We start from the raw sequence: 56,223 nt of genomic DNA, 5'->3' as shown, positions 1-56,223 counted from the left end.
TGGGCGTCTGCGAGAGGCAGGAATCACAGCAGACCTCTTCAACGGCAACATTGTCATGGGCCTGCGTCTTCCCTACGCCAACCTCAGAACGCACCGGAAGATCCTGGTCGTCGATGGCACGATTGCGTTCACCGGAGGGATGAACATCCGAAAGGGATTCTCAGCCGAGTTCGCCGGCTCCTCCAGCGCGAGGGACACGCATTTTCAGGTCACCGGGCCGGTCGTGGCCGACCTTTTTTCGGTTGCCGCCGAAGATTGGCGCTTCGTGAGCGGCGAGTTCCTGAAAGGCGACACCTGGCAAGTGGCCACGCTTCTCGCGGCTCCCGGTCAACCGATGCTGGCGCGGGCGGTTGCATCCGGGCCGGATGCCAGCATCGAAACGAACCACAACTTGCTGATCGGGGCATTTTCCGTCGCCCGCAAATCGATCCGCATCATGTCGCCCTATTTCCTGCCGGATCGGGAACTGATCAGCGCGCTGACGACCGCGGCCAGGCGAGGCGTCGAGATCGACATCGTGGTACCGGCGATGAACAATCTTTTCCTTGTCGACCGGGCGATGACGGCGCAATTCGATCAGGTCCTGAAGCACTATTGCCGCGTATGGCGCACGGAGGGCTCGTTCGATCATTCGAAGCTGCTGTCGGTCGATGGAGTTTGGGCTTATATAGGATCCTCCAATCTTGATGCCCGGTCCCTGCGGCTGAATTTTGAGATTGATGTAGAGGTTCTTGATGCAGGCTTTGCCGCGGAGATTGAAGCGCGGATCGGATCGGCAATCGCCTCCGCCGCGTCTGTAACGATCGAAACCTTGAGAGCCCGGCCATTCATCGTCCGCCTGTTCGACCGAGTGTTGTGGCTGGGATCGCCCTACCTTTAGAGGCTTTCTCGTTCTACCGGGGGGAATTCGGGTGACGCAGCCATCGCTCCTTTTGAGCGCCGCATCTCGTCAGGGCAGGGAAGCAGCGATTGCAGATCCTATTTGAGTGAGACAAAGCTAAGTCTTGAAGGTAGTGAGGACGAGCAGCAGACTCATGCAAAGAACTGGACATAGCTTTCCTGCAAGTGTGCTCAAATCCATTCGCGACAGAAAAAAGCAGAAGGCGAAGGCTGCGCCGTCCGAAGGGACACGCCCCGCGGGGACTCTGGTCGCATCTTACAACGTTCACAAATGCGTGGGCGTCGACAGAAAGTTCGATCCCGAACGAATCGGTCGCGTCATCCGGGAAATCGGCCCGGATGTCATTGCGTTGCAGGAAGCGGACAATCGCTTTGGAGATCGTGCCGGCCTTCTGGATCTGCTGCGTCTCGAATTGGAAACAGGCCTGGTGCCGGTGCCGGTGTCCGGAAACGGCAAAGGGCACGGCTGGCACGGCAACGTTCTGCTTTTCAAACGGGGCATCGTTCGCAATGTCCATCAGATAAAGCTCCCGGGGCTGGAGCCGCGCGGAGCCCTGGTTGCCGAAATCGATCTGGACGAGAAACGAACTCTGCGCATTATCGCAGCCCATCTCGGCTTGCTGCGCCGATCGCGCTCCGAACAGGCCCGTGTCGTGCTCGAAATCATGAACAGACCGGACGAAAAACCAACACTGCTGCTCGGCGATTTGAACGAATGGCGACTCGGAAACCGTTCCGCGCTAAATACGCTGCACACGACTTTCGGTCCCGCGCCGCCGGCGGTCCCCACCTTTCCATCGAGTCTGCCGCTGCTGTCGCTCGACCGGATCATGGCAAATCGACACGGAATGATCTCAACCGTCGAAGCCCATGACACGCCGCTTTCGCGGGTCGCCTCCGATCATCTACCGCTTACAGGATTCGTTCGCCTATGATGTAGCTGCCCAGCCCCATGGATGGAGATCGGTTCAAAGGGAAGCTCTAGTCTAGACTAAGACTAGCGGAGCGGGGGCGGCCCAGCGGCTTGCGGTGGGGGATACCGCTGGGCCTGACCAGCGAGCCTTAGGCGTGCTCGCCTGGTTGGCGAATATATGAGCTTAATCTAATGTAATCAAAACATGCGAATGAAGTACGTGGAGTTAATTCCGCTGTGTAGAAGCCGTGAGGTGCCCCGCAATGGGTCAAGTCGTCTGGCACCGCAATTGCACGGTCAGCAATGCCGGGTACCCCAATGCCCGGCACTCATGGGGGCCCGTCGCTTCGCAAATGTAGCGGCGGGTCTTCTACATACAGGTCGCGTCCCAGCCTACGCACTCCCGTCCGTCTCGCTTTCCTCGTCGATCGCCCGGACCGGCAGATAGGCGTTGGTTTCCAGCCACTCGCGCAACACGATTTGGATGAGGTCTGATCTGCCGATTTTCATCTCTTCAGCTATAGAGTTCAGAGCGTCCTCGGTTTCCGGGTCCAGCGGCACGCCAGCAACGTTCCCCTGAGCATCAATGCAGCGCGACGCAGGATGACCTGCAGATTCGCGCGCGACATATCTGCGATGCGGTCGGCGGCGCTTTCAAGCTCTTCCGCAACAGATAAGCGGGTCATTCAGGGGCGCTGTCGCTGGCTAGCGCCTTCTTCAGATCTTCCAAGGTCGTCACGCCCTGACCGAATAGCGCCAGAACGCGGCTTGCTAGGTTCTCGCGCTCCACACTGTGGGGCGGGATGCCTATGGTCTGGCAGTGCTCGTCAAGCGCTCTGGTGATGATAGATAGCTGGTCTGGGTCGACTGTACCAAGGAACGGCATTTGACACCTCACGAAGGCGAAAGCGCTGTCCTCTTCCAATCATCCGTATGCCCCTCAGAGAGCGGATGACCATTTCAAAATAAATCGCGCCAAAAACTTCGCAACAAAAATTATGTGACGAGGGAGTGTGTACCAATTCGTACCGATCTGTCAGCAGCTCGGCGCCGATATCGAGACGGTAGCGCAGGGGTATCGTCTTCAGGCCAGAATAATCTTACTGGAGTTGGTAACGGCCTGTTCAGCGCCAACGGCTAAACAAAGCAATATGACGCCGCGCAGCAAGCGTATTCTGAGCAAATCAATTGTCGTGACGATAATCGCAATCGTCGCGACCTTCGGTCTGTCGTTTACGGCGAGACTCGCGTTGCAGATGCCGATTGACTGGCTGAGTTGGGTGGAATGTACCTTCATTCCCATTCTGATCGGAATGCCAGTCAGTGCCTACATCTTCGCCCAGTCGGAAACGATCCAGGATACATGTGACAAGTTGGAGAAGTCACATGCGGCCTTGAAAGAGGCGCACGACAGGCTGACCTTCGTAAATAGCCATGACCAGATGACGGGACTCCTTAGCCGGGGCGAATTCATCGCAAGGATGGACAGAAGGCGCGATGAAGGAGAATGCGACACGCTTCTCCTCATCGATCCGGATCACTTCTCCTCAATCAATGACAAGTACGGACATTCCAAGGGTGACGAGGCTTTGGTTCGGATCGCGAAGGCGCTCGTCTATGCGACGCGCCCAGGTGACTCAATTGGCCGCCTTGGTGGGGAAGAGTTTGGGGTCTTGCTACGCGACGTGCGCAAAGAGCAGGCGATTACCATTGCGGAGAACATCCGTCGGCATGTCGAAGGGGGTCCCTGGGTCAAAGGACAACAGGATGGCGTGAAGGTGACTGTCAGCATAGGAGGTGCAGAAATCCCTCGCGATGCAGATCCTCAGGATGTCCTCCGCGCTGCGGGACGGTGCGTTTTTGAGGCGAAACAACGTGGGCGGAACCGCGTTTCGTTCGACCATCAGACAGCCAAGTTGCGAGTCGTGACACCGTAGCCGACCTCTGAAGCCCGCTATTCCCTGTCCGGCATGTCGCCACTGGTGAAAAGCACCGTCGGCGGGCCGTAGCCACGCTTCGCTGCGTTAATTCGTGAATTGCGGGGGCACAATATTTATGGGCGAACGTCATCGAGAAGAGGTTCTAAATACAGTCCTTGCGGCTTGCTTAGGACGTCGCGGTGTTGACGCTGATCCTGAGACGATTCTTCAGAAGGGCCGATCTAGGCCAGATGTGATGGCAGTAATGCGTGGGTTGCGTTGCGCTGTCGAAGGTAAAGTAGCTGACACCCCGAACGCCGAGCTTGTTGTTCTGGCCCAGGCTAAAAGCCGAGTGGATCAAGGCGTGGCTCATCTGGCCATCGCGGTGGTTTATCCTACGTACATCCGCTCTGTGCAATTCAGCCGATTGCCCCAAGAGCTTGGCTCAGCATCCCTCAAATTTTCCGTCCTTACAGATCCTGACAACGCAACTTGGCACCACGGAAGCGTCAATGAAATTCTTGCCGAGTTGCGACGTGCGCATGATGTGATCGTACGCGATGACGTTTTGCAGCAGGCAGTCGATACCCTGAACATTGGGCTCGCCGAAGTATCCAGCGCGCTACTCGACAGCGGAGCGACATGTGACCGCTTGATAAAGCTGCTCGGGATAGGGACAAAAGGTCATGCCGAAACTGCTGTTTGAGTATCGCCGGCGTGAGAACCGCAAAGCTCTCGGCATTGATGCTGGCGAATGCGGGTCGAATCCCATCAGTACGCTGAAGCCCTCGGACAATGCTGGTCTCGGATTGGCCCGCGCTTTGTCCGTCGTCAATTACCTGCGGCAACTCCCGGAATTATCGAGTCTGGACGTAACCTTCATTCCCATGTCGGGCGGCCAGTTGATCATGCCGGGCGACACCGTAACGGGACGGGACCAATGCGGGTGCGACAGCTGCCAGAAGACGTATCGAGGTACGGGTGAGGAAGCGCGTTCAATCAACTCAGGCTTCTGAGGGCAAGAAAGTTTGAAGGGCTACCGCCTCCTGGAACCGGTGAAGCTCCGCCGGTGTCAAACACCAGAGAAAGTCTGCTCGTCCCGATAGGGAACTGAAAGTTCGACGGAACTCGACCAAGAATGGACGTCTACAAAATTTGTGGTGAGCCACCCGGTAGAGAGGCATCTCTTACATAGATCCGCCATTCGGTAGCAACCGCCACCAAAGGATCATGCCCCAGGAAGTCGGATTTTGAGGCAGGTTACATTTACTTGCCGCATAACTTCAACATCCCACGCGACCCCGTAGAGGACTTCCCAGACGACCAATACCATGTCAGCGAGGCACTTATGTCGTAACTAACCAGGCATATTTGCGTTGCTTTTTCGCATCTCGTGCCGGCCTCTTCTACTTCTCCCACGTTGAGGTAAATACTGCTTGTCGCTGCCGAGCGTCATCAACGTGAATATGGCCATTCGTTCGGATGGTGCGCCACCATCGCCTCCAGTCTACAAGAGATACGCCGGCAGTGTTCGCTAGGTGTTCGTGCGGCTATCAGAGAGTTTCGATAGCCTCATGCGCCGTCGCTGACCTCGGATGTACAGGCGGCGACGGACCTAGCCGGCCAGCGCCATTCCAACCGCTATGCAGACAACAATAGCGAGGCCGGTAACGAGATTGCCAGCCAGATTGAGGGCGATGACGCCGACTAGAGCCCGCACGACCCTGCGAGGGTGCGCAACGGCTTTGGTAACGGTCATCAAAGATCGCTTCCATGGGGAGATGCTGGTCAGCAATTTCCCGCCTATAAAAGCAAGTTCGCAGACACTTGCCGCGCCAAAATGTTGCGCACGTTCGACACCTGCCATCGGCCATTGCGCGCTGTTCGAACACCGCGGCTGTTCAAGGCGATGGCCAGGCCACGCAGGCTGGTGATGCCGGACTGCTGGATGGAGGCGATGATCGGCAGCACGGTTTGGGCAAATCTGTCAGCCTCCCGAATCGATATCTTCCGACCTCTCGCTGCAGCTTCCGCTGTATTGGTCGGATTGCCGAGCTTCATTCCAGTGGTTTTGCGAGAGGCGAGGGCGGCTTTGGTGCGTTCCGAGATCATACGGCGTTCCTTCTCGGCCAGTGCCGCGTAAAGGTGCAGCATGAAGGAGTCGGCATCGGCACCAAGTTCGGTCACGATGAAAGGAACGCGCTGCACCATCAGGCCAGCAATGAAGGCAACATCGCGCGAGAGTCGGTCTAGCTTCGCCACAACGACCGGGCATTTGAGCTGCCGGGCAAGGGCGAGGGCGGCGGTCAGTTGCGGACGTCGATCAAGAGCATCCGCGCCCTTTCCGGTTTCGATCTCGGTGAACTCCTGGAGGATGGTCATTCCCTCGGCCTCGGCAAAGCGGGCAACCGCGACTCGCTGGGCCTCGATGCCTAAGCCTGAACCTCCTTGCCGTTGTGTGGAGACACGATAGTAGGCGACCGCGCGCAGCATGTTGCTAGTCCCCGGGGTGTTCAAACTGCAAACCACCGTTTGCAGTTTGCTCACAAGGCCAGGACTAGCAAGTTATGTCTGGCCCACAGGGGAAATAGCCTGCGCTCCGTTCAGGTCCGCTGACGCGCAGTCTTGAGCATCGTTAGCCGGTGTCCTATAGGCCACTCTGGCTTACGGGGTTTAACATGCACGAAAAACTGACAGCGCTCTCAAAACGTCTCAAGGACGAGCAGCGCGATTTACTTCTCGCCGCCGCCGAGCAGAACACAATACCGAGCGCCAGCACGATTCAACGAGTGGCCATGCTTGAGCTCAATATCGCTGCCATTGAGAATACCCTCGCCGACGAAAAATGATCCGAGCGGGGAAATGAGCGGACCAGCCGTCCGAGGAGCGTGCGTGCCACCTACAGGAGCTTCATATCTTCGTAGGTGGTCACGAAGGTCACTGATGTGTCCAGTTTTCCCTCTAGCTCATGGATGGAGGTCTCCTTCCAGCGCGCCCTGGTCTTCAGCCAGAAGATCGCTGCAGTGACGGCCTCACGTCCTTCACCGGTCGCCTTGCGGTAGAGGCTTTCGGCGACCCGTGCGTTGGCCTTGATGGCGCCGCTCTCGAGCTCATGGGCGTAGGTCGCCTTGAGGTCCTGCTCGTCTGTGGCGAGCACGCAGGCGATGTCGGCCGTGCTAAGCCCGAAGCCGGCCAGCGCTTCCACCCTGGAGCTCAGTGGCCGGTTTTCCAGAGGAGCTTCGATATCGGGGCTCATTCGGCCCGGTCCGCGTCCCAGAGGGTGACGGGATTGTTCGCTGGCGGCGTGCCGGCAGGCGTCTTGCCCAAGCTTGCAGGATCCGGAGCGCGAAGGATGATGCGGCGGATCTCATGCACCTGCTCGATCGGCTTGCCGTCCAGGCCTGAGTGCTCGTTGACGGAGGTCTCCTTCCAGCGGCCGCGTGCCTTGAGCCAGAAGATGGCGGCGATGACCGATTCACGACCTTCGCCCGTTGCCTTGCGGAAGAGGTTCTCCGCCACCTTGGCATTGGCCTTGGTGTGGCCAAAGGCCAGTTCGTGTTTATAGTGCTTGCGTAGCGTCTTCGCATCGATATCGAGCATCCCGGCAATGTCCGCCTCCGGAACACCATAGCCTGCCAGCGCCTCTACCTGACGGCGATGAAAAGCATCGGGCTGATGGCTGGGGCGGGCCATCAGCCTGCCTCACCGAAAGCGGCCGGGCATGGGCCGAAAGCCGCATCAAGGCAATCACGGGGGGGCGACAAGCTGCGCGTCCGCTTCATGCACCGTGACTTCTTCGAATTCCAACCCACCTTCAAGCTCCTCATCGCTGGCAATCATCGTCCCCGCCTTTCAGGTGTTGGCGAGGCCATGCGTCGGCGTCTTCACCTCGTCCCCTTCGAGGTCACGATCCCGCCTGAGCGCCGGGACCGGCAGCTTCTGCTCAAGCTGAGAGCCGAGCGCGACGGCATCCTGGGGTGGATGCTGGAGGGTTGCGCCGAGTGGCGCCGGCTCGGGTTGGCCCCTCCAGCCACCGTTGTCGACGCTGCACACCAATATTTCGAGGATGAGGACGTAGTCGGGCAGTGGATCGACGAGGAGTGCCAGCGCGATCGTTCCAAGTCGGCCGCCGCATCTGCTCTTTTTGCGAGTTGGGCTGGCTGGGCAGATCGGCACGGATTGGAGCGTGAGCTTGGAGAGGCTCTTAAGGCCCGAGGCTTCGAGCCCCAGCGATCGGCAAGGTCGCGAGGCTGGCAGGGTATAGTGCCGATCCGTGTCCCGGCCTCGTTTCGGGGAGATGCGTCATGAATCCGATCTCGCCCGACCGGCTTACCGCGGCCGAGCGCCTGGCCGAACTAGGCACCATCCTGGTGGCCGGCGTCAGGCGTCTGCAGGCACGACAGTCAAGCAGACTATCTGGCGAGCGGGAGAATAGTTTCGTGGACTTCACCGCCAACCAGAGCGGTCATGCAGCCGAACTCGAACCGGCGGAGAATAACGCGTGACGGACATGCTGATCGGCAGGCTGACTGCCTTAAAGACGATGGACATCATTGCCCTGAAGAAAATGTGGCGGGACCTCTTCGCCGCAGAACCGCCGCCCTACAATCGCAAGTTTCTGGAGAGCAGGCTGGCCTACCGGGTACAGGAACTCGCCTATGGCGGGCTGAAGCCGGAGACACTGAAGCGGCTGGCTGCACTGGCCGAAGATCTAGAGCCCCGCTCGCGCGAGCGCGGTACCCGCTCTGATAACCGACCCATCGCCGGCACCAGGCTGATGCGCGAATGGCAGGGGGTGGAACATTGCGCGACGGTCCTGGCCGACAGCTACGAATATGAGGGCAGGCCCTACAAATCGCTCTCGGCAATCGCCCGGGCGATCACCGGCACGCGCTGGAATGGCCTGGTCTTCTTCGGTTTGAAGAGCCAGAAGGGGAGGGGCCAGTGAACACGGGTGCATTCGAGAAAAAGCCGGTGGTGCGAAAGCTGCGCTGCGCCGTCTATACCCGCAAGTCCTCGGAGGAGGGGCTCGACATGGAGTTCAACTCCCTCGACGCCCAGCGAGAGGCCTGTGAGGCTTACGTCGCCAGCCAGCGGGCTGAGGGATGGGTTCTGGTGCCTGATCGGTATGACGATGGCGGCATCTCCGGCGCCACCCTGGAACGCCCCGGCCTGAAGCGGCTGCTGCGCGATGTCGATGCCGGCCTGGTCGACGTGGTGGTCGTTTACAAGATCGACAGGCTCTCCCGGGCGCTAACCGACTTTTCCCGGCTGGTCGAGCTGTTCGAGGCGAACAACGTCACCTTCGTATCGATCACCCAGAGCTTCAACACCACGACCTCCATGGGCCGGCTGACGCTGAACATCCTGCTTTCCTTCGCCCAGTTCGAGCGCGAGGTCATCGGCGAGCGCATCAGGGACAAGTTCGCTGCATCCAGGCGAAAGGGCATGTGGATGGGTGGCAACGTTTCATTTGGCTACTGGGTCGAGAACCGCAAGCTTCTGATCCAAGAGGATGAGGCAGCCATTGTGCGCTCGATCTTCGACCGATTCCTGCAGATAGGTTCGGCAACCACCCTGGCGCGAACGTTGAATGCGGAGGGTCTCAGGCGCAAGAACGGGAAGGCCTTCGACAAAGGCCTGCTCTACAAGCTCCTCAGCAACCGGGTCTATGTGGGCGACGCGGTGCACAAGGGCGCCAGCTATCCCGGCGAGCATCAGCCTATCATCAGCCTGGACCTTTGGGACAAGGTCCGCTCGATCGTGGCGGAAAGCCCGAGCAAGCGGGCCGGACAGAGCCGCAGGCAGACGCCAGCCTTGCTGAAGGGGCTGATCTTTGCTCCGAGCGGCTACGCCATGACACCTGTCCATACCCGCAAGAAGGGAAAGCTCTACCGCTACTACGTCACCACGAGCGTGCAGAAGCTCGGACCGGAGACATGCCCTGTCCGCCGTGTGCCGGCAGGCGAGATCGAGGCTGCGGTCATCGACCAGCTTCGGGCGCTGCTTCGAACGCCCGAGATGATCGTAAAGACCTGGATGGCCACGCGAAAGGACGATTCCGACATCACTGAAACCGAAGTCCGCGAAGCCCTCGTCCAGTTGGATCCACTCTGGGATGAGCTCTTCCCGGCCGAGCAGGCCCGCATCGTCCAGCTTCTGGTCGAGCGGGTGGATGTCGCCGTCGAGAGCATTTCCATCCGGCTTCGCACGGAAGGCATGGCCAGCTTCGCGACGGAGCTGCGACAGCAGCCGGAGCACAGGAGGACTGCATGATGCAGTCAGTGGCCAAATATGCCGAACTCAGCCCTGACGGCAAATCACTGACCGTCCATCTGCCGCTGACCCTGCGCAGGCGTGGTGGCCGCAAGATCATCATCTCGCCCGCCGGCGCACAGCAATGGACCCCAGCACGGCCACGCAAAGACAACACTCTGATCCGGGGCTGGCGCGGGCGTTCCGGTGGAAACACATGCTGGAAACAGGCGAGTTCGCCACAGTGATCGAACTTGCCGCGGCCGAAAGGCTTGACCGCTCCTTCGTATCCCATGTGCTCCAGTTGACGCTGCTCGCGCCCGATCTGGTCGAAGCCATACTCGACGGACGGCAGTCCATGGGGGTTCAGCTCCAGGCGCTCGTCAGGGGTTTGCCCGTCGAATGGGAACGGCAACGGGAGTTGATGGCTACTTCCTGCTGACAATCTTCTCTGCGGCCGCCCTCAGAGAAGCCAGGCCAGCGACTGGCGAAGTAATGTCGTCCCATCCTCGTGGAACCACCGGCCATGGCTGAAGATCACGCGCTTTGGCTGAAAAGCCACGAGGCGCTCCGCGGCCGCCTTCGCCTGCTCATGCTTCCGTTTGATGATCATCCGCAGGTAAATGGGGGCCTTCCCCACAGGTGCCGTGACGCGTAAGAGGCGCGCCGCCGGCCTGATGATGAACGGCAGCTTTTCCGGCTCGAGATTCACAACTAGATCCGTAAGCACCATAGTTCGGCTGTTCTTGTGATAGAACGCGACTTCGGTGAACCCACCGGCTCCTGGAACGAGAACCTGATCGAGATCTTTCGACCAGGCTTCCGGCGCCGCTGCGGCCAGATCGTGATCGATCCTGACGCCAGCCCGGCGGACCTGTGCCCGATGGCGCAAGCCCGGAACGGCCCAAGTCGGCGCTCCCTGCACATGGTTCTGCCATTCCTTGAGGAAGGTCCAGTGTGCACTGTTTGGCGCAACCAGATGCACTATCGGACCAATCTGCTCGAGCTGCTTTCTCAGCTCAAAAGCGAACCGTGTTGGTGAATGCAGCAGGAGACCGCCATTCCCGAGCTGGATAACCGTCATGCGCACCGGGACTGGAATACCCATCACGCTCAGCGGTCCGCTATCGACGATCCAGATCCCAGGGGCGACAGGCTTGGCGACATCAAGAGGAGGGTAGGTGGCGTCTTCGGGCTTCATGGTTGTGCTCCAATTTAGCTTGGAGCTGGCGCAACACGCTTCGAGAGGATCTGTTCCGGGGAACTGCGTGACGCCCTAGTTCGTCTTTTGGCCAAAGCAAATCATTATGTGCAACATACAACGGCAGCTTTGCGCCGAATGTCCGCCCTTGAGGCGATCTTTGCGATTGCCGGATGGGTCGCTACTTCGGCATTGAGAGGAGACTTCTGAAGTCCGATCCCTCTCCGCCCCCAGATCGGTATTGATGTACCGACACTTGGTAGTCATACTTACGGGGCAAGTGACGAGAAACGAGCCACAATGCGTCTGCTGCCAAATCTGCTTTCCCGTTTTGTAAAAAACGGGTGCCTGACTGTCATATTCGAGGACGGTTTCAGGCAAGCCTTCGGCAGTGGACAGGATGGGCCCGACGTGACGATCCGCCTAACCGACAAAGCGGTCGAACGCGAGATCTTCTTCAATCCGGAACTGAAGGCGGCCGAAGCCTACATGGATGGCCGCTTGGTGATCGAGAACGGTGGCAAAGCATTTGACCTCTTGTCACTTTTTTCCGTCAACCGCACTGGGTTGGCAGCCCACCCTGTTCAGAAGGCGTTGCGGAAAGTCTGGCGTGCGTTGCGCCGGCGCCAGCAGAACAACAAGCTCGGTCTCGCCGCCAAAAACGTTCAGCATCACTACGACATCCCGACGAAATTTTATGAGCTATGGCTCGACGAGACAATGACTTATTCGTGCGCCTATTACACGGCACCGGACAACAGTCTGCAGCAAGCGCAGATGGACAAGCATCGCCACATTGCCGCGAAACTCAAGCTAGAGCCGGGCATGCATGTGATGGAAATCGGCTCAGGCTGGGGCGCTCTCGCCATCTATCTCGCCAAGTATTGCGACGTGAAGGTCACGGCGATCAACGTTTCGACGGAGCAATTGGCGGCGTCTCGGCTTCGAGCGATCGAGGCCGGGGTCGCTCATCAGATCGATTTTCGCGAGGTCGACTATCGCGAGGTCAGCGGACAGTTCGACCGTGTTGTCTCGATCGGAATGATGGAGCACGTGGGCGTCGTTCATTTTGACAGCTATTTCACGATCATTAATAGATTGTTGAAGGAGGGCGGCTTCGCATTGGTTCATGCGATCGGACGCATGTCACCGCCTGGTACGACGGCGCCGTTCATCCGCAAGTATATCTTTCCAGGTGGGTATGTGCCGGCTTTGTCAGAGGTGTTTGCCTCGTTGGAGCGCACGGGGATCTGGTGCGCCGACTGCGAAAATTTGCGGCTGCACTATTACTGGACGATCCACGATTGGCGTCTCGGTTATGAGGCCAGGCGCGAGGAGGCAGTCGCCATGATGGGCGAACGCTTCTGCCGTATGTGGGATTTCTATCTGGCGTCGGCCGAACTCGGCTTCCTAAACGGTTCAAATTTTGTCTTCCAGATACTGATCTCGACTCGACGTGACGATGTCCCAGTCATCCGCGATTATATTGTCGAAGAAGAGCGACGCCTACTGAGCTCGATGCAGACGAGTGCGTAGTTTCGCTATCTACACCAGTGGGCCCGGTCCGCTGGTTAGCTCCCCCTGCAGGACTCGGATGACAACAGACAGCCACGCCCACTCATCCCGCCGGTCAATCTTCGTCCGACGGAAGCGCCAGTGCAACCAATCGACAAGTCCGCAGATCAAAGCGGTCGGCCACGAATGACAGCTTTGCGCCGCATCTGGGTCGTAGAGCCGCGCAATCGTGGTACCTGAAAGCGGACATCGTACAGATTGAGCCGTTCGACATCTCATGCCAGTGGCCATGGGTAGTTTCCCAAGTTGCCACCGGCGCGTCTGATAGGACACAGCCGGCCGATCTGGACAGCGCCGGCCGGCCGCGTGCATCGATAGGTGCGTGTCGCTCACGGGCGAACGCGGATGATCGTTTTCCCCAAGCGTCGCTCGGTCGGGTTGAAGGCGGAAACGGCATCGTCGAGGGTCGAGATGTTGCCGATGTTCGTCCGCAGTCGTCCGTCCCGCACTCGCTGGACGATCTCACCCAGTTGAGCACGATCGGACTCGACAACGAAGTCGACCGCCAGGCCATTTGCGGGCCGCGCGTCGGGCCGCCCGACGACGGTCACCAGTGTTCCTCCGGCTCGAATCAGGCCCGCGGACCGCTTCTGGATGTCGCCGCCGATGACATCGAACACCAGATCGACGCCGCCGACGTCTTCCAGGGCGTCGTTCTCGAGGTCGACGAACTCGTTCGCGCCGAGGTCGAGCGCCTTCTGACGGTCGGCAGAGCGTCCGGTGCCGATGACGTAGGCGCCGGCCTCTCGTGCGAGTTGCGTCACCATCGACCCGACTGCGCCGGCCGCACCGTGCGCAAGGACGCTCCGCCCGGCCTGAAGGCGGCCATGGTCGAACAGACCCTGCCACGCAGTCAGGCCCGAGATCGGCAAACTAGCGCCTACCGCGAAGTCGACGTCGCCCGGCAGCGGCGCGAGGTTACGTGCCTCGACGGCCACATACTCCGCCAGCGTGCCGTCGCGATACCAATCGGCGAGACCGAACACCCGCTGGCCCACCGACAGTCCCGTCGTACCGTAGCCGAGGGCGGTGACCACTCCGGCCAACTCGTGCCCGGGGATCGATGGCGTCCGGTTACGGTCGACGCGATCGGTCCAGGTCGAGGGCCACGCCAGCTCAGTTGGGACGAACCCCGACGCATGAACCTGAACGACGACGTCGTTTATCGCTGCCTGTGGCTCGGGTCGCTCCACTAGCTTCATCCCGGCCGTTCCCGCAGCCTGGTCCGTCACAACGATTGTCTTCATCGGAATTGTCTCCTCGGTCATTTGTCACGTGGCGATGGCCGGTAGATATGTCCGGCTCTGGTCATGAAACAGGACCAAGATTGGCGGGAATGATGGTACCATTGTGCCATGGCCGCTGTGTCCATCCATCTCGACCGCGCCGCAAGGACGCCGCTGGCGACGCAGATCTACCGGGCAGTCCGGGACGCCATCGAGACGGGGCGGCTAGACCCGGGAGCAAAGCTTCCTTCCTGGCGTGACATGGCCGTTCAACTCGGCGTCTCGCGCGGCACCGTACGCGTCGCGTACCAGCGCCTCATCGACGAGCAGTTCGCGGTCGGCGCCGGCGCGGCGGGCACCCGCGTCGCCGAGGGCCCGTCGCCTTCGTCGGCGCCCTTGTGGTCGCCAGACGTGCCGCCCCTGCCGGAGCTGTTCCATACCTATGGAACGCCGCCCCTGCCCTTCCAGATGGGCGTGCCCTCGCAAGACGCCTTTCCGTTCAAGCTGTGGTCGCGCGTCTTCGCGCGAGCGGCGCGGCGGGCGGCGGCCGCGCCGGTCAGCTATCCCGATCCCCGGGGTGATCCGCAGCTGCGAAAGGAGATCGCGGCCTATGTCGGGATCGCGCGGGGTCTTCGGTGCAGTCCCGCCCAGGTGTTCATCGCGGCAGGCTATTCCGGGGCGATCGGTCTGGCGGTGCGCGCTCTGCAGGTCGAGGGATCGCGCGCCTTGATCGAGGATCCGAGCTTCCCGATCACACGCAAAGCGCTCGACCTGGCCGGCATCACCGTGACGGCCGTTCCGGTCGACGCCGAAGGCCTGGATGTCGCTTCCGGCGTCCGGAGCGCTCAGGACGCAGCGCTGGCGATCGTCACGCCAGGGCAACATGCGCCGCTCGGGATGACGATGTCGCTGACCCGCAGGCTTGCGTTGCTCGCTTGGGCTCGGCGGAGTGACGCCTGGATCGTCGAGGACGATTATCTGAGCGAGCTGCAGCTGACCGGCCGGGCGGCTCCAGCGCTCGCTTCGCTCGATCACGGTGGACGGGTCCTGCATATTGGCAGCTTCAGCAAGACGATCAGCCCAGTTCTGCGCCTCGGGTTCGTCGTTGCGCCTATCGAACTGACTGGCCGGTTCGGTGACGTATGCGCCTGCCTGGCGCCGGCTCCAGCTCTAGCGCTCCAAGGCGCGGTGGCCGAGTTCCTGCGCGACGGGCACTATATTCGGCATCTGCGGCGCATGAAGCGCCTCTACGCGTCTCGGCGGCAGGCCCTGCTCGAGGGCCTAGCACAGGTCGGGTCGGAGTCGCTGAAAGTCGAAGCCACCGCTGGCTTGGCCGTCATTGTCTCGACAACAGCCTCTCTGTCGGACGTGGAGATCGCCCGCCGCGCCCGCTCGTTCGGCTTGGCTCCGTCGCCCCTCTCTCAATGGTGCGTCCAATCACCCCCGTGGCAGGGGCTCCTGCTCGGCGTGACCAACTTGGATACGCGTCGGCTTACACAGTATTGCCGACAGCTCGCGGAAGCGGCGCAATAGCGTCACTTGCGCTCAGCGATCCTTGAAGGGCCCGATCCTCAGGCTGTGCAAAAACCTGATCAGGAAATAGCGCCGCCACGGCCGCAGTCTGGTAAGCCGACCTCCCGAAATTCGCTTGGGGTGGAAAGGGGACATCGAAGCCCTCGCCGCTTCCGGACCTCGGATTATGACTTAGCCCGCGTGGACTCTGATGGACGGGCCCGGGCAAGCAGCACCTCTGACAGTGGACAGTAATCCGTTACTGCTCCTTCTTGAACAGGTCCTGGAAGATCAGCTGGCCCCAAGTGCGGCCGCGTGCGTGCACCAGCGCGCCACCCTGGTTGAGCTTTCCCAGCTTGACGGGTGCGAACCCGAGTTGTTTGGCCAAGGCCGCCACGGGAGCGGTCGCGTCCTCGTCGTCGCTCGACAGAAAGACGACCCGGTGGCCGCCCTCGACGATCGGATCGGCAGCCAGGGTGGCCGCAATCAGGTGATTGAACCCTTTGACGAGCTTGGCGCCGGTGAACGCCTTCGCGACGAAGGCGGAGGACGGGAGACCGTCCAGCTCTTCAGGGACTGGAAACACGTTCGTCGCGTCGATGACTGTCTTGCCTTCCCAGCTCGGCAGAGCCTTCGCAACCTCGCGATGCTCCCAGAACGGGATTGCCAAGATGATCGTGTCGGCCTCGACTGCATTCTGCAGAGACTTGGCGACGACCGTGGGTCCGATCGCCCGAGCCTGCGGCGCCAACGCCTCGGGCGGACGGCGGCTCGCGACGGTCACGTCGATGTTTTTACGGGCGAAGGCGTGGGCGAGGGCCTGGCCTATCTTACCGAATCCTACAATCGCGTAGCTCATAATGCTTCTCCGATCCGTGTTGGTATTGATTCCCCGGCCTTCAACGACGCTGGGTTATTCGTTCCGCTGTGTGGCGACCTTTGGGTGGTCGTTCCACCATGGACACGCTAGTTCCCGCCGGTCAGCCGCTTCCCGCGATCCGGCGCGATTTCAGATGGCCGAGGTGCCGCCGTCGACATACAATTCCACCCCATTCACGAAGCTTGATTCGTCTGAAGCAAGAAACAGCGCGACCGTCGCAATTTCCTCAGGACCACCCATCTTTCCCCGCGGGACCAGGGATTCGAAATACCGCTTCGTCTCCTCGTCGAAGAGTTGCTCCTGAATGGGTGTGGCGATCTGCCCCGGGCTCAGCACGTTCACCCGGATTTTCCGGCCCTTCAGTTCGTTGAGCCACCCGCGTGCGAATGCGAGCAACGTCGCCTTGCTCGCCGCATACACGCTGAAACCAGGAAAACCTTTGATCGAAGCAATTGACCCGGTCATGAAGATCGATCCGCCATCGTTGAACAGCGGCAACGCCTTCTGAACCGTAAACAGCGTGCCGCGCGCATTCAGGTTGAAGGCCGCATCGAAGTGCTGTTCGGTAATCTCGCCCAGTGGGACGGCTTCGCCCGTGCCAGCGCTCGCGTACAGGACGTCGATCTTGCCCTTTTCCCGCTTGACTGTATCGAACAGGCGGTCGAGGTCGTCGAGATTGGACGCGTCGCCGCGCACGCCGGTCACGTTCCGGCCGATCAGCTTGACGGCCTCGTCCAGCGCCTCCTGTCTCCGGCCCGTGATGAAAACATAGGCCCCCTCTTCGACGAACAGTTTCGCCGTCTCAAGTGCCATACCGGAGGTACCACCCGTGATGACCGCAACCTTACCCTCAAGCTTTCCCATGACTTCTCCTTTCGTGGTGTCGGGACAGCATCTGCTCCGAGAACCTCGAAATGGGTCCGCCGGCGTCCGTTGTTGAGTGCGGAAGCCCGCACATCGGTGGTGCGAAATCGATCCGGCTGGACGACTGACGCCAGCCGCGACGATCGGTGTCCGCCGTTCGGAATTGGGCCGCGCTCGCCGACATAGGCTATGATGACCGCCCGTACTGCTGTTCGATGTGTTAGATACGGGCTTTGGAAGGCGCACCGCGCGGTGCCGGATTGCACCATGATCGACTGGGATGACGTTCGCTACTTTCTTGCCGTCGCGCGCGGAGGCTCAGTGCGGGCCGCCGCCGAGCGCCTCGGGGTGTATCACTCGACCGTGCTGCGACGCATCGCACAGCTCGAGGAACGCCTCGGGGCGCAGATGTTCGAAAAGCTGCCCTCGGGCTACCGCCTGACGGCTGCGGGCGAGGAGGTCCTCGAGCTCGCGAACCAGATGGAAGCGTCGTCGCACCAGCTGGAGACGCGCGTCTTCGGGCGCGACCAGAGCGTGCGCGGGCTTCTGCGGGTGACGTTGGCTCCGACCCTCGCGACACACCTGCTCATGCCGGACTTCGCCGATTTCGTGCGTCTGCATCCGGACATCGAGATGGAAATCTTGTCGTCCGGCGAGCTGGCAAATCTGACCAACCGAGAAGCCGACGTGGCGATCCGCGTCGTCTACGACCGCAAAACCCTGCCGCTCAATCTTCACGGCCTGAAGGGACCGGAGCTGTTCGGCGGCGTCTACATGTCCTGCGATCGACTAGCCGCATGGCGTGCGGGCGCGCCTGATCCCATCCGGTGGATCGTCATAAGCATTCATGGTATTCCGGATTGGGCCCGCGAGGGTGAGGTTCGCACCACGGGGGTTCCGTTCAGGACCACGGACGGCGAGGCGCAGATCGTTGCTGTACGGCAAGGGCTCGGGATGACAACACTGCCGTGCTTCGTCGGAGATGCCGACCCCCTACTGGTGAGGGTGCCGGGCACTGACCTGCACATGTACGGAACGCTCTGGCTTCTCACACAGGGGGAGACACGCAAGACGAAGCGCGTGCGGCTCTTCACGGAGTTCGTATCCCGCAGGCTCGCCGCGTACGTTCCGCTTCTCGCGGGGCTGTCTGTATCGCGCGACTGATGCGCAGCAGGTCGCCGGCGACGCTACAGTGGACAAGTGCCTAGAAGCGGACATCCCCAGCGTACGACTTGGGTCGATAGCGCGGCCCGCCTTCCGCGATCCGGACCTTCACGAGGTTCGGAGACATCCACCCCGCCGAAGGGGCCTCTACACTGGCGGCTTTATCCCAAGTAGCTCCCGAAAGCCGTCGTTCCGGTACCGGCCCTATTCCAGACATTTGAGTTCGGCACCGGAGCCCCGCTCCTAGGCCGAAGCGGCTGACCAATTGGTCACCGGTTGGTTTGCTTTCTGTGTTCTCCGCATAGCGGCGTCGCAGCAAACCACTCCAAGTTTGGAACCGAAAAGTCCTGCAAATTCAGAGAGCAAAAGCTCGGGAGTAAAAAGGCGTACTCCTCAGCTTTGGAGAGTATGGGGCAACAGAGAACAAATGAGTCGCTCTCACCACCACAGCCACTCCACAGCTTTCGGCCGAAGGGCCTGCTGTTCTGCGGAGTTTCGGGGCGACCAAGTCCAAGCAGAGAACATTGTGGAAAAATTAGGTGGTAGCGGGAGAGGCTATCATATGGCATTGATATTGTTATTTAATTTTTATTTGGTACCAACAAAAATACCAACAAGCTAGATGATCCACAGCTCAATTGCGTTGTCGAATCGACTGCATCCGATCTTCATACGGTAGCACGGGCACACATTGTCTATGGGCAATGCCAACAAATGTCGGCTCTGTGCCTCATCTCAGCCGTTCGTCGACGCTCAGCTCGATCCCGAATCCCGCAGTTCGCTCAGATTGGCGGCTATCCGCCGGCATGATCCCACCGCAGGAGCGAAGTCCGCCTCACGCAAGAAACGCGCCGGCCGACGAAGGCTGGCTCCCCGGGCTGGACGAAACTGCGAACTATGTGTTGCCGATCCCCCTCGAAAGTGCGCCAGAGCCCTCCGTCAGGATACGGAAGCGTGATCGCGACCGCGCCGAGCGGATCCGGCTTCCCGGTGGTCCGAAGCCGACATTGAGGCAACGCGCCGTCTCCCTCGCCATCGAGAAGGGCGAAGTCCGGACAAAAGACCTGACCGGCATCGGTATTCCTCGCTGCTACCTCGCCCGCATGTGCGAGGAAGGTTTTGCTCGTGAAGGCGGGCCATGGGCGGCTACCGTGCGGCAGTTTCCGAAGCGGCTCGATGGCACGATATGAACGGCTAGTGATGGCGCAAGTGTCGACGAGAGCCGGAGCAGGGTCAGGTAGGCTAGCGGGGAAAAGGCGGGGCTGTGGACTCTGGATGCCCGCGCACCTGCCTTCCTGATGGTTAGGAGAGGGGACAGCCCGCCAGGCGGTCATTTATAAGTTGGGCGACAGACGGGCGCTCCCGCGCCGCAAGCGGACGCGTTTGACTGGACAGAAGCAAGCACCGGTTTGCGTAACGCCCGTTCGAGCGCATCAGGTCATCGTGGCTACCGTCCTCGACCATGCGGCCATGCTCGATCGTGATGATCGGTTCGCGTGGCGCACCGTCGAGAGCCGATGAGCGATGACGAAGGCGGTTCGGCCGGCAGAAATTCGTTTCATGTTCTGCTGAATGGCCCGCTCGCTTTCGTAATCCAGGGCGCTGGTCGCCTCGTCGAGGATGAGGATGCGCGGATCGGTAATGAGTACCCGAGCGATTGCGACATGCTGGCACTGCCCGCCGGAAAGGCTGCTGCCGCGTTCGCCCAGGATGGTGTCATAGCCCTCGGGCAGCTACAGGATGAAATCGTGAGCGCCGGCGAGCGATGCCGCTGCAATGACGCGCTCCATGGGCATAGCCGGATCAGCGAGCGCGATGTTCTCGCGAATGGACCGGTTGAAGAGCACGTTCTCTTGCAAAACGACGCCGATCTGGCGTCGAAGCCAGGTTAGGTCGACTATCGCCAGATCGACGCCATCGACCAGCACCACAGGCCAGCTCGCTTCGACACACCATGGGCCTGCGCCGCAAGGGCTTGGGAAAGACGTCCCTCGATGATGGAAAGAGCCAGTTCCTCTCGACGCCACGGCGTCAGACGGGCATTCTTGTGGATGTTCATTCGGACCTCCGGTGAGTGACGGGGTCGTCGCGGAGAGATCCCGCCGGACCTCGTGTCTGGAATGTGTCGTTCACCATTTGGGGCTGGCGCTCGGCGGCAGGCCGGCCGCGAGCATTGCCAAGCGGCTGATGGTGCCGGTCAGCAATGATACTCTGTTGCGACCTGGATCGCGTGCGGCAACGCCTTCGCCGCCGCTTCGCCATAACCGCCGCCGCGGTCACGTGCGATTGTTCCGATCTCCTGATGATCGGTGAGCCATGCATGATTCCGGTGATCGGCGGCTTCACTACGTCTTGTGCGGTAGAGCGGCGTCGCGCCACACCGGCACACTGGCCTGGCGCCTATACGGCCTTCAGCCGCAGATCGCCAATCTCGGTGTACGACTTGAACCAGGCATATGTCAGCTCCAGGCCTGCACGAAGCGTATACTTTGGTCGCCATCCAGTTGCGAACAGCTTGCTGACGTCCATCAGCTTGCAAGGTGTCCCGTCTGGCTTTGCCGAGTCCGTCTGGATCTCACCCGTGAAGCCATTGACGTCGGCGATAAGCATTGCGAGGTCCAGGATGGAGATATCCTGGCCCGAACCGACATTGAGGTGGCCGTCGGCAGAAGTCTTGAGTATGTGGACAATGGCGTCGGCGGCATCGCCCACGTGGAGGAATTCGCGTCTCGGTCTGCCGGACCCCCAGATCGTCAGGCTCGGTTCTCTCCCGATCTTCGCGTCGTGGGTCCTGCGCATGAGTGCGGGGACAAAGTGGCTATTCTCCGGGTCGAAGTCGTCGCCTGGACCGTATAGGTTACAGGGCATTGCCGAAACATAATCGGCACCGTACTGGCGGCGGTAGGCCTGACACAGCTTGAGACCGGCGACCTTGGCGATAGCATACCACTCGTTGGTGGGTTCCAAGGGGCCTGTGAGAAGCGCGTCTTCCGGGATCGGCTGTGGCGCCAGCTTCGGGTAGATGCAGGATGAGCCCAAGAACAACAGTCTGTCGACGTCACACCGGAACGCGGCGTGGATGACATTCGTTTCGATCAGCAAGTTGTCGAGCAGGAAATCGGCCGGATAGCGATCGTTGGCGAGAATCCCGCCGACCTTTGCGGCTGCAAGGACCACGGCATCGGGCCTGGTTTCTGTCTCAAGGACCTCGCCCCGATCCTGCGCGGCTGGATCGCCTACTCCAGCGATGCACGGCGTCCTGATTTCGAAGGTCGAGAACGTCGCGCGGAGCCATTAGGACCTCGCAGTTTTCCTCCTCCAATCGCCGCGCCACAGTCGAGCCGACCATGCCGCAGTGGCCAGCCACGAATATCCGTTTTGCGTCGAGCCGATAAGTGTAGTCCATGACCGGTGGCCCTCTCTAGACGCTACTGTCCATGTGCCAGCTCTCTCGCTCCAGACGTTTCAGATCGGCGGCCACCATTTCCGCCACGAGGTCGCTGAACGTCGTCTTAGGCGACCAGCCGAGCTTTGAGCGGGCTTTCGCCGGATTTCCCATCAGGAGATCGACGTCCGTCGGACGGAAATGGCGTGGGTCAACTCGGACGAGGATCTCTCCTGTCTTGCGATCCCGGCCGATCTCGTCCACCTCCTTACCTTCCCAGACGATGACGCGGCCGACTGCCCGAAAGGCACGTTCCACGAACTCGCGCACCGAATGGGTTTCGCCCGTGGCGAGGACGAAGTCGTCAGGCTTGGCGTGTAGAAGAATCCGCCACATGCCCTCCACATAGTCGCGAGCATGCCCCCAGTCGCGTCTCGCGTCCAGATTTCCAAGATAGAGGGTGGACTGAAAGCCTCGCTCGATACCTGCAACCGCACGTGTGATCTTGCGGGTCACAAACGTCTCGCCGCGCGTGGGGCCTTCATGATTAAACAGTATGCCATTGGAAGCGAACATTCCGTACGCTTCACGGTAATTGATCGTGATCCAATAGGCATAGAGTTTGGCCGCCGCATAGGGAGAGCGCGGGTAGAACGGCGTCTTCTCCGTCTGGGGCACCTCCTGGACTTTGCCGAACAGCTCGGAGGTTGACGCTTGATAAAAGCGCACCCGCTCTTCCATCTTCAGGATGCGTATGGCTTCAAGCAGCCTGAGTGTGCCAAGGGCATCGGCGTTGCCGGTATATTCCGGCATCTCGAAGCTTACCTGGACATGGCTTTGGGCCGCAAGATTGTAGATTTCGGTAGGGCGCGTCTCCTGAATGATGCGAATGAGATTGGTCGCATCGGTCAGGTCGGCGTAGTGGAGAAAGAAGCGTGCGTCCGGTTCGTGCGGATCGACGTAGATGTCGTCGATGCGTTCGGTATTGAAGGAGGAGGATCTGCGTTTCAGTCCGTGGACAGTATAGCCTTTCTCCAGCAGCAGTCTGGCAAGGTAGGCACCGTCCTGACCGGTCACACCAGTTATGAGCGCAATCCGATCTGTCATCGTGTCCCATCCATCGTTGAGGGCTGTGGTGGCGCCGTCGACCGACGGTCCGCCCCCGCACCCCTCAAATGAAAGGCGAAAGCGCTTTGTTCGACCAGAGTGTCATTGTGGGAGGCACGCCAGCAAAGGAGGTAATCCCCACCGCTCAATGCCCGTCACAGCTACTTCCCGTGCGTCCCCTTTCTGCTTGGCTAGCCTCGTCGGACGTAGCCGCCCTGCCGCGAGCCGTCAGCTCACAAGCGCTTGCGCCACCGCTTCTCCGCGAGCTGCTTGCCGCCCATGCTGCCGTCGGCAATGCCGAACATGTGGGTCGTCTGACCAGTGCGGCGCGGGCCATGCCGGCTGAGAAACGTTCGCGTCCAGCCTGCATCTCGGGTCACCTGGCAAGCGTGGCGTCGGGGCGCTTGTTGCCGACGATCCCCGCCACCGACGGCGGCTTGTCGAAAGTTCTCGTAAGGCTTTTTATCGCTTCAGCAAAAATGACAATTCGTGGCCTGCAGGAGAAACATGGAACAGGGTGTACCCCTGGCCCTTTATCGATTCCACTGTTCGGTAGGTTTGCTCCACCGGAGTGCGGTGCCACCAGTGGTGAAACTCGACGAGAATCTGTCTCGGTAAGACATCAGATCCAAGCACCTCTGGAAGGACGTCGTGCTCTGCCCCCTCAACGTCGAGTTTCAGCACATCGATAGTTGCCAGTCCGAGCATATCCAGGATAGTAGAGTAACGCCTCACGTTGCAGACAATGCTCTTGCCTGTAACCATCTTCGTGGAAAAATTGCCGCGTGTATCATCTTCGGACACAGCAAACGTCTGCTCCCCGTCGAAATTAGATATTCCAAAGGGGTAGATCCGCACAGTGGGGGGTAATTCCTGAGCGGCAATCCAGTCAAGACTGGCCGGAGTCGGATCAAACCCAAAGACCTTTGCGCCGAATACTTTGCTGATTTCCTGATCAAATGAGATGTCATCCCCTAAGCCAAAGGAAAGAACAATAGGGGAGGGAGTACCTAGAAGAGGCTCGACCGCAACCACCCAACCTCCATACACGGAACCGAGTTTTTGTGTAGGAACAGAGCATTCGGGCCGGAGAAGATGATCGAAGCCTAAGGCCGCTCTTACAACGCGCTTACAATACCGGAGCCAATCTGGATTGTACATCAATAGTGCCTTTGGCTTATTTGTAATAGCTGTTCCGCTTGACTGCGCCGTCCTCATCATGTCCAAAATGGACAAGAGCGCCAGATGGGTTCAGTCTGGCCTAACGCGGAGGGGCTATCGCCCTGTGAATTTTACATCAATTCCCTCCCGCGACCAGAGTGTCATTGTGGCCGGCACTCCAGCAAAAGGAGGTAATCCCCATCGCTCGGCGTTCGTAACAGATGCTGCGGGAGCGTCGCCTTGGGCTCGCCAACGTCTTCGCCCTACTGCATAGGAAGTGGCCGCCCCGATGCGGGCGTCGGCTCACGAGTCCCTACGCCGATGCCCTCGTCCGTGGGCTGTGTGCCGGCTACTGCGGAGCCGAAGAAGTGGCAATCCTGTTCGTTGCGGAGCTGAACGCAGGGGAGGGCGGGCAGTTCGAATCGGCCTTGGCGGTTGCAACGAAATTGACCCTGGGCTTCGCCGAGCGGAGCGATCGGGCTTGTTGAACAGCGGCCGCGCGACGTAGTGGGTACTCGAAATGGCAGAGGTAATAGGGCCAGTGGAAGCCGTATGGGGACCCAGCTGCCGGATGCATATTTTTTGATCCGTTGCATTGTGGTAATTCGCCGCTGTTGCGAACCCTTCAGCATGATTGTTGTTGCTTGGCCAAGATGACGTTTCCTGGCCGGCTTCACACCAGTTCCTACTGGAGAAGCCCTTTGGCAAGTTCGCGCAAGTCCTGAAACGCAATAACAAGGTATGAGACCAGAAAGCTGCACAGATAGAAGCTTGGTGCGGCGCCGCGCTCCCACCGGAGAAACAAGGCGCCGAGTTCAAGGCTCGGGCGCGTTTGTGCTAGCCATGCCAGGGTCGCGGCCAAGGCGAGGCTACCCAGAGCATTGGTCGGGTAATGCAGCCCCAAGTAGACTCGCGCAAGCTCTATCACCAAGGTGCAGGCCAGGGCGAGGAGTCCGAGTTCGAAGCGAACGAGAAGAATGGCGATCGCTAAACCCGCGAACAGAACCGCTCGCTCACTGGGGAACCCGGGGCTGCCGGCGAACGGCGCTGAGCGCAGAACGGCAGCGTCGCCCAGAACCTCCGGGATATGAAGCCCAAGTGCGGCGTCAAAAATCGGCTTTGGCGTCGTCGGCAGAGTGCCCCGCAGGAAATGCGCGACGAGCGCCGCGAGGACAGCTGCGCAGACGCCGCTCACCAGCCTTGCCCTCGATTCCGGCCTGTCATGGGCGAACCAGCAATACCAAAGCAAGGACACAACTATAGCGCCCTCGGTTGTTGGGTAGACGGCACCGAAAGCGAGCCGGCTGGCGAAGGGCTGATTGCTCGCTACGATGTTAATGGCCTTTACGAGGGGCCTGTCGATCCAATCCGGGTTAAGGGCCAGGAAAGTCGTACCCACAAAGAGGAGGCAAAGCGCGGCGGCATGCTTCAGGTAATGGAAGTCGGATAGCGTTCGCGCCATCGGTTCGGCCATCTCGAACCTCCTCGGGCTCGATCTGCGGAACATCCCGCTAACTATGCGGTTGTAAGAACCTCGCGCTGCGGTGACGCGGCAGAGCTGCCGAAGAAGACAAGATCCTGCGCCCGGCGCAGCGCGTCGCACAGCCGCCCTATCGGATGCTCGATGTCGTCATAGCCGAGCACCTCGTCGCGCTTGATGTCGCGCAGCAGTCGGCAGCCCTCGGCGAGCCCGATCGGCACAAGCCGCTCGGCGTGCACCGTCGGCGCGTTCTCGCAGAGGCCATAGGTCATGTAATGTCCGAGGCCATCGAGGATCTCTCCGGCACTAAGGTCCCGCTTGGCGGCGGCCACCACGTCAACGGTCGGCGCGCCCAGGGGCGCAATCGCAGCATCGCGGAAGATCGCGGCCCTCGCCACCGTGAAGGGCACCTCGAAATGACACAGATGATAAGGCCAATAGAAACAGTAGAGCGGCCCGGGGCCCATCTTGTAGAGTGACAGATAGTGTTTCTCGACGGCATTCTCTGTGGTGCCAAGAACGAAGACGCCGGGGTTGGGCATGGCGCCGACACAATAATCAACTATCCCCGGCCCCTCGAGGAGCTGATTGAGCGGATACCAGCCGACCGCCTCCTGGATCGGGGTCCCGGGCTCGACCACAGGCCCGTACATGCCGCGCTTGGCCACCAGCATGCCTGTGGCGTTAGCGACGATGGCGTTCTCGAATGAGATCTTCGTGCCGTCCGCGAAGGAGGTGACCATCGGGGCCTTCATCCCCCACTTCTTGGCAAATCCCTCCTGGGTCGTCGGATTTCGGTAGGGATCGTGCAGGCCCTTGATGTTCCCGCAAAGCACGGGACGTATGCCCAGGCCCCTGACCCAACGGTAGAGGTTCATGATGACGCCCGGCTGATCCCCCTCCACATTGGTGAGGACCACGCCTGCCTGGTCGGCATACACTTTCAGGATTGGGCCGATCGTGCCGTCGAGTTCGGCATTCATCAGGGCGACATGCTTGCCGTGCCGGATCGCGCGCATTGTGACGTGGGCAGCGAACTCGATCGCGCCTGTCGCCTCGACGACGATGTCGATGCCTTCGGCCTCGCAAATGTGCATCGGGTCCGCCGTGATCGCGCGGCGGCCGCGGGCCACGAGATCCTCAAGCGCTTTGGTGCTGGTCGCCTCCGTCACATCGTCCGCGCCTGCAGCGGCATAGGCCTCTCGCGCCTTTTCCACGTGTCTGTTGGAAATGGCTACGAGTTCCATGCCCGGAACATATCGCAGCATCTGCATCGCGATGCCTCGGGCCATGAAACCGGCCCCCACCATACCCACGCGAATTGGACGCCCCTCAGCCTGGAGCAACTCCAACTCCCTGTCGACGATGAACATTTGCGTCTCCTCTGTAGCGCTCCCGCAAGTTCGTCGCCGAGAAAGGTCATTCAGCGTAGTCCGGCCAAGTTCGGTCCTTATCTGAGATCACCGCCGGCTCATCCACTGGCCACTTCACGGCGAAAGCAGAATCGTTCCAACGAACACCGCGTTCGGCTGCCGGTGCATAGAATTCGGAGACGAGATACGTGGCCTCGGTGTGGTCCTCAATGGTGAGAAAGGCGTTCGCGCAGCCCTTCGGTATCACCAGCATCCGTTGGTTCGCCGCGGAAAGTTCCACAGTGAGGTGCTGCTTATAGGTGGGCGACTCGGGCCGCAGGTCGATCAGCACGTCGTACAGGCTGCCCCGGATGCAGCGAAGCATCTTGTCCTCGCCATGGGGAGCCAGCTGGTAGTGGAAGCCGCGCAGTGTATGCTTGTGCCTGTTGTATGAAATATTCATCTGCACGACATGATCCGGAAGCCCCTGCTCGGCAAATTCCCGCGAACACCAGCCGCGTGCGAAAAAGCCCCGCTCGTCTTCGAATTTCTGCAGTTCCACCAGGGTGGCGCCGGGAATATCGATCTTTGTGAAAAGCATCGTAGATCCATTGATCAAATGAGTGTCACGTCGGGTCGCATCTCCGACGCTCTCCTAAGGGTTGCTCGCGCCGGCGGTCCGCTTGTGCGATCGCGGGACGGCATCAGACTTGCGCCGGATGCAAGAGGCGCGAGCCGTGGACTTCATAGCCGATAGGCACATAGGCTAGGTTTGAGAGTGCGCGTCTTACGCTTTCCCGGCGTTCCGGCTTGACCGCGAACATAAGGAATCCGCCACCGCCGGCGCCGCACAGCTTGCCGCCTTCCGCACCTGCGTCCCTGGCGAGGTCGTAGTGGCCATTGATCGCCGCGTTACTCACGCGGGACGCCAAACTCCGCTTCATCTCCCACCCTGCGTGAAGGACGGCACCGAAGCGTTCTATGTCGATGACGGGCTCCGAAAAGATCTCCTGAAGCATGAAGGCATCGTCCCGCATCCGCCTGAGCGTATCGAGATTGCTTGACGTGTTCGCCTTCTGCTCTGTCAGCACGGAACTGGCCGGTCGCTGATGCGATGTCCAGAACATCATCAGGTTGCTGAAGAGATGTTCGACGGCGCCATTGCGCACCCGCTGCGGCTCGACCGTTACCGCGCCGCCAGGCTGGAAGCGGAACAGGTTCATGCCCCCGAACGCGGCGGCATACTGGTCCTGCTTGCCAATCGGCTCCTTGAGGATGTCCATCTCGATGTGACATGCCTCTTCGGCGAGTTGGCCAGGGGTGACACGTTCTCCCCGGAATGCATGCAGGGCGTTGAGCAGTCCCACCGTGAACGAGCTCGACCCCCCCATGCCCGTCGAAGCCGGCATGTCTCCGACCGTCGAGATGTAAATCGGCGGTTCGATCTCCAGGAAACGCAGGCATTCGCGAGCGATGTTGTTCTTGATCTCCCCTATGGTGTTTACCTGCTCTGTCTGTGAATAGTTCAAGCGGATGGGTTCATTAAAGATCTCGCTGTGACGCTTGACGGTGACATAGATGTACTTGTCCACTGCCGCGCTGAAGACCGCGCCGCAATCGAGATTGTAGAAATCGGGCAGGTCGGTACCGCCGCCAGCAAAACTGACGCGCAAAGGAGTGCGCGTCAGGACGAGAGACGGTAGACGCTGTGCAGCGCGATCGATGATGGTCGGAAGGTCCAGTCCTGAGCGGCGCACCACGGCTTTGGTATCGTCTAGCTGTTCCATGTTTTGTGCCCTCGAAAATCAACGGAATGAAAATTAGGCAACACGCGGCTGTGCGGTTCGCCAGCGCAGCTGATCATCGAGCATCCCCGCCTTGAGCAAATGATCGAGCCAGCGCAGCCGCGTGAAGCGCTTGTCGGTAAAGTCTTCAAATCTAAGTGCGATCGAGCGGAACGCCTCGTAAAGCTCCTGCGCTCCCTTTCGCGCCGTCGACTGAAACTCGAAATCCGGGAAAGTCCGTGAGAACTTGCTGAAGTCCGCCTTGTAGGTCCTTTGGTCCGCGCCCGGCTTCGGTGTCATTGTGAGCTGCGCGCCGGGGACGGCCTCAACGGCGATCTCCGCTATCTCGCGCACCTGAAGATTGAGGCTTTCAACACCCATGTTGAACGCCTCATTGTGGATGTCCTGTAGCGGCGCCTCCAGCATCAATTTGAAATAGCGCGCGACATCCTGGACATGAACCACGGGCCGCCATGGCGTGCCATCGCTATGGACTTCGACACGTCCAATTGTGAAGGCGCTGCCCATGAAATTGTTCAGCACGGTGTCGAAGCGCATTCGCGGCGAGAGACCATAGACGGTGCCGTTGCGGCAATAGACGGGCGAGAACCGGTCGTCCGCCAGCGCGCGCAGCGCTTCTTCGGCAACAGCCTTCGATCTTGCGTACTCTGTTTGCGGCGCCAGCGGGGCGGTTTCGTCGACGACGGCGGCTTTCGACATGCCATACATGATGCAGGAGGAGGAAAATAGGAACCGCCGGATGCCGGCCGCCTTGGCCATCGTGGCCAGACGAACTGTCCCTTCCGCATTGATCTGTCTCGTCCAATCCGCGTTGAGATTTCCGATCGGGTCGTTCGAGAGTGCCGCCAGATGGATCACCGCGTCAAAGCCCTGGAGATCCGGGGGTTCGATGGCGCGCAGATCCTTTGTGATCTCGGGCACACTGGTATTGTCGGCTCCCAGGGTGCACGCACGAAAATATCCCATGTCCAGCCCGACAACCTCATAGCCCGCCGCCTGCAACACGGGCACCATGACAGAACCGAGATATCCATTGTGTCCGGTGACGAGAACGCGTGTTGGTTCATTCATGTCTGCCCTGCTCCGCTTTCGAAAGGAGTTGACGGGTGAGGTCCAGAAGCGAGCATTGCTCGCTTACTTGCGCATATAGGCAGTCCGCGGCTTCGGCCGCTTGACGGTCACGATCGTCATCGCCGACAAAGAGTGTGCGTGTGAGGTCGAGATCAAAGTCGCGCTGTGCCTGATACAGCATGCCGGGTTTGGGCTTGCGGCAGTCGCAGCCGTCGTCCCAGCCGTGTGGGCAGTGGTAGATCTCCGCGATCTTGCCGCCGACGGCTTCGGACTCGGCGCACATGCGCTGGTGAAGCGCCTCGAGATCAGCGGCGGTCATCGCTCCGCGCGCTATCCCTGCCTGGTTCGAGATGATGACTATGCGGTAGCCGGCCTCGTTCAGAAGGGCCAACGCCTGCTTTGCACCCGGAACCCACTCCCACTGGTCCCATGAACACACATATTGAGCCCGTGGCGGTCTGCAGTTGAGTACGCCGTCCCTATCTACGAGCATGGTTTTTTCGCGCCTCATAAAGCGCTCCGTCGCGGGTAGACGCTCGATCGAGCCCACGCTGTAATAGCGGTGCTCGCTCACGAAGCCGGCGAGGCGATGCTGCGTCGCGAGCGGCGTGTAGATGGCCTCCTCGAAGAGGGTGTCTTCGTCGGGCAGGAGTTCGAGGGCGAGATCGGTCAGTATGGCATAGCTGATCTCGACTCCCTGCAGCCCGGGCGTGGTGCGGAGCCGGTCGAAGACGGTCACATTGTCGTCCGCATCAAGGATCACGCTGCCGCGTGAATAGCCGTCCTTGTTGCTGTAGACCGTGATCATTCCAGGCTTGCCGGCCGCACAGAAGCGTTGCCACAGCCGCTCCATGCGCATCGGCCAGTAATTGTCACAATACAGCAGCAGGAAGCACGGATCTATGAGGTGACGGGCATTGGATACCCGGCTGCTGGTGAGGTCGTCGGGACGGGTGACGGCATATTCGATACTGAGGCCCAACCTGCTGCCGTCGCCGAAGTGGTCCATCACCACATGGGGCAAATACCCGAGTAGAAGAAGAACCCTTTCGAACCCCTCCTGCCGCAGCTGTTCGATCTGGTATTCCAAAAAAGGGCGGCCGAGCACCGGCACCATTGGTTTCGGGCGGTCGAGTGTGATCGGCCGCATGCGCGTGCCACGCCCGCCGGCCAGGATGACCGCCTGGCGCGGCCGGCTGTAGGTGCGGCCCTCGACATCTGCCTTTTGCAGGCAGGGAGAGCTCGGCAGGACAATATTCATTGACCGCGCTCCGGTCGGTCGGCGACGAGGTATCGCGTGATGGCATGACAGATCGCGGCGTGGGCGTCCTCGACGAGTTCGTAGGTGCCTTTTTCAGACCGCACCCATACTGGCTGATCGACGAGCTCTTTGAGCGTGCCGCCGTCAAAACCGACAATGCCGATGGTGGCTACCTTCCTTTCGCGAGCGAGTTCGACTGCCCGCACGAGATTAAGCGAGTTCCCGCTGGCTGAAATCACTATGAGCACGTCACCCGGCTTGGCGAAGTTCTCCATCTGGCCGGCAAAGATACGCTCGTAGCCTTCGTCATTGCCGAGCGCCGTCATCCAGGAGACGTTGTCTGTCAGGCCCATGACCCGGATTGGCTGCCTTCCCGAGCGCTTCGTGGCCTTACCGAGGTCATTGACCCAGTGGGAGGCGGTCGCTGCGCTGCCGCCGTTGCCGGCGACGAAGACTGTGCCGCCCGCATCGCGTACGGCGCGCAGCATCTGTATCGCCTCCTGCACGGCATCCGTATCGATCTGCGCCAATGCGATGCACAGCGATGCCAGATAATCCTGCGTGAATTCTTTAGGCTGCAACCAGAGGGCATCATCCGCGAAGATTTGCGACATCCCACCACTCCCTGATCGATCGCGAGCTCTGTCATGCCACCGTCGATGGCTGCAATAGGTGAACCATCATCACAGCGTGCGAGCACTTCATCACAGCGTGCGAGCACTTCGAGTTCAATTGCTATTCCGATGCTATTCCGAACGGGAAGCCGGCGGGCGGCGCTCATCGGAGGTACTTAAAAGGATATCCCTTGTTCTCTCCGTTGCGGCCGGCACGTCGGCAGGCGGCCACATCGGCGTCAAGATCGTCACGGTGTCGCCCGACAACAATGCCGTAGGCAAACCCGCGGTGATGGGGCTTTACCTCCTGCTCGACGGCCCGACGGGCTGCGCATTTCATGCGCTCTTTCGGCACCACGGAGAGAACAAGGGATATTCCTTTTAAGTACCTCCGGTGAGCGCGCCGCCCGCCAGCTTCCCGTTCGGAATAGCAATTGAACTCGAAGTGCTCGCACGCTGTGATGATGGCTCACCTGTTGCAGCAATCGAGCAATCGAGGGTGTGGCATGACAGAGCTCGCGATCGATCAGGGACAGTTGCGCGAGCAAGTGCTTGGGGTAGCCGTGCACGCCCTGGGCTTGGCGCAGGCAGTCAACTGCGTCTTCGACTGGGCCCTACGGCGGGAGAGCCGAACGGTTTTCCTGTGCAATGTCCACAGTGTCGTCACCGCCCGCCGCAATCGCGCCCATGCCGAAGCGATGGATAGCGCCGACCTTGTCGCGCCGGATGGAGCGCCGGTGGCCTGGATGCTGAGGCGGCAGGGACACGCGGATCAGCCGCGCATCAGCGGACCGGACCTGATGTGGATTTGTTGCCGGAGGGCATCGGAACTCGGCACGGCAATGTTCCTGTACGGCGGCAGCCCGGGCACCCTCCAGCGTCTCGGACGGTGCATTCGAACCGAGTTTGCCGGCATAAACATCGTGGGCTCTTACTCACCTCCGCGCCGCCCTCTGTCGGCCGAGGAAGATGAGGCAGTGGTCAGAATGATCAATCAGTCCGGTGCGAGGATCGTGTGGGTGGGGCTCGGATGTCCCAAGCAGGAAAGCTGGATGCAGGCGCATCGCGGCCGGATCAATGCGGTCATGTTGGGGGTAGGAGCAGCTTTCGATTTCCACGCCGGAGACGTCAAGCGGGCGCCGCAATGGATGCAGAAGAGCGGGCTGGAATGGCTGCACCGGCTCTTCCAGGATCCCCGCCGCCTGGCGAGCAGGTATCTCGTGACGAACAGCCTGTTCATCCTGGCTTTGCTGCAGGCGTTGCTGCTTCCCGGGCGCAGACTTCGTGACGGTTAGAGGGAGGCGGAACCAGTGAACACGCTCGGACCGCCGTATTGCTGATCTGCGCCAACTCCTTCACGGGCGGCTGTTCTTCGGCGCTGCTGCTGGGAGGCGGCGCTGCCCATATCTGGACGGTGTGGTTTGCATTGCCTCGACAGGCACCTGACTGGAGGCTACCATGACTCTGAGCAAACAGGCCGCCAGTCTGGCTGTCCTGCATGTCACCGACGTCCTGCAGCCGCTGATCATCTTGCCCTATGCCGGGCGTGTCCTCGGACCCATGAGTTTCGGGCAGTACGCGTATGCGCTCGCCATCGGACAACTCTTTGCCTCCGTCGTGGCCTATGGATTTCATTGGACCGCGCAGCGCAGGGTTGCTTCCCTTCGATACGAGCCGGCGGCGATCGCGTCACTCGTTGCTCAGGTCACGGCCACCAAGGCAGTGCTGTTCGTTGCCGTATGCCTGGTTGGCCTTGTGCTGGCCGGCGACGTCCTGGCGCTCAGTAGGCCGACATTCCTGTGCGCGATGCTCTCGGCCGCCGGCGGCATTATTTTTCCGGCCTGGCTCTTCGTCGGCCTGGAACGCGCCTGGCAGGCGGCCGTCGCGGTGGTTGTTGCTCGCGTTCTGGCGCTCGTCTGCTTCGTCGCCATGGTCGCATCACCTGACCAGGTCACGCTCGCCGTTGCCATCCAGAGCGCAGTTCCCGTCGTCAGTGGCGTCATCTGCTTACCTTTCATCCTTCCGATTGGGTTCGGCGGCTTCAGGTCCGTGACACTTTCGACGATTGGAATGCAGCTGCGCGATGGCTGGAGGGGTTGCCTCTTCTTAGCCGTGGAGACTGCCCTCTTCACCCTCCCTGTCGCCCTTGTCGGGCATTTCGAAGGTTATGTCGCAGCCGGACAATATTCTGTCGCCGAAAAATTCCTATTAGCCGCGCGGGTATTTTTCAAGTTGCTCATGGATACCTTCATACCGAGGGTTTCATACTACGCTCATGTCGACCCTGCTGCCGGGATACGACTGATAAGGAGATCACTATTCACCGTAGTAGGCGGAACGGCGATGAGTATTGGAATGTTCTTTGTTGCTCCATATGTAATATTGATCCTCTTCGGAGATGAATTTTCAGGGGCGATACCTATCGTGCGCGCAATGGCAATTATACCATTGCTGATGAACATAAATACATTCACAGCAAATATATTCATGTTTAGTTACGGCTATGAAAATGAATGGGCCGTCCTTAACGTATCCGGTCTGCTAGTATTCCTGGTGGCCACATATTTTTTGTCTTTCGTCATGGCGGAGCAAGCCATTGTTTATGCGCTGGTGGCGAAGGACGTCGTCGTGCTGGTGGTTTCAGCCGGCTTCTTCCTCATTGGCGGAGCGGCCGTCCTTCGCACGGCGGCGGCTTGCGACCCAGGCCGGGTGCGAGGATATCTGCCGGCGTCCCAATCCGCGCCGTTGGAGCACGAGGCCGATCGTTTCCGGTCGTAGGGGAGTCTGTATGTTCGCCACTGATCACTTTGTCGTTCAGCCGTCCGGGTCGCCTCACCAGCCGATCCCCCCCAAGGATCGCGACGAGCTGACCGCGAAAGACATCTTGAGATTTGTTCGAAGCAGTTGGCGCCTTTGCCTCCTCTGGATGGTTGTGAGCCTTGGTGTCGGCGGCGCATATGCGGTCCTTTCGCCTGGATATTACACCGCCTATGCGACGATCCTCCTTTCATCTCCGCCCGCTTCGCAACCGGGCGAAGCTGAGGCAGATGAGCGGGTCTATGTAGAGAGCCAGATACAGGTCATTCAGTCGGACGAGGTCGTCGGACGCGTTGTTGACCACACTGGCTTAGCGGAAGACGAAGAGTTTGTGATGGATGACAGCTTGCGCGCGCGGATCTCCAGCTATGTGCGGAGCCAATTGGCGTCTCTCTTCGGCACCGAGCTGCCGACGGCGGAGCCAAATATTCGGCATGAGGCGATGGTCCTTGTGAGGCGCGCGTTTTCCGTTCATCAGCTGGGTTCCTCCCGCGCCGTCGAGATCGGGGTCACCTCTTCCGATCCTCAGTTCTCGGCCATGCTCGCGAACGCGATCGCCGGCGGTTACATCGGAAGTCAGCGCGAACGCCGGCAGGCGGCTCGCGCGGAAGAAACATCTGATCTGCACAAGCGGCTGGCGGAACTTCGGGAAAAGGCTTTTGTGACCGAACCACTGAAGAAACTCCCATCAGACCCTGAATCTGCGGAGAGGGCAAGAGTCCTTTTCCGCGAGCAGCAGAGCGCGGCCGAGGTTTATCGCTCGCTTTACAATGCCCTTCTGCAGCGGACCCACTCCGATTTCAGCGCCTCGTCGCTGATCCCGAGCGCAAGGGTTATCACGGCGGCCGAACCGCCTCGCCGACGCAGTTGGCCGCCAACGGTCCTGATGGTAGCGCTCTCCGTTATGGCCGGTGGGGTTGCCGGCGTTGGTCATGCATTGATCAGGCAAGCAATGAACCACCGCCTGATGACGGTCGAGGATGTGCACAGGTCGACCGGCCTTGATCGGATTGTAGGGATCCCCAGAATTCCCCGCCGCAGGTGGAATGTCGTGGGGCCATGCGGGCAGTCTTTGCAGCCCGTCTACTCAAAGGACGCTCCCGAGCTTCACAGCTCGCTGAGCAAGATTGCCACCCGGATGCGCGGAGTTCAGGGCCAAGTGAGCAAGATTGCCACCCGGATGCGCGGAGTTCAGGGCCGCCAAGGCGGATTTGTAATCGGCGTTGCTTCACCCCTCGGCAAGTCCGGAAGCTCCACGGTGGCGGTTCATCTCGCAAGGGTCATTGCGGCGACCGGGCAAAAGACACTGCTCGTTGATGCCAATTGGCAAAAGCCATCAATGGACCAGCCAATGCTGAACACGGAGCCAGGTCGCAAGCTCGCCAGGGCGTTTGCCACCATTCCCGCGGATCAGGAAGGGCTGGAAGTTCTGGTTCTCAGGCCCACGGGGTCAATCTCCGACTTGAATGCCTCGCTCTCCATCTCCGCTGCACTCCAGCATCTGCAGCAAGAATACAGTTGTATAGTAGTTGATTTCCACAGCACCGACCGCACCGCTGATCTGGAAGCGGCCATGGGCGTCATCAGCGAGGTCCTCCTGGTGCTGAAGGCACGCCGCACTTTCGCGGACCACCTCGAGGGAATCCTGCGCATCATCCCTGCAGAGAAACTCTCGGCAGTAATTTTGACCAGGATCAACCGTGCGGCTTTCAGTCCTAACCGGGAATACAGGCCATGACCTCGTCAGCGACATTGTCACGCAGGAAGGGTTCAGAGCCGGTCGACCTCGTTTGCAGCCATTCCCCTGACGTGCTCGACTACACCCTCTTTCTCTCCGGCATTTGGCTGGCCTGCGCCCTCGCAATATCCCTGCGCCTGCTTGGCCCTTTCTTCATAGTGATCCCGGTCGGTGTCTGTCTGGCCTATGCCGTGCTGCGGCAGACGGTGCCGCCTCGTCTGCTGGCGGTCTACACTGCCTTCTGCCTCTTCATTGCCCTGCTGTCCAGATACGGGCTGATGCCGGATTCCTGGCAGGTTCACTTCCTTCAAGAAGCAGTCACAAGGCAAATCGTCCCGATTGTAGGATTCTTCGCCGTCGCATGGGCATCCAAGGCCTATTTCCGCCGCAGGCTGATGAGCGGCAATGCCTTTTTTGGTGCACCCGTTTTCCTGTTCCTGTCTCTCGTTGTCGCTCCGGCGGTGATGTTTCAGCAGGACGTGCAATATCAGGGCGCATCTCCGCAAGCCACGATACCGATTCTTTATGGTTCGCTGATCAATAACATGGTCATTGCCGCGTTTTTCATTGCAGGCGGTATTTTTCTGACGAACGACTGGCGCCGATACGGCGGCATTTTGCTCTTATTGGGAATAGCCCTCGCCAGCCCGTTGGCTCAGTTCAAGGTGCTCGCGGTCACGATGATCGTCATTCTAATTGGCGTGCCCGGCCGGTTGATGGCCGCAGCTCTGGCGACCGCACTGACTTCGGCCTATGCCGTCGGGCTGAACTTCATACCTCAAACCTTTGCTCTGGACCCGAACTCCGGGATCCGACTCGCGTTCATTTCGGACGCACTCGCATCCCTTGCTGATACATACGGATTTGGCATCGGATTTGGGAAGGAATCGGTCCGATGGCGATATGAGTTTCCCGGGTTCGAGGATATTACCTTTCTTCCCGACACCAGGAATATTACGCATGCCAAAATGCTTGAGATACTCTCGACAGGAATTCACAATTCGTTCTTTCAAGCCATATTGCGGACGGGGGTCATTGGTTTCATTTTGATCGTGTCTGCCATTTTGGTGGCCTTCCCGCCAAATCGACTGCCACGCGGTGTTCGCAATCATGCGTCCACAGTCTTCATCACGATTTTCCTCGCCATGTTCGTCAATCCAGTCCTGGAGAGCCCTCTACAGATTGTGGGAATTGGTTTCTCATACGGCTATTTGATTGCACTTCGCGCCAGCGTTCCGGCCTTGGCTGTGGAGCCCCCTCCAGTTGAACCGGGTCGAACGCAGCATTGCGCTTGTTCATACATCTGACCGAACATGGATGCGGCCCACCCGACATCGGCGGGCTATCGGTCCGGTAGAAGGGGATCGCGTTGTACCGATTTTGGCGCGGCAGGAGCAGGAGAGCCGTCCGCTGATGTGCCCGTTCGTGCGGCGGCGCCGTGCCGCTTCCATGAGGAGTGCCTCGAAAGAGCCAGCGAGCCAGCCATTTTGCCTCGGCCTCGGCTATGCCTCCTCTGGTAGCATAGGGCCATCCACTGCGCAGGTTCGCCCGCGCCGGAGAAACCCGTGCTAAGTCGCCCGTAGAGATACGGGGGCAACCCGTTGGGGGAACCCATGAAGCTGTTGAGATCCTTGTTGTCGGCGCTGTCGATGACCATGGCTTCGACCCGCCTCGCTTCATTCGCTGGCGCCATCGCTCTGATTCCGACAGCGGCACTTGCCGACTACACGCTACAGCCCGGAGATACGCTGGAAGTATCGGTCCCTGGTATTCCGGATTTCAGGCAGCGATTGCTGATCGGAGTGGACGGCGAGGTGAACTTGACGCTGGTTGGAGCGGTTCAAGTCAGCGGCCTTTCCATTCAACAAGCGCAGGAAATAATCGCTGGCAGTCTCGCCAGCAAGCAGTATCGGCAGGGGACCGCGGACGGGCGTGAAATAACGCACCTGATCCAGATCGACCAGGTCTTCGTTTCGCTTGCCGAATACCGGCCCATCTATGTTTATGGTGATGTGGCCAGGCCGGGAGAGTACATCTTCCGGCCGGGTATGACCGTCCGACAGGCTGTGGCGGTTGCGGGTGGCTACAGCGCTGCCCAGGTTCGCATCGCCAATCCGCTCATGGAAGCGGCCGATTTCCGTTCCGAGTACAAAGCCCTATGGGCGCAATTCGCAACGGAACAGGCTCGCATTTGGCGCCTTCGCACCGAACTCGGCGAAGAAGTCGAACATGTCGAGAACGTGCCGGTGCCTGAGGCGCTCGCCGAACGATTGAAGCAAACGGCAACAGCGCATATCGAAGCTCGTCTGTCAGACAGTGAAAAGGACAAGGAGCTTCTGCGACGTGCTGTCGAGGAGACTAACCTGCAACTGGGGCTCCTGTCTGAAAAGAAGAAGAAGGACGAAGAGGGAAGCCAGGCCGACGCCGACGATTACCAGAGCGTCAGGACGCTGTTTCAGAAGGGCCTGGCGCCGACCACGCGCCTATCTGAAGCCCGTCGAGCGGTGCTTATGTCATCAACCCAACTGCTCGATACGATCGTCCAGGCATCGAACATCGAGCGCCAGCGCGGCGAATATGTCAGACAGATGAACAAGATCGACAGTGAACGACAAATCGCGGCCTTGGGAGAGCTACAGGAGGCCTATATGAATCTGGCCCAGATCTCGGCGCGTCTTGAGGGTACCGCGCAGAAGCTGGCGCTTACAGGTCAAGCGCAATCCACCTTGCTGACAGCCGCGGGTCGGCCCGAGGTAACAGTCCATAGAAAGCGAGAGCAGGGCGCCGAGACGCTCCCCGGCAGCGAAGATCTCGGGCTTGCGCCCGGCGACGTTGTGGAGGTCGTTTTGCCAAAGGTCGACTTTTCCGGAGCCGTCGCGTCGCCACGGGCGTCCGGGATGCCGAATTGAGATTCGGACGGGGCGGACTGCGATGCGCGTCTTAATGGTTCATAATTTCTACCAGATAAGGGCCGGAGAGGACAGCGTGGTTCGGGAGGAGCTCGCGTGCCTCAAGCAGAATGGGGTCGACGTCGAGCTGTTCTCCGCCACGAATGACGATATCGTGCCGGTCGCGCGGAAGATTTCTACCGCCCTGGGGGTTGTCTACAACCCTCATTCACGGCGGGCCCTGTCCCGAAAATTGGCGGAATTTTCACCGGATGTCGTCCATATCCACAATTTCTTTCCTCTCCTGAGCCCCTCCATCCTGGATGCGTGCCGCGAGGCCGGCGTGCCATCAGTAATGACCTTGCACAATTTCAGGATTCTCTGTCCCAGCGCCTTGCTTTATCCCGATGAGAGGCTTCGGGAGCGAAGTCTCCGCCACGCCTGCTGGTGGACTGTTCCGAAGAAGGTCTACAGGAATTCCCTGGCGGGCACGCTCGCCCTTGCCGCAATGGTCGAGTTTCACAAGAGAGCCGGCACTTGGTCCCGCAAGGTCGACCGCTTCATTGCCCTTACCGACTGGGCCAGGCGCAAGCTTGTGGAAGGCGGCCTGCCGGCCGAACGCATCGTCGTCAAGCCGAACGCGGTTGCGAGGCCGCCGATCTTCGGTGACCTTCGTCGCAATGGAGGGCTGTTCGTCGGACGACTGGATGAGCACCACAAGGGAGTGGCCACGCTGCTCGAGGCGTGGAAGGAGATCGATTATCCGCTGCGGATCATCGGCGACGGGCCGTTGGCTCCGCTCGTCGAGCAATCTGCGGGCGAGCGCGTGGAATATCTCGGGCGTCAGTCGCGCGAGACGGTGCTGAAGGAGATGCAGGCTGCAGCATTCCTGCTCTTTCCGTCGAAAGGGTATGAATTGTTTCCCATGACCGTCATCGAGGCCTTCGCAAGCCGGCTGCCGGTCATCTGCTCGGAGCTGCCGTGGATCAAAGGAGTTGTGGAGCCAGACGTCACCGGCCTTGTCGTTCCTGTCGGCAATGCCGGCGCGTTGGCCGATCAGGTGCGCTGGGCGCTTTCAAACCGATCTGCCTTGGAGGAAGTGGCAGGCCGGGCCTATGCCGCCTATCAGGAGCAGTACACGCCCGAAGCAAACTTCAATCGGCTGATGGCCATCTATGAACCCCTGGTCAGGCGCCCGATGCGGGCCTTCGCGGCGGTGTCGTGAGGTGGGCCGGAACATGCGCCGGCAGGAACCGACCAGGGCTGCCCATAGGGCAGACCAAGCTTCACGCGTCAACGAGCGCAGTGCGGGCCGGGGTACTCCCCATTTTTCGTTTATCGATTGCCCCGAGGATCGATCCTGCCGCCTCGCATACTTCGGAGAGGTCCTCTTTTGCTTCCATTGCTGAAACACGGTGCCACGGGAGGCTGCGGCCGCCCGCAGGCACCTATTGTGACGGTTTGATCGAATGCGCATTGTCTTGACCCGGCGCGAACCTTTGGATTCACCTGATGGTGTGAGCATCTTCATTGTGGCACTTGCCCAGGCGTTGCTCGAACTGGGGCACCAGGTGCAGATCGTGGTCGGCACCTTCGAAAGCCCCGCAAAATTTCAGCGACTTCTTTCGCCTCGCCTCGAGTTGCCGATAATCGGATTGAGCCGCACGCCTTTGACCGGACCGGCCTCAGTCGCGGCATGGCTGCGGGCGATCGGTATCATCAATCGGTTCCGGCCGGACCTTGTCATCCACAGCGAGACGGTGCCGCTACCGCTGCGCGGCACGATCGTCCAGATCGTTCACGATCTCGAGAGGCGGAAAGGGGCGCTTGCGGCAGCATGGCGAGCCATTCGACGCGCGAGCATGCGGCGCTGCCACTACGTCGTCGCCTCCACGACCGAGCTTCAGGAGGAACTGGTGCGAGATCTTGGGCTGCCAAGGGACCAAATCCTGAAAATTCCCAAATGCATCGATCGCCAGTCATATGCGTCTCGTGGGCTGGCAGAGCGCGAGCGGGCAATCCTCCATGCCGGCACCTCGCCCTACAAGGTGCCGGAGGCGACGATCCGGGCATTCGGCGCCCTCAACGACCCTTCCGTACGGCTCTACGTGACGGGTGACATCACAAGACCGGTGCGGGAGGCGGTCGATGCTCTTCCTGAACCGATAAGGCGGCACGTAGTCCTTCTCGGCATGGCAGAGGGAGCACGCGTTCGCGAGCTACACAGCCGCGTTCGCGTCGCCGCTTTCCCCACGCGCTATACGGTTCCTGTCGCCTCAGCAACGGTGATGGAGGCGATCGCCAGCGGCACACCCATCGTCGGGACTTCAAGGCTCAGCCGGGATCTGCTCGCGGATGGCGTGAATGGGGCAGTGGTCGAACCACAGCCCGAGGCGATGGCCGCAACGCTAAAGGCGGTGCTGGACGATGATGACCTTTGGTCGCGTTTGTCGGCGGGTGCCCGCGAGAGGGTTAGACAGTTCGATGCTCACAGTGTCGCAAAGCAATATCTGGAGCTCGCGAACCCCTCCGGATTGCGGTCCAACATCGGAATCTCCGTAAAGGGGGAGGAAGACAAAGGGACTGACGAACCGCGGCTCGCAGATCGTCAGCGGCTTGTCGGGCCCCTTGCATCCCATTCCCTGAAGGCTTCTTACGGTTGGGCAAGGCGATGATCATCGGCTACTGTCGTATCAACACCTTCGAACCCGCTGCCAGGCTGGAGGCGCAAAAGCTTTATCTTGCCCGCTTGGGAGCCGAGAACTTCTTCTGCGAGAAGACTAGCATATTCGGTTCGACGCCGGAGCTGGAGAGGGCGATCGCATGTGCCAGGAAAGGAGACGTGATTGCGGTCACGAAGCCGTACCGTGTTGCGCGCACAACCCGCGAAGTGCTGGCGCTCATCGAAAGGCTTGGCACCAAGGATGTCGGTCTTCGCATCGTCGACACACCTATCGATACGAGCACGACGACGGGACGCATGGTTCTTGCATCAGCGCCTCTCTGGACGCTTGGGATGTCCCCGTCGCGGTCAATGCTGTCAGACCTGCTTCTCTTTTGGCGTCGTCGTCGGTAGGGCCTCGTCGGATTCGACGCACCAGCGCACTCTCTGCTCACTGCCAGTTGAAGGCAAGCCGCAATGGCGGTCTGGGATCAAATACCTTGCGCTCGATGGACCAACCGGCATGCACGGCCGCCCTTTGCCAGATGATGTTGCGGGGATTGGCGAGCGCGTAGACGCAGCAGTCCCTAACACTGTGCTTTTCAGCGCCTTCTGATATCCGGGTATGGAACGACAGGCCGTTGGATGTCGGGGCGTCCCTGCCGTCCCGTGGCCCATTGTAGGTGTCCCGGCTCCGGCAGCGATTGAACGAGCAACCGCCACTGCCGACCTTACCCTGCGGAACGGCCGAGAAGGCGCCGTTGCCCTGTTGAACGGCATCGACGTCATCGACCCGGCAATTGAAGCTTCCCTCCAACATGACGCCAGCGCCCGTGGGGCTGTTGTTGTAGAAGACGAGTCCACGTCGAATTGTACAGCGATCCGAGTGAAAGGCGGAAATATTGTCCTCGGTCCAGGAGGTCGGACCGTTCTCGGCCGAGAATTCTTCCAGGCTCGTATCCGGAGAGCGGTTGAACTGCACATTCTGTCCACGGGGGAACGGCCCGCGCGCGTCGTGGAGTTCGAGGAAGCTCATCTGGGTGCCCGGACAGTCGACGACATAGATATTGGAGGAGCCGCGGGACGCCTTGACACGGATGATGATCGCATCGGGGCAGCTTTCCAGCTCTATGTTGTTGCGGTTCTGGCTTGGTCCGGTCCCCGAGGGGGGAACGCCGACATGATCGATCTCGAGATCCTGCAAGCGTATTCCGGCGGCTCCCCAGGCGTATATCCCGCTGCCCATGGCATGACGAATGCGGCAGCTGCGGACGATGACGCCCCGATGGAGTGCCGTGATCCCGTTGTCATGGGGGGCATAAATGTCAAGATTTTCAATGATCTGCCCATCCGCACGTGTGAGCACGGGTCCGCTTGGACGCAGAAAGGAGACGGCACCCCCGAACCATTTACCGCCCGATCCCCCCTGGGCCGGATGCACCGCTGCACCGACGACACCCGAGGCAGGCAGCGCCAGCAGCCCGGCAAGGAGACGGCGCCGGTTAAGGCGCGGGAATTCAAGAGACTGCCGGCCGCGCGACATGGAATCTATCAGCCCGCCCAGTTCGGGTGCTAAACGTCGACTCGGCTTGTGCGGAGACGTCGAGGTGGCCAACGAGATGCAGATAAACCCAACCTCTCGGCAAGGCGGCTTCTTCGGCTAAGTTGTCGTCAGGCATTCCCATTTCCCCTGTGCGCCAGCGGCGCAGGTTCCCCAAGAATGCACATCGGCGGCAGGCTTATGCCTGCACAGCACTCCGCACACCATCTCTCCATTCCGCCCGCCGCGAAAGCCCTTCATAAGGCTTAATTCCGATGGGCAAAGTGCCATCTGCCGGATTCCCTGCCATTCTCTGAAGCTGGCAATAAGGGGAGCGCGAGGCGATGTCGGTTGAAGCGGACGTCTTTGACTATGTGATCGTCGGAGCCGGGGCGGGAGGCTGCGTCTTGGCCAATCGTCTGGCGGCTGACGGGACCAATACGGTCTGCCTGCTCGAGGCGGGGCCGGCCGACAGCAGCATCCTTCTGCACATTCCGGCGGGACTCTACAAGACATCCTCGAATCCGAAATATGCCTGGCAGTTCGAAACGGAGCCTAGTCCGGGGACGGCCAACCGTTCTATTCCGATGTCGCAGGGCAAGACACTAGGCGGTTCGACCGCAATCAACGGCATGAACTACAACCGCGGCGCGGCTGCGGACTACGACGAGTGGGCCCTCCAGGGCAATCGAGGCTGGGGCTACGCCGACGTGCTGCCCTATTTCAAGAGAACCGAGCGGAGGCTTGGGGCATGCGATCCCTTCTACCGCGGGACGGACGGACTGCTTCCAGTTACAGACTGCGATTGGCGACATCCACTATGTGATGCATTCATCGAGGCCGCGCTCAATGCCGGTATCCCGCGTAATCCCGACTACAATGCAGCAAGCCAGGCCGGCGTTGGCTACTATCAGCGCTATATCGACAACGGATGGCGCGTGAGCGCAGCGCGGGCTTTCCTACGGCCGATCGCCAGAAAGAAGAACTTGGACGTCCGCACGAACGCGCAGGCCACTGCCGTCCTGTTCGAGGGAATGCGTGCCATCGGCGTTCGATATGCACGAGGAGGGCCGGGTCATCCCACGAGCTGTGTGAAGGCCCGTCGGGAGGTGATCCTCTCCGCTGGCGCGGCGAACTCACCAAAGCTGCTGCAGCTGTCAGGCGTCGGTGCTGCGAGTATGCTCTCCGGCCTTGGAATTCCGGTCGTGCACGAATTGCCCGGTGTCGGTGCAAATGTTCAGGACCATTACATGGTCCACCTGATCGCCCGGGTGGAGGGCATCGAAACGGTCAGCGGACACGGCGTCGCCCTCCTGCGCGAGGCAGCGAAATGGATGTTGGGCCGCCCGAACTTTCTCGCCGTGAGCCCGTCGCTCGTCTACGGGTTCGCCAACTCGCGGGATCTTCACTCCACCCCCGATATCCAGCTTGACCTTGCCCTGGGCAATTATACCGATCACGGCGCGCGGCGGTTTCCGGTCATCAAGCTTGGCTACTATCAGTTGCGGCCGAAGAGCATCGGACATGTTCGGGCGGTCTCGGCAGATCCGTTTCAAGCTCCGCTCATCCAGCCCAACTATCTCGCCGATGATCAGGACCGACAGGTCGTTATCAACGGCATGAAGACTGTCCAGCAGCTGTTTCGGGCCCCCGAGCTCAGGCGCTACAACTGCACGGAAGAGCTTCCCGGCCCGAAAATAACCGACGACGCCGACCGGCTGCAGTTTGCCCGCGAAATCGGGCTGACCGCCTACCATTTGTGCGGATCGTGCCGGATGGGCCCATCCGACAGTGTTGAATCTGCCGTGGACCACCAGTTGCGGGTCCACGGCCTCAAGGGCCTGCGGGTCGTTGATGCTTCCATCATGCCCTCCGTTCCCTCGGCCAACACTTCGGCCGCTGTCTTTATGATCGCGGAAAAGGCAGCAGACATGATCCTGGGTCGGCAACCCCTCCCGGCACTGGAGCACCATGCGCCGGGCCAACCTGCGGCGGCCGAATAGTTGAAAGTCGAACGACAACTGCCGGGAGAATTCCTTGAAGAGACGTACACTGGTTGCCTCTGAATTCAATGCGAAGGACCGGGCTCACTTTGCGTTGGCGTATGAGTTTTGCCGCATCGTTGCCGAATGCGAGGATGCCGATCTGATCGCCCCCGGCATCGACAACTACCTGACGAGACACTTTCACGCCATCTTGCCAAAGCACGACCCTCACAACGTCCAGCGTGACTTCAACAGACTGACGAGCGCGATTCGCAAAGGGCTAGGCTTGAGGAACGCACCAACCATGGAGCATGTTCGGCTCACCCAAGACTATGACCTTTTCTTCTTCGTCGCTTGGAGCCCGCAAAGTCTTGTTGAATTGTCTCGGATCCACGACTGGCGCGGCCGCTGCAAGGTTGCTGTCGCGTATCTGTTCGAACTCTGGTCGAGCACGCTCGAAGAGGACCGCCAATATCTGAAGCTCCTAGACCAGTTCGACCACGTGTTCCTGTTGCACAGCGCGTGCATACCGCGCCTGCCTCAATACACCCGCACGCCCTGTTCCTTTCTTGCCACGGCTGTCGACGGCCTCATTGCAACGCCGTATCTGTCGCCGGTCAAACGCGTGATCGACGTATACTCGATCGGCAACCGAGCCGCGAAGATACACCGGCAGCTTCTGAAGCTGGCCGAAGAGCGGGACTTCTTCTATCTCTACGACACGCTCGCAAGCACAGATTCCCGGGTCAGGGACTGGCATGAGCATCGGTTGCTGCTCGCCAATATCATCAGGCGCACGCGCTACTTCATGGCTTTCAGTCCAGCGGCACTTGCAAACTCCAAGTCCGTCACGGTTGCCGGCGAGCAGGTGCTGCCTGCCCGTTTCTTCGAAGGGGCCGCGGGCGGCGCCGTCATGCTTGGGACCGCGCCGCAATGCGCCGAATTCGGCGAGCACTTTGACTGGCAAGACGCGGTGATCGAGGTATCACCAGACTCGAGCAGTGTCGCAGACGTAATTGGCGAACTCGACGCAAACCCCCGCCGCACAGAATTGTTGCGCCGAACAAACGCGGTCCGTTGCCTAGAGATGCACGATTGGGTTTACCGTTGGGAGCACATCCTTGTCACGATCGGAATGGAGCCGTTCCCGCGACTCCACATTCGCAAGTCCCTGCTGCGACAGATCGCCGCCGATGCGATGGCGCTCGCCTAGACGATCAGGCCCAAAAGTGGGAACCGGTTTCGGGTTCGGTGCTCAAACGGTGCTCAAACAAAGAGGAACAGCGGCAGTTCCGAGCCGGTTGCTTCCGTCGGAGCGTCCGCCGCTCCAGTGCTGCGCGCGAGAGCATTTCATTTCGAGGTACTCCGAAGAGCTAACAGGCGCCGGAAGCGGGCAAGGAAAAGGTCGTGTGTCCGCCGGCTCTGCCCTTTGGGGTTAGAGCTTATGCCGAATTGGATTCGCACAGTGTCGCTGCCATTCTCTCAACTCCAAGAACCGAGTGCTGCCGCAGCCACGGCAATCGAACTTCGCGTGAAGGGGCAATGACCGCAGGCGGCGGATGTAGTCACGCTGGGCATTTTCGGCGGTTTTCAGCCGAGGAGAGGGCGGTCGTCACGACATTGGTGGATGGATGCGGCTTTGAACGCAGGTGAACGTCATGGCACTTCTTCATGAAGACCCCCGTGCGGGCGCCACGTCAAACGCACCGCGGTGGAACGTGCCCCTCAAGGGCAATGTTCTTCTGCAGTCGTTTCCGCTTCTCGAGGCAATGTCCGTCGTGCTGCTCAGCATCGTCTCGGGAAAGGTATATGATCTTGTGAGTTTCGGACATTTCGGCGAGTACGGCCGGAACTTCGGGCTCGGTGTTGTTGTAGCCGCCCTTTTTTCGACTTCCGCATATGCGCGCGGCCTATATCTGAGTTCCGAGCCGCGGTCGCTGGCCTCACAGATCAAGGAGGTCGTGCTGATCTGGACGGCGGTCTTTCTTTGCCTGTCGGTTGTGGCGCTTACACTCAAGGTGGGAGACATGTTTTCGCGCCAAGCCGTTATGCTGTTCTTCGTGACGGGACTTGGCGGCATCATCTTCGTGCGCTTGGGCGCCGGACGACTGTTTGCCTCCTTGACCAGGTCGGACATGCTTGCCAAACCGCAAGTAGTGATCGTAACGCAATCGGACGTGCGCGTGCCAAGTGGCGTAGTCCAGGCAATCGAGGCTTCCGGATGCGACGTCTGCCAAACGATTACATTGCCGGCGGCATCCAGCGAGGGCTCGCTCCTTGAGTGTATGGATAAGCTCATTGAACATGTGCGTCGGCGTTCTGTCGACGAGATAGTCCTTGCTGTCAGTTGGGCTGACATTTCCCTGATTGAGAAAATCACGGCTCACCTTTGCGTGGTTCCGGTACCCGTAAGGCTCCTTCCGGACCACGTCGTTAGCGCGCTCTTGACGCGGCCTGTCGTCAACCTGGGGGGGACGAGGGCGATAGAACTGCAACGCGCGCCCCTAACGACGCCTCAGCTGCTTACGAAGCGGCTCTTCGACCTTGTGCTGACCACTGCCGCCCTTCCATTTCTTCTGCCCCCTCTGGCCGTTGTAGCGGGGCTGATTGCGCTCGAATCCGGGAGGCCGGTGCTCTTCTGTCAGCGTCGGGCCGGGTTCAATGGCCGCACGTTCAAGATCTATAAGTTCCGAACGATGACGATCCTGGAGGACGGGCCTGTTGTCCCTCAAGCCTGCAGGGGCGATCCCCGCGTCACCCGCGTTGGGCGCATATTGAGAAGGTTCAGTATCGACGAGATTCCGCAGCTGTGGAACGTGCTGAAGGGCGACATGTCGTTGATAGGCCCGCGGCCGCACGCGCTGGCGCATGACAGCGAATACAGCCAGATCATTTCTCTCTATCCGGCTCGGCACAAGGTGAAGCCGGGGATCACCGGCTGGGCACAAATAAATGGCTGCCGCGGCGCGACGCCGCATGTATACATGATGATCAAGCGTGTCGAACACGATATGTGGTACGTCAACAACTGGTCGGTCTGGCTCGACGTAAAGATCCTGCTTCTGACCATCCCCCGCATCTGGACGGGGCGAAACGCCTTCTAGCCCAACTTTGCCGGTCCGAGGCCGCTGGAGGCGATTTTGTGTGGCAAGTGATTGATTTGCAAGGAGTGGCGGCTGGCAGACGACCCCATCAATTAACTGCCAAGCGACACCTCACTCGGAAAGAGCGAACCTCTTCTTCGACGCTATCAGTTGAATACCACTTTGGGTGAGGCTCGACACCATGAGATGTGCGGCTCTACTACCAAAGGCGCTGTTACAGAACAGCTGTTACAGAACATCTGAATGCAAGCGATGATCAGTGCGAAACACAGCGACCGCTCAATGCATAACCTGCGACTTCAAGCAAAAGTGGCCGCACGGCAACGGCGTTTGGCAAGGTACCGCTATGGGAGCGGAGAGGAATGCTATAACTCGAGCGATTGACGAAGATCGTGTCTCTCTGGTCGTGAGTTCCACTCGAATCGAACGATCTCCACGCCCAGACAAACGAGGATGACGGCTTCTGTGAGTCCGCAACAAACCCGAACCACTGACCGAACTGCGGGGCCTCCCCTTGTCGAGTATGCTACGGCGAGGTTAGTTCCCCAAGGGCGGCTTGCATGCATCAAAGGGCAAAATATCCTGCTCAGTTCAACGCAGGGGGTAGTTTTTGCGCTCAATGACACTGCGGCTGATATCTGGCGCTCGCTTGAAGAAGGCGTGCCGGTCGAGGCTATCTTGGGCGAGATGGCAGCCCGTGGCGTTGATAGGCAAGAGGCCAATGGCTATGTCGAGGCTGCCCTTCAAGACTGGGAACGGCTCGGCCTAATCCAGCCTGCTCCACCGCCGTGCCCAACCGCAGCTCATCAATATATCTGCCAGGTCGTTGCTGTTCCAGGCGTGTGTGTGCGCATACTGTATCCGGCGGCCGTCGCCTTTCCGGCCGCGACCGTATTTCACCATCTCGAAGTTCGAAACAGGGCCGTCGACGTTCTATTCCATCTGGTTGAGCGTAGGGAGCGGATCCACCTGTTCCGGGATGGCCACTGGACTGATTCCTGTGGTCGAGACGAGATACCCATTATGGTCAAAGGGCAACTGCTGGCCGAAGTGCTTGGGCACAGTGAATATGAACTCGCCCTCCATGCGGCGGCGCTTTTCAAGAACGGCCGCACGCTCCTCCTTTGTGGTAACCCCGGCTCGGGCAAGACGACGCTGACCTTGGCGCTGGTCCACGCGGGGTTTGGCTTCGCGGCAGACGATGTGACACTTCTCGACTCGGCCGGACAGGGTATCGGCCTTGCTTTTGCGCCTGCAGTCAAATCGGGATCATGGTCCATTCTCGGACAATATTTCCCCGAACTCGGCAGGTCTCCGGTTTACCGGCGCCCCGATCGCAGGCGCGTGCGCTTTCTTGTGCCTAAGGATCATGTCCCTCCCGTTCCCCGGCCCGTGGGCTGGGTGGTCTTGCTCTGTCGGACGCAGGATGCCAAACCTTCCCTGCGGGTGATTGACCCGACCGACATCCTGGGTGGCTTGCTGAACGGCGCCTTTGCGCGGAATAAACAGCTAAGCAGCACCGCGTTCGACGTTCTTTGCCAAGTCATCCGATCGGCACAGGGCTTTTGCCTGACCTATGCCAAATTGGATGACGCGTTGGAACTGCTGAAGGCGGCGTGCCGATGAAGCCCACCAGGGATGCGCTCGAGGCCCTGATCGCGGGACTTAGCGGCCGCCTGGTGGTAACGGCCGACTGGCAGGCGGTAATTGCACTCGCCAACCACACTCTGCTTACGCCCGTCTTGTTCGCCACTCTTGCGCACACGGGCCAGCTTGACCGGCTCCCCGAAGACGTGGGCCAGTATCTTCAGTTCATTTACCGCTGCAACCGGGAACGCAATTTGCGCTTGCGCAGGCAGCTGAATGAAGCCGTTGCTGCCCTCAATCAGGGGGGCGTCGTTCCGGTCCTGCTCAAAGGGGCCGTTCCCTTGTTCCTTTCGTCGAGCGGCAGGGTTCCCGACAGGATCATGAGCGATCTCGACTTGGCTGTGGAAACGGCCAAAGAAGGGGCTGCCCGGGCTTGCCTTGCCAAGCTTGGCTATGCCGAAGTGACGGTCGCAGGTGGCATGGCGCGCCCGCAAGACGTCGGTCTCCTGGAACTCCGGCCGTACCGGGAGATTGACCGCGAGTCCCCGAGGCTTGCCCGCCGTCACGGCCTTAGGGCGAAAATCCCCGCCCCACAGTCGCGGGCCCTCCACTGGATCATGCATGATCTCATCAAGGAGGCGGACTACTGGCGCGGAAGGACCGACTTTCGCCACCTTTATGATCTGGCACGGCTGGCGGAACAGCATAAGCTGGATTGGGCGGTGCTCCGAACATCCTTGCCCGACCAGAGCGCGCGGAACGCGTTCGATACTCAACTCCTGGCATTGAGTCACTTCTTTGGCGTCAGAGCACCGGCGCAATATGTGCGGCGCCCATTGGTTCGCTTTCAACACTGGCGGCGTGTCTTCCCCTTGTACCATCCCGTCCTCGGCGTTCCATTGCGCCTGGTCGGCAATTCGCTGTGGGGTATGTGGCGACTCCTACATGGCGATGGCTTGGGCCAACGGAGTCCGCTCGACTTTGGACGCCGCGCCACTAGCATCCTCCTTGACGGCGATCTCGGGTCAAAAGTGTAGTAATACTTAATTTCCTGAATTGTATCTTGATGGCGCTTTGTCTTCACGAGTCGCATATGATAGATTGTGTGGTTAGAGGTGTTATTCTCAGCCTTTGGTTAGAGTTGTTATTCTCAGCTTGGAGTACGTTTGATGAAGAGCGGGAAATATTCCAAAGGAAAGACAGATAAACTTGTCCCGGAAGAACAGGCACGTCGTGAATTTCTAAAGAATGCCGGGCGTTTTGCTGTTGTAACACCTCCATCCATTGCTCTGTTGCTTGGCACGAGCTTGAACTCGCAAGCTATTGCCGCATCGCATGGCGCACGTCCCGGACATGGATGGGGCAGCAAGAAACGCTTCCACTCTGGTCCTCCTGGCCGCAAGCCTTAGAGGTCGTTCTGGCCGATCATAGATGACGCGTAGTCCGGAACGCCTAAGTCGGTTGGAGGCGGCCGTGGAAACGGAAGCGCGCTTCGCCCGATCTTTGCCCCAGCGGTCATCGATCCCCCATATTGCCACGTCTCTGCGGTCTACCCTGACCCCGTCTAAGGAAGGGGTCGACCGCAGGCATGCCAGCAGCCCGGCAAAGGCTCAGTTTTCGCGCATGCCGAGACGGAACGCGTCCGTCAGAGGTTGCGTCAAGTAGGACAGCACGGTCCGCTCGCCGGTAGCAACGATCACCTCCGCCGGCATGCCGGGCCTAAGTTTCTCGCGGACCTGTTCGGGGAACTGAGAGACCTGCACGGAAACTTTCAACTCGTAGTAGGGCTCACGCGTCACTTCGTCATGGAGCGCGTCCGCGGCAACGGTCTGCACCTCGCCGATCGCGACCGGCGTCGAGCGAGCCTTGAACGAAGGCAGTCGGATCTCGGCAGGAAGGCCCTCGGCAACATTGTTGATGTCGACCGGCGACATCTTCGCCGAGACGATCAGAGTGTCGTCATCAGGGACGATCTCCATCAAGGTTTCGCCGGGGCGAACCACGGCTCCTATCGTGTGTACCTTAAAGCCGACAACGCGCCCGGACCGCGGTGCGCGTATTTCGGTGCGGTTGAGCACGTCATCTGCAACGTGCAGCTTTTCGCCGGCGTCGGCGAGCTTGGCACTGGTCTCGGCAAACTGTGCCGAGACCTCTTCGATGGCCTCGCGCCCGACTTGCTCGATCTGGAGTCGCGCCTCGCCGATAGTGTGGCGCTCGCCCGCTATTCCGGCAAGGAAGGCACCAAGCTGACCTTGGAGATCGGCCCGCTGCCGTTTGAGCGCGGTCAGCCGCGTGCCCAGAATGATGCCTTTATGGGCTAAGGGCGCCAGCATGTCGTGCTCTTCTGTGATACTCTCGATCTGCAAACGGACAGCCTCGCTTTGGGATTGCACGGCCTCGATCTTCCGTTCGGACTGGGCGATGCGCTCCTGCAAAATGGGAACTTCGTTCGTACGGGCCAAGCGGCGCTTGTTGAACAGTCGCAACTGGTCTTCCATCGCGCGCTGGGCCAGGGGGGCGCTCCCTAGCGTGAGTTCGCGCGGGAAAGTGACCATTTCGGCTCCGTCCAGTTCCGCCTGCAGCCGTGCCTGCTCGGCAAGCAGCGAGAAGACGGCGGACCTCGCGATTTCGCCCTGCGCCTGCGCCTCGGTGAGATCAAGGCGCACGAGCACCTGACCCTCGGTCACATGTGCGTTGGGCGAGACGAGAATGTCACGCACGATACCGCCCGCAAGGTGCTGAACCGCCTTGCGGTCGGTTTCGACCACAACTGTACCCGAAGCGACCACCGCGCTGTCGAGGCTGGCCAGAGAGGCCCACCCGCCGAGGATGCCGAAGGTCAGCACGACGATGCCAAAGCCCATCCGCGCGGGCTTGCGCCAGTCGCCGGAGAGGTTTGCGTGCGCCGGCTTGTGGTCTGGGCCGGCAAAATCTAACGGCGCGAAAATCTGCGGGAAGCTAGCTCGAGTCACCCGTCCTGCACGCAAGAGCGCGGAAAGTGTCGGCCCCACAGCGCTTGTACAAGCGGAGGCAGGGGTCGAGCGGGCCGTCCGCGTCGGGAGCCCGCGAACGCGTGCTATGACTGCAGTCCTTTTCGAGGTGTCAGGCATCATCATCATCATTGGTCTCGACTCGTTATGCATCGACCCGTGTCCGGCGGAGGAGAGAGTGCGCTGGATCTGACGCCGGCGGTCCGGCGCGCCCTCCATCCCAGACGGGCCGCCGCGGTGCCGGCGCTACGTTCGGGCCGACGAGCGACGGCAGCAACTGGTCACGACTGCCCATCTGCGCTATTCGTCCTTCCTGCATGATGATCATTCGATCCACCGCCGACAGGAGGTTCGGCCTGTGGGTCACGATCACAACGGTCTTTCCGTCTCTCCGCAACCCTTCGATGGCCCGGATCAGTGCGCGATTGCCATCGCTGTCCAAATTGGCATCAGGCTCATCGAGCACGACGAAGCTCGGCTTGCCAAACAGGGCGCGCGCGAGACCGACCCGCTGCCGCTGCCCACCCGACAGTCCGACTCCATCCTCCCCGATGTCGGTCATATACCCGTTGGGGAGGCGCTGGATCATCTCGTGCGCAGAGGCGTGTGTTGCCGCCTCGGTCACCTGCGCATCGGCCGCGTCCGCTCGGAAGCGCGCAATGTTGTCGCGCACGCAACCGGAGAACAGCTCGATATCCTGGGGCAGGTAGCCGAGCGCGGTGCCGAGTTGGTCCGGATCGTAATGGCGCAAATCGTTGCCATCGAGTCGCACGCATCCTTGCGCCGGCGGCCACGCACCCACAAGCGCACGCGCGAGCGAGGATTTGCCCGAGCCCGATGACCCGACGAGGGCGACGACCTCTCCCGCCTTCAGCGTGAACGTCGCGCCCATGACGACCGGCGTGTTCGTACCGGGGGCGAGGACGAAAAGGTTCTCGACGGAAACCGTACCCCTGACGTCAGGCAGACGCACGCGTCCGGCAATGGGCGGGTTCTCCTCGAATATGCGTTCCAGGCGCGCATGGGCGCTGCGCGCGGACACGATACTTTTCCATTGCGCCACCATGATCTCAATCGGGGCAAGCGCCCGACCCATGATAAGCGACGCCGCAAACAGGACGCCCCCGGAGATTTCCTGGTTAATAGCCAGGTACGCACCGACGCCCATCATGGCTGTTTGAATGGCCATGCGCAGAAACTTGGACAACGCAAGAAGGGTGCCGCCGCGCTCGCCCGCGCTGACGGAGTAACCTAGCGCTTCCTCGCGGATTCCGGTGCACCATGACCGGATAGCGGGCCCCATCCCGAGCCCCCGAATTGCCTCTGCATTGCGCAGCGAGGAGCCCAGCCTGTCGATCGCGCGAGTGTTCGTGAGCGAGGCTCGCAAGAGCAAGCCCTTCGTCGCTCGCTCATTTACGAGTGCGATCGTCACTATCGCCACCGCGCCGACGAGGGCCACAAGGCCGATCAATGGGTGAAGTAGGAAGCAGATCACGATGTAGATCGGAGCCCAGGGCGCGTCCATCAGCGCCATGATGACGCCGCCCGAAAGAATGTCGCGCATGAGGTCGAGATCGCGCAGGGTCTGTGCATGATTCGATCCGCGGGCACGCAGCGCCGAGGAAAGCGCCGCCTCGAAGGCGGGACCGGACAAGAGCCGGTCGAACCGCACGCCAGCCTGCTGGAGGATACGAGCCCGATAATGTTCGAGGGCCCCATAGGTCATCAGCAACACGCCCACGATCACCGAAATAATGACGAGCGTGACGGCATTACGGCTCGTTAGGACGCGATCAAAAATTTGCATCGTGTAGAGCGGAGACACGAACATGAGAAGATTGATGAAGAGCGAGAGCCCGCCGGCCGCGCAGAGGCCCGGACGGATCTCGCGCAAGGCCACCGCCAGCGGCGAGGGCACGTGCAAGGAGGAATTTGTCATCTATTATCCGAATCCAGTGAAGCGGTCGCGGGCGCTCTAACCCTGGCCATCTTCAGGTCTCTGTTCACGAGGGAGGAAGGCGGCAGGGCAGGGCGAGGTCTCATGCAAAAATCCCCCGACGGAACCACCCGCCGAGTTGGTCCGAGCGCGAGCCCTGCCCCATCTCACCGTGCTGAAGTGGGGCGCAACCGACTGCTGCAGCCGGTTGCGCCGCCCGTTTAGACTGCGTAGTCCCAGGCGAACTGGTTATCGACGTGTGCCATTGGGGTGGCGGCGGCATCCTCGTGCACGTCTGCTACGACCGCCTTTGACTTGTCCCAAATGATGTTGTTGGGATTGCCAGGGTTGGTGTAGCTCGAGTTCAGGACGCTGACCCCGCCGGAGCTGACATTCCAGATCAGTCCATTCGACGAGGAAAGCCCGCGGCCTTGATCCTCATTGATACCGTCGAACGACCTCGTGTCATCGAAGGTCACATCGCTCGCGTAGGACGAGAACGCGCCATTGCCCTGATGGATGGCGTCAACGTTCTGCACCCTGCCGCCGGTCGATCCGTTCTCGAACATGACGCCGACGCCGGTCACGGAGTTGTTACCGTCGATCACCCCGTTAGAGATCGTCGTATTCGGGCTGGCATAGACCGAGACGATGTCCTCAGGATGCGAGTTGGCGGCGTCGTTGACGGCATAGAAGTCGGTCAGCGAACTATTGCCCGAGTTGTTGAACTGGACGAACTGACCGCGCGGCATGGGGCCATGGAAGTCGTAGCCATCGACGTGCGAAAGATCCGCGCCGGGCGAGTTCAGGAGATAGATGCCAGTCGAGCCTTCCCGCACCGTGGTGTTATGAACGGTCAGGTTCGAGGCGTTTTCTGCATTGATGTTGTTGACGTTCGGGCTCGTCTCGGGGTCGATTCCCGCCGGCGGGTCGGCGTTGATGACCTCGGTGTTCTCGATCGTGACGCCGTTTGCGCCCGATACCATCACCCCGTCGCCTTCGACGTGATGAATACGACAATTGCGCAGGATGACATTGTCGTGCGTAATCGTGACCGCGTCCCCGTTGGTGACGTAGATGTCAAGATTTTCAATCACCTGGCCATCGTACTCCGATTGGATCGGTGTGGTGGTGTGGGTAAGACCCTGCGCCGGCTGCGTGGACGCCGTCGACGCGGAAGGGGTGGAAGTGGGAGCCTCGGTCGTCACGGTCGAGGCCGGGCTCGACGCGGCTGTCTCCGTCGACGTGGAAGCCGTGGATGCCGTCGACGCGGAAGCGGTGGAAGTGGGAGCCTCGGTCGTCACGGTCGAGGTCGGGCTCGACGCGGCTGT

At 60.3% G+C, this 56,223-nt stretch carries 52 protein-coding genes and 6 pseudogenes (1 of these 58 only partly in view); 33 read left to right on the top strand and 25 right to left on the bottom strand.

Annotated features, from left to right (window positions below):
• Both CIT26_RS01525 and CIT26_RS01520 read left to right on the top strand, forming a co-directional pair.
• Positions 1-880: the 3' portion of a phospholipase D-like domain-containing protein gene (locus CIT26_RS01525; protein WP_095490921.1), read on the top strand. 581 nt of this gene lie to the left of the window's left edge; the window shows 880 of its 1,461 coding nt (coding positions 582-1,461); its start codon lies beyond the left edge, outside the window; its stop codon occupies positions 878-880.
• A gap of 154 nt (positions 881-1,034) precedes the next feature.
• Positions 1,035-1,835 (top strand): endonuclease/exonuclease/phosphatase family protein, encoded by an 801-nt coding sequence (locus tag CIT26_RS01520; RefSeq protein ID WP_095490920.1) that lies wholly within the window; start codon positions 1,035-1,037, stop codon positions 1,833-1,835.
• Between the two features lie 371 nt (positions 1,836-2,206).
• Here the strand turns inward: CIT26_RS01520 and CIT26_RS01515 are convergent.
• Positions 2,207-2,499 (bottom strand): annotated as a pseudogene (locus CIT26_RS01515) (hypothetical protein).
• 327 nt (positions 2,500-2,826) lie between these two features.
• Between CIT26_RS01515 and CIT26_RS01505 the strand changes: the two are divergent.
• The 3 genes from CIT26_RS01505 to CIT26_RS01495 all read left to right on the top strand — a co-directional run bounded on the left by CIT26_RS01505 (position 2,827) and on the right by CIT26_RS01495 (position 4,748).
• Positions 2,827-3,750 (top strand): GGDEF domain-containing protein, encoded by a 924-nt coding sequence (locus CIT26_RS01505; RefSeq protein WP_095490918.1) that lies wholly within the window; start codon positions 2,827-2,829, stop codon positions 3,748-3,750.
• 238 nt (positions 3,751-3,988) lie between these two features.
• Entirely contained in the window at positions 3,989-4,438 is a 450-nt protein-coding gene (locus tag CIT26_RS35520) for a hypothetical protein (RefSeq protein WP_143747750.1), read from the top strand.
• A complete protein-coding gene (locus tag CIT26_RS01495; RefSeq protein WP_095490916.1) occupies positions 4,419-4,748 on the top strand; it encodes a hypothetical protein in 330 nt (109 codons plus the stop codon). The genes CIT26_RS35520 and CIT26_RS01495 overlap by 20 nt, the downstream gene beginning before the upstream one ends.
• Positions 4,749-5,347: 599 nt before the next feature.
• Here the strand turns inward: CIT26_RS01495 and CIT26_RS36350 are convergent.
• Both CIT26_RS36350 and CIT26_RS01490 read right to left on the bottom strand, forming a co-directional pair.
• A complete protein-coding gene (locus CIT26_RS36350; RefSeq protein ID WP_167391239.1) occupies positions 5,348-5,491 on the bottom strand; it encodes a hypothetical protein in 144 nt (47 codons plus the stop codon).
• Between the two features lie 44 nt (positions 5,492-5,535).
• Complete coding sequence (locus CIT26_RS01490; protein WP_095490915.1) at positions 5,536-6,225, bottom strand: recombinase family protein; 690 nt, start codon at positions 6,223-6,225, stop codon at positions 5,536-5,538.
• A 185-nt stretch (positions 6,226-6,410) separates the two neighbouring features.
• Between CIT26_RS01490 and CIT26_RS36345 the strand changes: the two genes are divergently transcribed.
• Entirely contained in the window at positions 6,411-6,581 is a 171-nt protein-coding gene (locus CIT26_RS36345) for a hypothetical protein (RefSeq protein ID WP_167391238.1), read from the top strand.
• Positions 6,582-6,631: 50 nt separating this feature from the next.
• Here the strand turns inward: CIT26_RS36345 and CIT26_RS01480 are convergent, their stop codons facing one another.
• Positions 6,632-6,988 (bottom strand): hypothetical protein, encoded by a 357-nt coding sequence (locus CIT26_RS01480; protein WP_206072705.1) that lies wholly within the window; start codon positions 6,986-6,988, stop codon positions 6,632-6,634.
• Positions 6,985-7,425 (bottom strand): hypothetical protein, encoded by a 441-nt coding sequence (locus CIT26_RS01475; RefSeq protein ID WP_206072704.1) that lies wholly within the window; start codon positions 7,423-7,425, stop codon positions 6,985-6,987. Before CIT26_RS01475 ends, CIT26_RS01480 begins: the two co-directional genes overlap by 4 nt.
• On the opposite strand from CIT26_RS01475, the gene CIT26_RS38625 reads away from it, so the two are divergent.
• Genes CIT26_RS38625 through CIT26_RS37260 form a run of 6 tightly spaced genes read left to right on the top strand, consistent with a single transcriptional unit; the run spans position 7,390 to position 10,429 of the window.
• Entirely contained in the window at positions 7,390-8,040 is a 651-nt protein-coding gene (locus CIT26_RS38625; RefSeq protein ID WP_095490928.1) for a phage/plasmid primase, P4 family, read from the top strand. The two genes, CIT26_RS01475 and CIT26_RS38625, sit on opposite strands and share 36 nt — an antisense overlap.
• A complete protein-coding gene (locus tag CIT26_RS01465; protein WP_095490913.1) occupies positions 8,037-8,237 on the top strand; it encodes a hypothetical protein in 201 nt (66 codons plus the stop codon). The genes CIT26_RS38625 and CIT26_RS01465 overlap by 4 nt, the downstream gene beginning before the upstream one ends.
• A 5-nt stretch (positions 8,238-8,242) precedes the next feature.
• Complete coding sequence (locus CIT26_RS01460; protein WP_095490927.1) at positions 8,243-8,680, top strand: DUF2924 domain-containing protein; 438 nt, start codon at positions 8,243-8,245, stop codon at positions 8,678-8,680.
• A complete protein-coding gene (locus tag CIT26_RS01455; protein ID WP_245318968.1) occupies positions 8,677-10,008 on the top strand; it encodes a recombinase family protein in 1,332 nt (443 codons plus the stop codon). The genes CIT26_RS01460 and CIT26_RS01455 overlap by 4 nt, the downstream gene beginning before the upstream one ends.
• Entirely contained in the window at positions 10,005-10,235 is a 231-nt protein-coding gene (locus CIT26_RS37265) for a hypothetical protein (protein WP_245318965.1), read from the top strand. The genes CIT26_RS01455 and CIT26_RS37265 overlap by 4 nt, the downstream gene beginning before the upstream one ends.
• The gene (locus CIT26_RS37260; protein WP_245318963.1) at positions 10,205-10,429 is read left to right on the top strand and encodes a hypothetical protein; all 225 of its coding nucleotides are present in this window, start codon (positions 10,205-10,207) and stop codon (positions 10,427-10,429) included. The genes CIT26_RS37265 and CIT26_RS37260 overlap by 31 nt, the downstream gene beginning before the upstream one ends.
• Before the next feature lie 21 nt (positions 10,430-10,450).
• Here CIT26_RS37260 and CIT26_RS01445 read toward each other — a convergent pair whose 3' ends face one another.
• Complete coding sequence (locus CIT26_RS01445) at positions 10,451-11,188, bottom strand: DUF4336 domain-containing protein (protein ID WP_095490912.1); 738 nt, start codon at positions 11,186-11,188, stop codon at positions 10,451-10,453.
• 300 nt (positions 11,189-11,488) lie between these two features.
• Here CIT26_RS01445 and CIT26_RS01440 point away from each other — a divergent pair, with 300 nt between their 5' ends.
• Positions 11,489-12,724, top strand: a complete 1,236-nt coding sequence (locus tag CIT26_RS01440) for an SAM-dependent methyltransferase (protein ID WP_095490911.1) — start codon at positions 11,489-11,491, stop codon at positions 12,722-12,724.
• A 368-nt stretch (positions 12,725-13,092) separates the two neighbouring features.
• On the opposite strand, the gene CIT26_RS01435 is transcribed toward CIT26_RS01440, so the two are convergent.
• Complete coding sequence (locus tag CIT26_RS01435) at positions 13,093-14,010, bottom strand: NADP-dependent oxidoreductase (protein WP_095490910.1); 918 nt, start codon at positions 14,008-14,010, stop codon at positions 13,093-13,095.
• Positions 14,011-14,118: 108 nt separating this feature from the next.
• Here CIT26_RS01435 and pdxR point away from each other — a divergent pair, with 108 nt between their 5' ends.
• Positions 14,119-15,522, top strand: a complete 1,404-nt coding sequence (gene pdxR / locus CIT26_RS01430; protein ID WP_095490909.1) for a MocR-like pyridoxine biosynthesis transcription factor PdxR — start codon at positions 14,119-14,121, stop codon at positions 15,520-15,522.
• A gap of 238 nt (positions 15,523-15,760) precedes the next feature.
• On the opposite strand, the gene CIT26_RS01425 is transcribed toward pdxR, so the two are convergent.
• Both CIT26_RS01425 and CIT26_RS01420 read right to left on the bottom strand, forming a co-directional pair.
• Entirely contained in the window at positions 15,761-16,360 is a 600-nt protein-coding gene (locus CIT26_RS01425; protein WP_095490908.1) for an NADPH-dependent F420 reductase, read from the bottom strand.
• 150 nt (positions 16,361-16,510) lie between these two features.
• Positions 16,511-17,245: an SDR family NAD(P)-dependent oxidoreductase gene (locus CIT26_RS01420; protein ID WP_095490907.1), complete on the bottom strand. Its 735-nt coding sequence runs from the start codon at positions 17,243-17,245 to the stop codon at positions 16,511-16,513.
• Positions 17,246-17,512: 267 nt separating this feature from the next.
• On the opposite strand from CIT26_RS01420, the gene CIT26_RS01415 reads away from it, so the two are divergent.
• Positions 17,513-18,409, top strand: coding sequence for a LysR family transcriptional regulator (locus CIT26_RS01415; RefSeq protein WP_095490906.1), 897 nt, complete (start codon positions 17,513-17,515; stop codon positions 18,407-18,409).
• Positions 18,410-19,416: 1,007 nt separating this feature from the next.
• A complete protein-coding gene (locus tag CIT26_RS37255; protein ID WP_245318961.1) occupies positions 19,417-19,599 on the top strand; it encodes a hypothetical protein in 183 nt (60 codons plus the stop codon).
• A gap of 112 nt (positions 19,600-19,711) precedes the next feature.
• Here CIT26_RS37255 and CIT26_RS01405 read toward each other — a convergent pair.
• A pseudogene (locus CIT26_RS01405) lies at positions 19,712-20,337 on the bottom strand (ATP-binding cassette domain-containing protein); the annotation flags it as partial.
• An 11-nt stretch (positions 20,338-20,348) separates the two neighbouring features.
• Positions 20,349-20,468, bottom strand: a pseudogene (locus CIT26_RS01400) (IS481 family transposase); the annotation flags it as partial.
• 38 nt (positions 20,469-20,506) lie between these two features.
• Here CIT26_RS01400 and CIT26_RS38620 point away from each other — a divergent pair.
• A pseudogene (locus CIT26_RS38620) lies at positions 20,507-20,665 on the top strand (ISL3 family transposase); the annotation flags it as partial.
• A 144-nt stretch (positions 20,666-20,809) separates the two neighbouring features.
• Here CIT26_RS38620 and CIT26_RS01390 read toward each other — a convergent pair.
• From CIT26_RS01390 to CIT26_RS01340, 10 genes and pseudogenes are all read right to left on the bottom strand, one after another.
• Positions 20,810-21,815: pseudogene (locus CIT26_RS01390) on the bottom strand (GDP-L-fucose synthase family protein).
• Positions 21,816-21,830: 15 nt separating this feature from the next.
• Positions 21,831-22,901 carry a GDP-mannose 4,6-dehydratase gene (gmd, locus tag CIT26_RS01385; RefSeq protein ID WP_095490904.1) on the bottom strand — a complete coding sequence of 357 codons (1,071 nt, stop codon included), beginning with the start codon at positions 22,899-22,901 and terminating at the stop codon, positions 21,831-21,833.
• Positions 22,902-23,363: 462 nt separating this feature from the next.
• Complete coding sequence (locus CIT26_RS01380) at positions 23,364-23,936, bottom strand: FkbM family methyltransferase (protein WP_167391236.1); 573 nt, start codon at positions 23,934-23,936, stop codon at positions 23,364-23,366.
• 811 nt (positions 23,937-24,747) lie between these two features.
• Positions 24,748-25,536: a phosphatase PAP2 family protein gene (locus CIT26_RS01370; protein ID WP_095490901.1), complete on the bottom strand. Its 789-nt coding sequence runs from the start codon at positions 25,534-25,536 to the stop codon at positions 24,748-24,750.
• Positions 25,537-25,577: 41 nt separating this feature from the next.
• Positions 25,578-26,915 carry an NAD(P)H-dependent oxidoreductase gene (locus CIT26_RS01365; RefSeq protein WP_095490900.1) on the bottom strand — a complete coding sequence of 446 codons (1,338 nt, stop codon included), beginning with the start codon at positions 26,913-26,915 and terminating at the stop codon, positions 25,578-25,580.
• Positions 26,916-26,961: 46 nt separating this feature from the next.
• Positions 26,962-27,495, bottom strand: coding sequence for a dTDP-4-dehydrorhamnose 3,5-epimerase (rfbC, locus tag CIT26_RS01360; RefSeq protein WP_095490925.1), 534 nt, complete (start codon positions 27,493-27,495; stop codon positions 26,962-26,964).
• Between the two features lie 103 nt (positions 27,496-27,598).
• On the bottom strand, positions 27,599-28,681 hold the full coding sequence (locus tag CIT26_RS01355) for a GHMP family kinase ATP-binding protein (RefSeq protein ID WP_095490899.1): 1,083 nt from the start codon (positions 28,679-28,681) through the stop codon (positions 27,599-27,601).
• Between the two features lie 33 nt (positions 28,682-28,714).
• The gene (locus CIT26_RS01350; protein ID WP_095490898.1) at positions 28,715-29,770 is read right to left on the bottom strand and encodes an NAD-dependent epimerase/dehydratase family protein; all 1,056 of its coding nucleotides are present in this window, start codon (positions 29,768-29,770) and stop codon (positions 28,715-28,717) included.
• Positions 29,763-31,031, bottom strand: a complete 1,269-nt coding sequence (locus tag CIT26_RS01345) for an HAD-IIIA family hydrolase (RefSeq protein ID WP_095490897.1) — start codon at positions 31,029-31,031, stop codon at positions 29,763-29,765. Before CIT26_RS01345 ends, CIT26_RS01350 begins: the two co-directional genes overlap by 8 nt.
• The gene (locus CIT26_RS01340; RefSeq protein ID WP_095490896.1) at positions 31,028-31,645 is read right to left on the bottom strand and encodes an SIS domain-containing protein; all 618 of its coding nucleotides are present in this window, start codon (positions 31,643-31,645) and stop codon (positions 31,028-31,030) included. Before CIT26_RS01340 ends, CIT26_RS01345 begins: the two co-directional genes overlap by 4 nt.
• A gap of 205 nt (positions 31,646-31,850) precedes the next feature.
• Between CIT26_RS01340 and CIT26_RS01335 the strand changes: the two are divergent.
• From CIT26_RS01335 to CIT26_RS01295, 9 genes and pseudogenes are all read left to right on the top strand, one after another.
• Positions 31,851-31,973, top strand: a pseudogene (locus CIT26_RS01335) (bifunctional Delta(1)-pyrroline-2-carboxylate/Delta(1)-piperideine-2-carboxylate reductase); the annotation flags it as partial.
• A gap of 178 nt (positions 31,974-32,151) precedes the next feature.
• On the top strand, positions 32,152-32,940 hold the full coding sequence (locus CIT26_RS01330) for a WecB/TagA/CpsF family glycosyltransferase (protein WP_095490924.1): 789 nt from the start codon (positions 32,152-32,154) through the stop codon (positions 32,938-32,940).
• Between the two features lie 163 nt (positions 32,941-33,103).
• Positions 33,104-34,423 (top strand): oligosaccharide flippase family protein, encoded by a 1,320-nt coding sequence (locus tag CIT26_RS01325; protein ID WP_095490895.1) that lies wholly within the window; start codon positions 33,104-33,106, stop codon positions 34,421-34,423.
• A gap of 10 nt (positions 34,424-34,433) precedes the next feature.
• Positions 34,434-36,200 carry a Wzz/FepE/Etk N-terminal domain-containing protein gene (locus CIT26_RS01320; protein WP_167391235.1) on the top strand — a complete coding sequence of 589 codons (1,767 nt, stop codon included), beginning with the start codon at positions 34,434-34,436 and terminating at the stop codon, positions 36,198-36,200.
• Positions 36,197-37,507 carry an O-antigen ligase family protein gene (locus CIT26_RS01315; RefSeq protein WP_095490893.1) on the top strand — a complete coding sequence of 437 codons (1,311 nt, stop codon included), beginning with the start codon at positions 36,197-36,199 and terminating at the stop codon, positions 37,505-37,507. The genes CIT26_RS01320 and CIT26_RS01315 overlap by 4 nt, the downstream gene beginning before the upstream one ends.
• Before the next feature lie 306 nt (positions 37,508-37,813).
• A complete protein-coding gene (locus CIT26_RS01310; RefSeq protein ID WP_095490892.1) occupies positions 37,814-39,109 on the top strand; it encodes a polysaccharide biosynthesis/export family protein in 1,296 nt (431 codons plus the stop codon).
• Between the two features lie 22 nt (positions 39,110-39,131).
• Positions 39,132-40,313 carry a glycosyltransferase family 4 protein gene (locus CIT26_RS01305; protein ID WP_095490891.1) on the top strand — a complete coding sequence of 394 codons (1,182 nt, stop codon included), beginning with the start codon at positions 39,132-39,134 and terminating at the stop codon, positions 40,311-40,313.
• Positions 40,314-40,605: 292 nt separating this feature from the next.
• Entirely contained in the window at positions 40,606-41,763 is a 1,158-nt protein-coding gene (locus CIT26_RS01300) for a glycosyltransferase family 4 protein (protein WP_167391234.1), read from the top strand.
• The gene (locus CIT26_RS01295) at positions 41,760-42,164 is read left to right on the top strand and encodes a recombinase family protein (protein WP_095490889.1); all 405 of its coding nucleotides are present in this window, start codon (positions 41,760-41,762) and stop codon (positions 42,162-42,164) included. Before CIT26_RS01300 ends, CIT26_RS01295 begins: the two co-directional genes overlap by 4 nt.
• Before the next feature lie 37 nt (positions 42,165-42,201).
• Here CIT26_RS01295 and CIT26_RS01290 read toward each other — a convergent pair whose 3' ends face one another.
• Positions 42,202-43,293 carry a right-handed parallel beta-helix repeat-containing protein gene (locus tag CIT26_RS01290; protein WP_143747746.1) on the bottom strand — a complete coding sequence of 364 codons (1,092 nt, stop codon included), beginning with the start codon at positions 43,291-43,293 and terminating at the stop codon, positions 42,202-42,204.
• A gap of 341 nt (positions 43,294-43,634) precedes the next feature.
• On the opposite strand from CIT26_RS01290, the gene CIT26_RS01280 reads away from it, so the two are divergent.
• The 6 genes from CIT26_RS01280 (at position 43,635) to CIT26_RS01255 (ending at position 51,375) form a co-directional block, all read left to right on the top strand.
• Positions 43,635-45,293, top strand: coding sequence for a GMC family oxidoreductase (locus CIT26_RS01280; RefSeq protein ID WP_095490886.1), 1,659 nt, complete (start codon positions 43,635-43,637; stop codon positions 45,291-45,293).
• Between the two features lie 34 nt (positions 45,294-45,327).
• A complete protein-coding gene (locus tag CIT26_RS01275) occupies positions 45,328-46,488 on the top strand; it encodes a glycosyltransferase (protein ID WP_095490885.1) in 1,161 nt (386 codons plus the stop codon).
• Positions 46,489-46,933: 445 nt separating this feature from the next.
• Positions 46,934-48,379 (top strand): exopolysaccharide biosynthesis polyprenyl glycosylphosphotransferase, encoded by a 1,446-nt coding sequence (locus CIT26_RS01270; RefSeq protein WP_095490884.1) that lies wholly within the window; start codon positions 46,934-46,936, stop codon positions 48,377-48,379.
• 453 nt (positions 48,380-48,832) lie between these two features.
• A complete protein-coding gene (locus tag CIT26_RS01265) occupies positions 48,833-50,005 on the top strand; it encodes a PqqD family peptide modification chaperone (protein ID WP_095490883.1) in 1,173 nt (390 codons plus the stop codon).
• Positions 50,002-51,003 carry a nucleotidyltransferase family protein gene (locus CIT26_RS01260; RefSeq protein ID WP_095490882.1) on the top strand — a complete coding sequence of 334 codons (1,002 nt, stop codon included), beginning with the start codon at positions 50,002-50,004 and terminating at the stop codon, positions 51,001-51,003. The genes CIT26_RS01265 and CIT26_RS01260 overlap by 4 nt, the downstream gene beginning before the upstream one ends.
• A gap of 132 nt (positions 51,004-51,135) precedes the next feature.
• Positions 51,136-51,375, top strand: coding sequence for a hypothetical protein (locus CIT26_RS01255; protein ID WP_143747745.1), 240 nt, complete (start codon positions 51,136-51,138; stop codon positions 51,373-51,375).
• A 201-nt stretch (positions 51,376-51,576) separates the two neighbouring features.
• Here the strand turns inward: CIT26_RS01255 and CIT26_RS01250 are convergent, their stop codons facing one another.
• From CIT26_RS01250 to CIT26_RS01240, 3 genes are all read right to left on the bottom strand, one after another.
• Positions 51,577-52,830 carry an HlyD family type I secretion periplasmic adaptor subunit gene (locus tag CIT26_RS01250; protein WP_095490881.1) on the bottom strand — a complete coding sequence of 418 codons (1,254 nt, stop codon included), beginning with the start codon at positions 52,828-52,830 and terminating at the stop codon, positions 51,577-51,579.
• Positions 52,831-53,101: 271 nt separating this feature from the next.
• A complete protein-coding gene (locus tag CIT26_RS01245; protein ID WP_095490880.1) occupies positions 53,102-54,895 on the bottom strand; it encodes a type I secretion system permease/ATPase in 1,794 nt (597 codons plus the stop codon).
• Positions 54,896-55,113: 218 nt separating this feature from the next.
• Positions 55,114-55,989 carry a right-handed parallel beta-helix repeat-containing protein gene (locus CIT26_RS01240; protein WP_167391233.1) on the bottom strand — a complete coding sequence of 292 codons (876 nt, stop codon included), beginning with the start codon at positions 55,987-55,989 and terminating at the stop codon, positions 55,114-55,116.
• Between CIT26_RS01240 and CIT26_RS36340 the strand changes: the two genes are divergently transcribed.
• Positions 55,970-56,223, top strand: a 254-nt coding sequence (locus CIT26_RS36340) for a hypothetical protein (RefSeq protein WP_167391232.1), incomplete at its 3' end; no start/stop codon positions are given. The genes CIT26_RS01240 and CIT26_RS36340 overlap by 20 nt on opposite strands.

This window comes from Mesorhizobium temperatum, assembly GCF_002284575.1.
Lineage (GTDB): Bacteria > Pseudomonadota > Alphaproteobacteria > Rhizobiales > Rhizobiaceae > Mesorhizobium > Mesorhizobium temperatum.
The sequence above is the reverse complement of the archived record's forward strand: the minus strand, read 5'-3'. Positions and strand labels throughout refer to the sequence as shown.

What these genes read in the sequence shown, in the direction of transcription:
- CIT26_RS01520 (WP_095490920.1), top strand. Translation starts at nt 1,035, where the DNA reads ATGCAAAGAACTGGACATAGCTTTCCTGCAAGTGTGCTCAAATCCATT.
- CIT26_RS35520 (WP_143747750.1), top strand. Translation starts at nt 3,989, where the DNA reads ATGGCAGTAATGCGTGGGTTGCGTTGCGCTGTCGAAGGTAAAGTAGCT.
- CIT26_RS01495 (WP_095490916.1), top strand. Translation starts at nt 4,419, where the DNA reads ATGCCGAAACTGCTGTTTGAGTATCGCCGGCGTGAGAACCGCAAAGCT.
- CIT26_RS36350 (WP_167391239.1), bottom strand. Translation starts at nt 5,491, where the DNA reads ATGACCGTTACCAAAGCCGTTGCGCACCCTCGCAGGGTCGTGCGGGCT.
- CIT26_RS01490 (WP_095490915.1), bottom strand. Translation starts at nt 6,225, where the DNA reads ATGCTGCGCGCGGTCGCCTACTATCGTGTCTCCACACAACGGCAAGGA.
- CIT26_RS36345 (WP_167391238.1), top strand. Translation starts at nt 6,411, where the DNA reads ATGCACGAAAAACTGACAGCGCTCTCAAAACGTCTCAAGGACGAGCAG.
- CIT26_RS01480 (WP_206072705.1), bottom strand. Translation starts at nt 6,988, where the DNA reads ATGAGCCCCGATATCGAAGCTCCTCTGGAAAACCGGCCACTGAGCTCC.
- CIT26_RS38625 (WP_095490928.1), top strand. Translation starts at nt 7,390, where the DNA reads ATGAAAAGCATCGGGCTGATGGCTGGGGCGGGCCATCAGCCTGCCTCA.
- CIT26_RS01475 (WP_206072704.1), bottom strand. Translation starts at nt 7,425, where the DNA reads ATGGCCCGCCCCAGCCATCAGCCCGATGCTTTTCATCGCCGTCAGGTA.
- CIT26_RS01465 (WP_095490913.1), top strand. Translation starts at nt 8,037, where the DNA reads ATGAATCCGATCTCGCCCGACCGGCTTACCGCGGCCGAGCGCCTGGCC.
- CIT26_RS01460 (WP_095490927.1), top strand. Translation starts at nt 8,243, where the DNA reads ATGCTGATCGGCAGGCTGACTGCCTTAAAGACGATGGACATCATTGCC.
- CIT26_RS37265 (WP_245318965.1), top strand. Translation starts at nt 10,005, where the DNA reads ATGATGCAGTCAGTGGCCAAATATGCCGAACTCAGCCCTGACGGCAAA.
- CIT26_RS37260 (WP_245318963.1), top strand. Translation starts at nt 10,205, where the DNA reads ATGCTGGAAACAGGCGAGTTCGCCACAGTGATCGAACTTGCCGCGGCC.
- CIT26_RS01445 (WP_095490912.1), bottom strand. Translation starts at nt 11,188, where the DNA reads ATGAAGCCCGAAGACGCCACCTACCCTCCTCTTGATGTCGCCAAGCCT.
- CIT26_RS01440 (WP_095490911.1), top strand. Translation starts at nt 11,489, where the DNA reads ATGCGTCTGCTGCCAAATCTGCTTTCCCGTTTTGTAAAAAACGGGTGC.
- CIT26_RS01435 (WP_095490910.1), bottom strand. Translation starts at nt 14,010, where the DNA reads ATGAAGACAATCGTTGTGACGGACCAGGCTGCGGGAACGGCCGGGATG.
- pdxR (WP_095490909.1), top strand. Translation starts at nt 14,119, where the DNA reads ATGGCCGCTGTGTCCATCCATCTCGACCGCGCCGCAAGGACGCCGCTG.
- CIT26_RS01425 (WP_095490908.1), bottom strand. Translation starts at nt 16,360, where the DNA reads ATGAGCTACGCGATTGTAGGATTCGGTAAGATAGGCCAGGCCCTCGCC.
- CIT26_RS01420 (WP_095490907.1), bottom strand. Translation starts at nt 17,245, where the DNA reads ATGGGAAAGCTTGAGGGTAAGGTTGCGGTCATCACGGGTGGTACCTCC.
- CIT26_RS01415 (WP_095490906.1), top strand. Translation starts at nt 17,513, where the DNA reads ATGATCGACTGGGATGACGTTCGCTACTTTCTTGCCGTCGCGCGCGGA.
- gmd (WP_095490904.1), bottom strand. Translation starts at nt 22,901, where the DNA reads ATGACAGATCGGATTGCGCTCATAACTGGTGTGACCGGTCAGGACGGT.
- CIT26_RS01370 (WP_095490901.1), bottom strand. Translation starts at nt 25,536, where the DNA reads ATGGCCGAACCGATGGCGCGAACGCTATCCGACTTCCATTACCTGAAG.
- CIT26_RS01365 (WP_095490900.1), bottom strand. Translation starts at nt 26,915, where the DNA reads ATGTTCATCGTCGACAGGGAGTTGGAGTTGCTCCAGGCTGAGGGGCGT.
- rfbC (WP_095490925.1), bottom strand. Translation starts at nt 27,495, where the DNA reads ATGCTTTTCACAAAGATCGATATTCCCGGCGCCACCCTGGTGGAACTG.
- CIT26_RS01355 (WP_095490899.1), bottom strand. Translation starts at nt 28,681, where the DNA reads ATGGAACAGCTAGACGATACCAAAGCCGTGGTGCGCCGCTCAGGACTG.
- CIT26_RS01350 (WP_095490898.1), bottom strand. Translation starts at nt 29,770, where the DNA reads ATGAATGAACCAACACGCGTTCTCGTCACCGGACACAATGGATATCTC.
- CIT26_RS01345 (WP_095490897.1), bottom strand. Translation starts at nt 31,031, where the DNA reads ATGAATATTGTCCTGCCGAGCTCTCCCTGCCTGCAAAAGGCAGATGTC.
- CIT26_RS01340 (WP_095490896.1), bottom strand. Translation starts at nt 31,645, where the DNA reads ATGTCGCAAATCTTCGCGGATGATGCCCTCTGGTTGCAGCCTAAAGAA.
- CIT26_RS01330 (WP_095490924.1), top strand. Translation starts at nt 32,152, where the DNA reads ATGACAGAGCTCGCGATCGATCAGGGACAGTTGCGCGAGCAAGTGCTT.
- CIT26_RS01325 (WP_095490895.1), top strand. Translation starts at nt 33,104, where the DNA reads ATGACTCTGAGCAAACAGGCCGCCAGTCTGGCTGTCCTGCATGTCACC.
- CIT26_RS01320 (WP_167391235.1), top strand. Translation starts at nt 34,434, where the DNA reads ATGTTCGCCACTGATCACTTTGTCGTTCAGCCGTCCGGGTCGCCTCAC.
- CIT26_RS01315 (WP_095490893.1), top strand. Translation starts at nt 36,197, where the DNA reads ATGACCTCGTCAGCGACATTGTCACGCAGGAAGGGTTCAGAGCCGGTC.
- CIT26_RS01310 (WP_095490892.1), top strand. Translation starts at nt 37,814, where the DNA reads ATGAAGCTGTTGAGATCCTTGTTGTCGGCGCTGTCGATGACCATGGCT.
- CIT26_RS01305 (WP_095490891.1), top strand. Translation starts at nt 39,132, where the DNA reads ATGCGCGTCTTAATGGTTCATAATTTCTACCAGATAAGGGCCGGAGAG.
- CIT26_RS01295 (WP_095490889.1), top strand. Translation starts at nt 41,760, where the DNA reads ATGATCATCGGCTACTGTCGTATCAACACCTTCGAACCCGCTGCCAGG.
- CIT26_RS01290 (WP_143747746.1), bottom strand. Translation starts at nt 43,293, where the DNA reads ATGTCGCGCGGCCGGCAGTCTCTTGAATTCCCGCGCCTTAACCGGCGC.
- CIT26_RS01280 (WP_095490886.1), top strand. Translation starts at nt 43,635, where the DNA reads ATGTCGGTTGAAGCGGACGTCTTTGACTATGTGATCGTCGGAGCCGGG.
- CIT26_RS01270 (WP_095490884.1), top strand. Translation starts at nt 46,934, where the DNA reads ATGGCACTTCTTCATGAAGACCCCCGTGCGGGCGCCACGTCAAACGCA.
- CIT26_RS01265 (WP_095490883.1), top strand. Translation starts at nt 48,833, where the DNA reads ATGACGGCTTCTGTGAGTCCGCAACAAACCCGAACCACTGACCGAACT.
- CIT26_RS01260 (WP_095490882.1), top strand. Translation starts at nt 50,002, where the DNA reads ATGAAGCCCACCAGGGATGCGCTCGAGGCCCTGATCGCGGGACTTAGC.
- CIT26_RS01255 (WP_143747745.1), top strand. Translation starts at nt 51,136, where the DNA reads ATGAAGAGCGGGAAATATTCCAAAGGAAAGACAGATAAACTTGTCCCG.
- CIT26_RS01250 (WP_095490881.1), bottom strand. Translation starts at nt 52,830, where the DNA reads ATGGGCTTTGGCATCGTCGTGCTGACCTTCGGCATCCTCGGCGGGTGG.
- CIT26_RS01245 (WP_095490880.1), bottom strand. Translation starts at nt 54,895, where the DNA reads ATGACAAATTCCTCCTTGCACGTGCCCTCGCCGCTGGCGGTGGCCTTG.